This window comes from Pseudomonas persica (assembly GCF_900291015.1).
In the GTDB taxonomy this organism is placed as follows: domain Bacteria; phylum Pseudomonadota; class Gammaproteobacteria; order Pseudomonadales; family Pseudomonadaceae; genus Aquipseudomonas.
The window spans coordinates 170,548-226,622 of record NZ_OLKL01000048.1 but is presented as its reverse complement, the minus strand read 5'-3'; the positions used below and the strand labels follow the sequence as shown (position 1 = coordinate 226,622).

Here is a 56,075-nt window from a genome sequence, read left to right as displayed (position 1 = left end):
GATGGCATCCGGGTCTTTCAGGACCGGGTCGACGGTTTTCCACTGGCCGTCTTCGAAGACGCGGTAGAAGCAGCTTTCACGGCCGGTATGGCAGGCGATATGGCCCAGTTGCTCGACCATCAGGATGATCACGTCGGCATCGCAGTCCAGGCGCATTTCATGCAGCTTCTGCACATGCCCGGACTCCTCGCCCTTGCGCCACAGCTTGCCACGCGAACGCGACCAGTAGATGGCGCGTTGCTCGGCGGCGGTCAGGGCCAGCGATTCGCGGTTCATCCAGGCCATCATCAGCACGCGTCCGGTCTTGTGGTCCTGGGCGATCGCCGGTACCAGGCCCTCGCTGTTCCACTTGATCTCGTCCAGCCAGTCTTTCATCGTCGACTCCAAAGCGGGCCCGCTCCTGTGCCGGGCCCTTTGCGCTAGTGTGCCAGCCATGGACGCGGCTGGCTATTGGCGCACGATCAGGTAAAGGCCGGCGGCCAGCATCAGCCAGGCCGGCCACGCGGCAGGGGCGGCCAGGCTGGCGACTGCGGCAGCGCCAGCGGCCAGCACCGCGCCACCGCCGAGCAGGCCGGCGCCGAGCAGGCGCAGCGCCCAGCGGTCGCCCTGACGCCGCCGCTCCGGCAGTTGCGGATCGTGCAGGTGCGGTTGTGACAGGCGCTCGAGCAGGTCGCGGGCCATGTCGGCCAGGTGCGGCAGTTGCTCGACCTGGCTGTGGATGTTGCCGAGCACGGCCTTGGGGCTCATGCGGTCGCGCATCCAGCGCTCGAGGAATGGCTTGGCGGTGCTCCACAGGTCCAGGTCGGGGTACAGCTGGCGGCCCAGGCCTTCGATGTTGAGCAGGGTCTTCTGCAGCAATACCAGCTGCGGCTGCACTTCCATGTTGAAGCGCCGGGCGGTCTGGAACAGGCGCATCAGCACCTGGCCGAAGGAAATATCCTTTAACGGTTTTTCGAAGATCGGCTCGCAGACGGTGCGGATCGCCGCTTCGAACTCGTTGACCTTGGTGTGCGCCGGCACCCAGCCCGAGTCGATGTGCAACTCGGCGACGCGGCGGTAGTCACGCTTGAAGAAAGCGATCAGGTTGCGCGCCAGGTAGTCCTGGTCCTCGGCGGTCAGGCTGCCGACGATACCGCAATCGATGGCGATGTACTGCGGGCTCCACGGTTTGACCGTGCTGACGAAGATATTGCCGGGGTGCATGTCGGCATGGAAGAAACTGTCGCGGAACACCTGGGTGAAGAACACCTCCACGCCCCGTTCGGCCAGCAGCTTCATGTCGGTGCGCTGGTCGACCAAGGTGGCCATGTCGGTCACCGGCACGCCGTAGATGCGCTCCATCACCAGCACCTTGGGGCGGCACAGGTCCCAGTACACCTGGGGCACGTACATCAGTTCGGAGTCTTCGAAGTTGCGCCGCAGCTGGCTGGCGTTGGCCGCTTCGCGCAGCAGGTCGAGCTCGTCGTAGATGGTTTTTTCGTAGTCGCCGACGATTTCCACCGGGTGCAGGCGGCGGGCGTCGGCCGAAGCGCGTTCGGCGGCCTTGGCGATCAGGAACAGCCAGGCCAGGTCCTGGGCGATCACCGGCTTCAGGCCTGGACGCACCACCTTGACCACCACTTCCTCGCCACTTTTCAGGCGCGCAGCGTGCACCTGGGCCACCGAGGCCGAGGCCAGCGGCTCGACGTCGAAGCGGCTGAACAGTTGCGTCACCGGGGCGCCCAGCTGTGCCTCGATCAATGCCACGGCCTGCTTGGGGTCGAACGGCGGCACGCGGTCCTGCAGCAGCATCAGCTCATCGGCAATGTCGTTGGGCAGCAGGTCACGGCGCGTGGACAACAACTGGCCGAACTTGATGAAGATCGGCCCCAGGTCCTGCAAGGCCAGGCGCAGGCGCGCGCCACGGCTGAGCTCGCACGGCTTGCGCGGCAGCCAGCGCCACGGCATCAGCAGGCGCAGGCTCATCAGCCACCAGGGCAGCGGCAGGTCGAACAGCAGGTCATCGAGACGGTAGCGGATCACCACACGCTGGATGCGAAAAAGACGGCGGACGGCGAGCAGCTTCATGCGTTATCGCTGGTATCAAGGGATCGGGAGAGGCGCTTGAGGCGCGCCTCGAGGCGTTCTGTATCGAGCTTCAGGGCATCGAGCTCGCTGAAGGCGGCTTCGGCTTCGCGCTTGCCGACCAGGGTGCGGGACTCTTCGGCCAGGTACTCGGAAAGGTTCTGGCTGAAGCGCGCCAGGCCCTGGCGGGTCCAGCGTGCGCGCAGGCGGATGTGGCCGGCCAGCAGCGCCGTGGCGACCGGGCCGAGCCAGCGTTGCAGTTCGTGCTCCCAGTCCAGTTCCAGGTCCTGCAGCACACCGAACAGGTCGAGCAACACGGCGCTGTCGCCATGCAGTTCGACCTGCGGGCTGTGCAGCACGGCAGTCTTGTCCTTGGCCAGGGCCAGTTGCGCCAGGCTGCCGGCCGGGGCGCGCAGGCTGCAGTCGACCTCGCCTTGCCAGTGGGCGGCGAGCATCAGGCCCTCTTCATCGGGCAGGATGAACACCTGCAGGGCCGGCTGCCGGCAGTCGATCTCGATGACCTTGCCGTCCAGCGTGGCCAGCCGCGGCAGGGCCGTGCTGTCCATGCGCAGGACGCGGTTCAGGCCATGTTCGACGCTGGCGAGCAGCCCGGCCAGCAGCATCAGGGCTTGATTCCCCGGTGCACGGCGACGATGCCGCTGGTCATGTTGTGGTAGGTGACGCGGTCGAAACCGGCCTCGACCATCATGGCCTTGAGCGTTTCCTGATCGGGGTGCATGCGGATCGACTCGGCGAGGTAACGGTAGCTTTCCGAATCGTTGGTGATCAGCTTGCCGGCCAGCGGCATGAAGGCGAACGAATAGGCGTCATAGGCCTTGGACATCAGCTTGTTGGTCGGCTTGGAGAACTCCAGCACCAGCAGGCGACCGCCCGGCTTGAGCACGCGCAGCATCGAGCGGATGGCTTCGTCCTTGTGGGTGACGTTGCGCAGGCCGAAGGCGATGGTCACGCAGTCGAAGTGGTTGTCCGGGAATGGCAGCTTCTCGGCGTCGGCCTGGACGAACTCGATGTTGCCGGCCACGCCACGGTCGAGCAGGCGGTCACGGCCGACCTTGAGCATCGACTCGTTGATGTCGGCCAGCACTACCTGACCGGTCGGGCCGACCAGCCGCGAGAACTTGGCTGCCAGGTCGCCGGTACCGCCGGCGATGTCCAGTACACGGTTGCCGGCGCGTACGCCCGACAGCTCGATGGTGAAGCGCTTCCACAGGCGGTGCATGCCGCCGGAAAGCACGTCGTTCATCAGGTCGTACTTGGCCGCCACCGAGTGGAACACCTCGGCGACTTTCTTCGCCTTCTGGCTTTCAGGGACGTCCTGGTAACCGAAATGGGTGGTGGGTTCGGCGTGGTCGCCTTTGCGCTGGTCGTTCATATCGCTTCACCGGAAAAAATTACCGCCATTCTAGGGCGAACGGGCGGATTTGTCTTGGCGGGGTGTGCCAGTGGGCAGGGGCGGGCATAATGTCCATTATGTCTTCATCTTCAGGAACACCCGCATGACCCAGATCAGCGTCGAACGCAAACATTCCCTCGGCCGCGATGCCGCCCGTGCCAAGGCCGAAGCGCTGGTCGACAAACTGACCCGTGAGTACGACCTCAAGGCCACCTGGAACGGTGACCGGGTCGACGTGGCGCGCAGCGGTGCCAACGGCAGCGTGCACATCGGCGAAGACAGCATCCGCGTGGAGCTGAAGCTGGGCATGATGTTGTCGATGATGAGCGGCACCATCAAGGGCGAGATCGAGCGGGCGCTGGACAAAGCCCTGGCCTGATCCCTTCCCGGGCCATGCTCGTTCACCTTAGGGTGAAGATTCTAATTTCCCTCTCTACCTTGTGCTCAAGCCCAACCTCCATGGGCGGTTCCTCCTCCACTCATGAGCATGAGGTACAGAGCATGGCCAAAGTGACTGTGAAGAAAAAGGACGACGCCCCGGGCACGCTGGGCGAGGTGCGCGGCTACGCGCGCAAGATCTGGCTGGCGGGCATCGGCGCCTATGCGCGTGTGGGCCAGGAAGGCTCCGACTACTTCAATGAGCTGGTCAAGGCCGGCGAAGGCGTCGAGCAGCGTGGCAAGAAGCGCATCGACAAAGAGCTTGATGCTGCCAACAACCAGATCGACGAAGCGACCCAGGAGGTCAGCCGCGTACGTGGCAAGGTCGAAGTTCAACTGGACAAGATCGAAAAAGCTTTCGACGCGCGGGTCGGTCGTGCCTTGAATCGCCTGGGCATTCCGTCTAAACATGACGTTGAGGCGTTGTCCATCAAGCTTGAACAGCTGCACGAGCTGCTCGAGCGCGTCGCGCACAAACCATAAGGAGAGCAGGATGGCTGGCAAGAAGAGTTCCGAGAAAGAGGGCAGCTCCTGGGTCGGCGGGATCGAGAAGTACTCCCGCAAGATCTGGCTGGCGGGGCTGGGTATCTATTCGAAGATCGACCAGGACGGCCCGAAGCTGTTCGACTCGCTGGTGAAGGATGGCGAGAAGGCCGAGAAGCAGGCGAAGAAGACCGCTGAAGATGTGGCGGAAACCGCCAAGTCGTCGACCACTTCGCGTGTGTCGGGCGTGAAGGACCGTGCGCTGGGCAAGTGGAGCGAACTCGAAGAGGCCTTCGACAAGCGCCTGAACAGCGCCATCTCGCGCCTTGGCGTGCCGAGCCGCAACGAGATCAAGGCCCTGCACCAGCAGGTGGACAGCCTGACCAAGCAGATCGAGAAACTGACCGGTGCTTCGGTTACGCCGATTTCGTCGCGCACTGCTGCGGCCAAACCGGCTGCGAGCAAAGCGGCGGCCAAGCCACTGGCCAAGCCGGCAGCGGCGAAAACCGCGGCGGCCAAGCCGGCGGCCAAAACTGCCGCGGCGAAACCTGCTGCCAAGGCGGCTGCCAAACCGGTAGCAGCCAAACCTGCGGCGAAACCGGCAGCGGCCAAGCCGGCCGCGGCGAAGAAACCTGCAGTGAAGAAAGCACCGGCCAAGCCGGCCGCTCCAGCGGCCAGCGCTGCTCCGGCCGCTACCCCGGCACCGGCAGCAGCTGCGGCTCCGGCCAGCAACCCGCCTTCGGCACCGACAGGCACCGGCACTCTGATCTGATTCCGCGTCGCCTTCTTCGCGGGTAAACCCGCTTCCACAGGTACTGCGCCGCTTGTAAGCTCTGCACCGTACCTGTGGGAGCGGGTTCACCCGCGAATGCGTCGGCTGCTGCAATACATTCCTGTCAGGCTTACCCCTCCAGGTAGCGCACCGCCAACTGCTCCGCCGCCGCCCGCGCCTGGGCCTGCAGATGCGGCGCCACCAGCATCATCACCTGGTACACCACAATCCCCACATCCCCTTCGCGCCCCAGCACCCGTTGGTAATCCAGCGAGAACATCAGCGTCAGGGTGATCTGCTCCACCAGTTGCCCCAGCGCCTGGGTCTCGCTCTCTACCAGTCCCTGGCCCTTGAGGCTGGCCAGCAAGGCCGCCAGCGTGCGCTTGAGCGCATTGATCAGGCTGCGCATGCCGCGGGCCAGTTTGGGCAGGCGCCCGGTCAGGTTCGACAGGTCCTGGAACAGGAAGCGGTACTGCGCCATGCGTTCGACGATCAGGTGCAGGAACAGCCAGTAATCCTCGGCGTCCAGGCGTACCTCCAGCGGCGGGTCGAGCAAGGGCATCAGCGCCTCTTCAAAGCGCTCGAACAGCCCTAGCACCAACGGCTCCTTGCCGTGGAAGTGGTAGTACAGGTTGCCGGGGCTGATGCCCAGTTCGTTGGCAATTTCCAGGGTGGATACGTTCGGCTCGCCCTGCTGGTTGAACAGCTGCAGGGCACATTCCAGGATACGGTCGCGCGTCTTCATCCAGTCGGCATGCTCATCGGGTCAGCACGTAGGTGCCCGGCGCTGGGCCCAGCGGTGGGTAGGTGGCGTTGCCCAACTCGCTGCGCGGTGCCTTGAGCGGGCCGGAACGAGGGGTGATCCACTCCAGCCACAACGGCCACCAGCTGCCTTCGCTGCGCTTGGCGTCGTGGAACCAGGCGCGCGGGTCGCTGGACAGCTTGGGGTTGGCCAGGTAGTAGGCCTTGGGGTTGCCGGGCGGGTTGATGATGCTCTGGATGTGCCCACTGTTAGCCAGCACGAAGCGCCGGTCGCCACCCAGCAGCAAGGCCGAGCGGTACACCGCGTCCCACGGGGTGATGTGGTCGTTGCTGCCGGCCACGGTGAAGCTGTCCAGCGCGACCTTCTGCAGGTCGATGGGCGTGCCGCACACCTCCAGGCCGGCGGGGTGGGTCAGCGGGTTGTGCTTGAAGAAGTCCAGCAGGTCGCCATGCAGCGCGGCGGGCAGGCGCGTGCTGTCGGCGTTCCAGTAAAGGATGTCGAAGGCGGGTGGTGTCTTGCCGAGCAGGTAGTTGTTGACCCAGTAGTTCCAGATCAGGTCGTTGGGCCGCATCCAGGCGAAGATCCGCGCCACCTCGGCGCCATCCAGCACGCCGCGCTGGTAGGAGCGGCGCTTGGCGGCCTCGATGGTTTGCTCGTCGGCGAACAGGCTGGCGGGGCTTTCGAACTTGCTGTCCAGCAGACTGACCAGGTAGGTGGCGCTGCGCACCCGGCGCAGCTGGTGCTTGGCTTGCAGGTGGCCCTGCAGCGCGGCCATGGTCAGGCCGCCGGCGCAGGCGCCCATCAGGTTGGGGTCGCGGTTGCCGCTGATACTGCGGCAGGCGTTGAGCGCTTCTTCCAGGGCCTGCACATAGCTGGACAGGCCCCATTCGCGGTGACGCGGGTCGGGGTTGCGCCAGCTGACCATGAACACCTGCAGGCCGCTCTTGAGCATGTACTGGACGAAGCTGTTGGTCGAGCTGAGGTCGAAGATGTAGAACTTGTTGATCTGCGGCGGCACCACCAGCAGTGGCCTGGCATGCTGCTTTTCGCTCATCGGCTTGTACTGGATCAGCTCCAGCAGCTCGTTGCGAAACACCACGGCGCCGGCAGTCGCGGCCAGGTTGCCACCCACTTCGAAGGCGCGCTCGTCGACCTGGCGTGGCAGGCCGTCGTTGTGGCGCAGGTCATCGAGCAGGTGGGCCACGCCGCGTACCAGGCTCTGGCCGCCGCTGTTGAACAGCTCCTTGACCGCCAGCGGGTTGAGCAGCGAGTTGCTCGGAGCCAGGGCATCGTTGATCAGGTTGAACAGGAAATGCGCACGGGCCCGGTCATCGTCGTCCAGGTGGCTTTCCTCGATCCACTGGCGGGTCTGCTTCTGCCAGGCCAGGTAGGCCTGCAGGCCGCGGCGGTAGAACGGGTTCTGGCTCCACGTCGGGTCGTTGAAGCGTGAATCGCGCGGATTCGGCTGAAACGGTGTGTCACCCAGCATCACCCGGCCCAGCTGGCCGCCCAGAGCCAACAGGTGGTGCGCGGTGTGCAGCGGGTGGCGCAAGCTTTGGCGGCTGACATTGCGCAGCGTGGAAATCAGGTCACGGCCGCGCAGGCCGAGGATGGCGTTCTGCACGTTCATGCGGGTGGCGGGAAGCGTTGGCGTTCCTTTGGCCGGTTTGTCTTTCATGGCAACACTCCCTCGTCCTGACCTGGTGTTTCATGACTAAACATACTTACTGATTTAGCACGGGCCCGTGGGCGCGGGTAAACCCGCTCCCACAGGGTTTTGCGGCGCTTTCACACACCCGTAGCCGGGCGAGGGTGCATGACGGCGCGCTGTCGTTCTTGCTGGAGGAACTTCATGATGATCGGGGCGACGGCCTCGGCCCGGGTGATCAGGAACAGATGGCCGTCGTCGATAATGTGTAGCTGGGCATTGGGAATCCGCCAGGCCAGCAGGCGCATGTTGATCAGCGGGATCAGCGGGTCGTCGTCGCCGGCCAGCACCAGGGTTGGCTGCTGGATCTTGTGCAGCCAGTGGATGCTGGTCCAGCCAAGCCCGGCGAACAGCTGCCAGTAGTAGCCCATCTTGCCGCCGGAGCGCACCTTGGCAGCATGCTGCATGGCCAGGTCCGGGTCGCGCCGGAAGCCGCCGCCATAGATCATCGGCGCAATACGGATGACATGCGACGGCTGCACGTAGCGCCGTGGGCTGGCCATCATCCACAGCACCTTGGGCTTGCCGGGTACCATCACCGCACCGGCGGCGGTGGCGGCCAGCACCAGCTTCTTGCAGCGCTCGGGGTAGTCGTGGGCGAACTGCTGGGCCAGGGCACCGCCCCAGGACACGCCGATGACGTTGACCTGGCCATAGTCGAGGTAGTCGAGCATACGTGCCGTCAGCTTGGCCAGCCCGGGGAAGCGGTACGGCTGGCGCGGCGTGGACGAGCCTCCGACCCCGGGCACATCGAAAGCGATCACTTCCAGGTCCGGGTCCAGTGCTTCGATGAACGGAAACACCAGCTCCAGGTTGGCGCCGATGCCGTTGAAGATCAGCAACGGCGTCAGGTGCGGCTTGCCCGGGCGGACGGCGGTGCGGATGGACTGGTTGTCCAGTTCGACGGTCCTGAATATATAGGGTTGCGGCATGCGCGTGACTCTTGGGTGAATGAACACCGTGGCACCCTGCAGGTGGCCACGGCGCTGCAGCTCAACGCTCGTGAACGTAGGTGCCCGGGGCGGTTTCGCCGGCGGCATAGGCTCGGTTGCCCAGGCGGGTCGGCGCCTTTTTCAGCTCACCGGCACGCTCGGCCAGCCAGCTTTGCCAGTGCAGCCACCAGGAGTCGGCATGCTTGGTGGCGTTTTCCTGCCAGGCGACCGGGTCACCCGGGCGATCGGCACCGGTCATGAAGCGTGCCTTGGGGTTGCCTGGCGGGTTGAGGATGCTCTGGATATGGCCGCTGTTGGACAGCACGAACTCGATCTTGCCGCCGAACAGGTGCGCTGAGCGATAGCACGACTGCCACGGGGTGATGTGGTCGGCGGTGCCGGCCACGCTGAAGATGTCGCACTGCACTTTCTTCAGGTCGATCGGCGTGCCGCACACTTCCAGGCCATCCGGGCGGGTCAGCGGGTTGCTCTTGAACATTTCGATCAGGTCGCCGTGGAAGGCGGCCGGCAGGCGCGTGGTGTCGTTGTTCCAGAACAGGATGTCGAACACCGGCGGCTCGTTGCCGAGCAGGTAGTTGTTGACCCAGTAGTTCCAGATCAGGTCGTTGGGGCGCATCCAGGCGAACACCTTGGCCATCTCGCTGCCTTCGAGCACACCGGCCTGGTACGAGTGGCGCTTGGCGGCCTCCAGGGTTTGCTCGTCGACGAACAGCGCGACCTGGTTGTCCATGGTGGTGTCCAGCACGCTGACCAGCAGGGTCAGGGCATTGACCTTGTTCTCGCCAAGTGCGGCATAGTGGCCCACCAACGCGGTGCAGGTGATGCCGCCGGAGCAGGCTCCGAGCATGTTCAGGTCCTTGCTGCCGGTAATCGCCAGCACCGCGTCGACCGCCTCCTTGAGCGCATCGATGTAGGTGGACAGGCCCCATTCGCGCTGGGCTTTGGTCGGGTTGCGCCAACTGATGATGAAGGTCTGCTGCTGCGAGCGCAGGCAGTAACGCGCCAGGCTCTTTTCCGGGCTCAGGTCGAATACGTAGAACTTGTTGATCTGCGGCGGCACCACCAGCAGCGGGCGGGCATGCACCTGCTCGGTGATGGGGCTGTACTGGATCAGCTCCAGCACATCGTTGCGGTACACCACGGCACCTTCGCTGGTGCCCAGGTTCTTGCCCACCTCGAAGGCGTCCATGTTCACCTGGCTGGGCATGCCGCCGTTGTTGACCAGGTCCTTGGCCAGGTTGGACAGGCCATCGAGCAGGCTCTTGCCGCCGGTTTCGAAGAAGCGTTTGACCGCTGCCGGGTTGGACAGGGTGTTGGTCGGTGCCATGGCTTCGGTCATCAGGTTGATGACGAACTGGCCGCGGCTGATGTCCTGAGGTGACAGGTCGCTGCTGCCAATCCAGTCCTGCAGCTCCTTGCGCCATGCCAGGTAGGTTTGCAGGTAGCGGCGGTACAGCGGGTTGTTGCTCCAGGCCGGGTCATTGAAGCGACGGTCGTCGCTTTCCGGGGCAAGGTTGGACTTGCCCAACAGCACGTTCTTCAGCTCCAGGCCAAAGTGGGCCACATGCTTGGCGCTGTGCAGCGGTTGGCGCACGGCCTGGCGCAGCACGGTGCGTGCCGAGCTCAACAGGTCCTTGCGACGGATACCGATGACCGGGTTCAGCCCCAGGGTGTTTTCCGAGGCCTGCCGCTGCAGCTCATCGTTGTTCTTGTTACTCATCTACGACGCTCCGTTGTCCTGAGACGAGTACCGGTTGCTGTGGCGGGTACACAGCGCTGAGCCCGGTACTGCTACTCGGGTGACCAGTGATAAGGAACAGCGGTGCTGCGGGGGTTCTGACTACCTGCATTTTGATGCAGGGAACTTGCCACCCTCCATTGGTTACCTGACTTTCATGTAATGCGCAAGACAGCCCTTCACTGGGCTGTCTGCAAGGCATTCAAACAGATGATTTTAGAAAATGCGCTCTAAACCCGGCAGGCCTTGCGCTAGAGCATGAGTTTGACCACCGACTCGGCGGGGTCGCGGGACTTCCCGGCCTTGTGCAGTTCGTCGAGGTACTCGGCCCACAGCTGTTCCTGGCGCAGGCACAGCTGCTCGAGGTATTTCCAGGTGAACAGGCCGCTGTCATGGCCGTCGTCGAAGGTCAGTTTCAGTGCATATTGGCCGGCAGGTTCCAGGCCGCTGAGGCCGACGTTGATCTTGCCGAACTGCAGGATGGGGTTGCCGTGGCCCTGGACCTCGGCGGAGGGGGAATGCACGCGCAGGAATTCGGCGGGCAAGTGGTAGACCTCGCCAGGGGCGTAGGTGAGGCTGAGGGTTTTCGAGGCTTTGTGCAGGTTGATGGCGGTGGGCAGGCGGGCCATGGCTGGAATCTCTCGGGAGCTGATGGTGCACAGCTTCGGGAGATTCGGGGGATTGTGCAAGGGGGGCTGCTTTGCAGCCCAATCGCCGGCAAGCCAGCTCCCACAGGTGCTGCACAGTCTTGAGGATTGTGGTGAGCCTGTGGGAGCTGGCTTGCCGGCGATTGGGCCGCACAGCGGCCCCTGCGGTCTTACAGGATGTAACGCGACAGGTCTTCGTTCTGCGCCAGCTCACCCAGGTGGCTGTTCACATACGCCGCGTCGATCTGGATCGGCGCTTCGTCATGGCTGCTGGCCAGGTCGCCAGCGCTGAACGACACCTCTTCGAGCAAACGCTCGAGCAGGGTGTGCAGGCGGCGGGCACCGATGTTCTCGGTCTTCTCGTTGACCTGGTAGGCAATCTCGGCCAGGCGCTTGATGCCGTCGGCGAGGAACTCGATGTTCAGGCCTTCGGTCTTGAGCAGGGCCTGGTACTGTTCGGTCAGCGACGCGTGCGGCTCTTGCAGGATGCGCTCGAAGTCTTCCGGGGTCAGGGCCTTGAGCTCCACGCGGATCGGCAGGCGGCCTTGCAGCTCGGGCACCAGGTCGCTCGGCTTGCTCAGGTGGAACGCGCCCGAGGCAATGAACAGGATGTGGTCGGTCTTGACCATGCCCAGCTTGGTGTTGACGGTGCAGCCTTCGATCAGCGGCAGCAGGTCGCGCTGCACGCCTTCACGGGAGACGTCGGCACCGCCAACGTTGCCGCGCTTGGCAACCTTGTCGATTTCGTCGATGAACACGATGCCGTGCTGCTCGACCGCTTCCAGGGCCTTGGCCTTGAGTTCATCCTCGTTGACCAGGCGGCTCGCTTCTTCATCGCGAACCATCTTCAGCGCTTCTTTCACCTTCAGCTTGCGCGCCTTGCGCTTGCCTTTGCCCATGTTGGCGAACAGGCTCTGCAGCTGGTTGGTCATTTCTTCCATGCCGGGCGGCGCGGCAATCTCGACGCCCACGGCATCAGCCACTTCGATCTCGATTTCCTTGTCGTCCAGCTGGCCTTCGCGCAGGCGCTTGCGGAACAGCTGGCGGGTGTTGGAATCGGTGCTGGTCTGCGCGGCTTCCTCGGCGAAGCTGCTGACCCGCGCCTGCGGCAGCAGGGCGTCGAGGATGCGGTCTTCGGCGGCGTCTTCGGCGCGGTGGCGCACGCGGATGATCTCTTGCTCACGCAGCATCTTCAGCGCGGCATCGGCCAGGTCGCGGATGATCGACTCGACGTCGCGGCCCACGTAGCCCACTTCGGTGAACTTGGTGGCTTCGACCTTGAGGAACGGCGCGTTGGCCAGTTTGGCCAGGCGGCGGGCGATTTCGGTCTTGCCGACGCCGGTCGGGCCGATCATCAGGATGTTCTTCGGGGTGACTTCGGCACGCAGCTCGGCAGGGAGCTGCATGCGCCGCCAACGGTTGCGCAGGGCGATGGCCACGGCGCGCTTGGCGTCGTCCTGGCCGATGATGTGGCGGTTGAGTTCGTGGACGATCTCACGGGGGGTCATGGACATGATCAATAGGGTCCTCGGGCAGAATGAATCAGCGTGGAAAAGTCCCGCTTGCAGCGGGACGCCAGAACAACTGATTACTCGGCCAGGTCCTGCTCCTCGATGGTCAGGTTGTGGTTGGTGAACACGCAGATATCGCCGGCGATGTTCAGGGCGGTCTCGGCGATTTCACGGGCCGAGAGGTCGGTCTTGTCCAGCAGGGCGCGGGCTGCGGCCTGGGCGTAGGCGCCGCCGGAACCCATGGCGATCAGGCCGTCTTCGGGTTCGACCACGTCGCCGTTGCCGGTGATGATCAGGGAGGCGTCCTTGTTGGCCACGGCCAGCATGGCTTCCAGGCGGCTCAGGGAACGGTCGGTACGCCACTCCTTGGCCAGCTCGACGGCGGCGCGGACCAGGTGGCCCTGATGTTTCTCAAGCTGGCCTTCAAAGCGCTCGAACAGGGTGAAGGCATCGGCGGTGGCGCCGGCGAAGCCCGCGATGACCTGGCCGTGGTACAGGCGGCGCACCTTCTTGGCGTTGCCTTTCATCACGGTGTTGCCGAGGGATACCTGGCCGTCGCCGCCCATGACGACTTTGCCGTTACGGCGGACAGAAACGATGGTGGTCAAGGGGAGAGTCTCCACGCAGCGGGGCGAAAGTGCCTGATGCAGACTCATATGGGGGTGGGGGGAAGGATTTCAACCGTGGGGGATGAATGGTCAGGTTTGGCAGGTAGGCCTGTGTTGGATCATACGCGGGTAAACCCGCTCCCACAGGTATTGCGCTGCCCTTGAAAACAGCGGTGTCCCTGTGGGAGCGGGGTTACCCGCGAATAGCTTTACTCAGGCCTCGTGGCAGACGTGCCCATCGACCAAGGTATAACGTACCGCACCCGGCAGGCAGTGGCCGATGAACGGGCAGTTCTCGCCACGCGAGAACCATTGCTCGCCGGCCACGGTCGAGGCTTGCGGGTCGAACAGCACCAGGTCGGCCGCGCCGCCCACTTTCAGCTCACCGGCCGGCAGGCGCAGGGCTGCCGCCGGGCCGCTGCTCAAACGGGCCAGCAGGGTTGGCAGGTCGAGCAGGCCGTCCTGCACCAGGGTCATGGCCAGCGGCAGCAGCAGTTCGACGCTGCTGATGCCTGGCTCGGTGGCGCCGAACGGGGCCAGCTTGGCGTCGCGTTCGTGTGGTTGGTGATGGCTGGAGATCGCCTGGATCACCCCCGACTTCACCGCCGCACGCAGGCCGTCACGGTCGGCAGTGGTGCGCAGCGGTGGCTGCACGTGGTACAGGCTGGAGAACTCACGCAGCGATTCGTCGGTGAGGATCAGCTGGTACAGCGCTACGTCAGCGGTCACCGGCAGGCCTAGCTGTTGGGCCTGCTCGATCAGCCGCGCGCCTCGGGCGCTGGTGATCTGGGTAAAGTGCGCACGCACGCCGGTCTGTTCCACCAGCAGCAGGTTGCGCGCCAGGGCCACGGTCTCGGCGCTTTCCGGGATGCCCGGCAGGCCGAGGAAGCTGGCCATGGCACCTTCATGGGCCAGGCCGCCGTGGGCCAGGTCGCGGTCCTGGGAGTGGAACACCACGGTCAGGTCGAAAGTGGCGGCGTATTCCAGGGCGCGGGCCAGGGTACGGTTGTTGGGGATTTCCTTCAGACCATTGCCAAAGGCCACGCAGCCAGTATCGCGCAGGGCCACCAGCTCGGCCAGCTGCTCGCCCTCCAGGCCCTTGGTCAGGGCGCCGATCGGGTAGACCTTGCTGTTGGCGGCCTCGCGGGCGCGGTCGAGGATCAGCTCGGCCACGGCCGAGGTATCCAGCACCGGCTTGGTCTGCGGCGGGCAGCACAGGCTGGTGACACCGCCGGCGACGGCGGCGCGGGTTTCACTGGCGATATTGCCTTTGCGGCTGTAGCCCGGCTCGCGCAGGGACACACCGAGGTCGACCAGGCCGGGCGCGGCGACCAGGCCATCAGCCTGGATCGTGCGGCTGGCGCTGAACCCGGCCGGGGCGGCGCCGATGGCGGCAATGCGGCCGCCGTCCAGGTGCAGGTCGGTGACCTGGTCCAGGCCGCTGTTGGGGTCGATGACCCGGGCGCCGAGAATACTGATGGTCACTGGGCGTTCTCCTGGTCGAATTGACGTTGCGCGTTCTGCCCGCTCATGGCCATGGACAGCACGGCCATGCGCACGGCGATGCCGTAGGTGACCTGGTTGAGGATCACCGAATGCTTGCCGTCGGCCACCGCCGACTCGATTTCCACGCCACGGTTGATCGGGCCCGGGTGCATGACGATGGCGTCGGGCTTGGCCGCGGCGAGGCGCGCGGTGGTCAGGCCGAACAGGCGGTAGAACTCGCCTTCGCTGGGCAGCAGGCCGCCGGCCATGCGCTCACGCTGTAGGCGCAGCATGATCACCACATCGACGTCCTTCAGGCCTTCGGCGAGGTCGGTGTACACCTTCACGCCGTACTGCTCGATACCGATCGGGATCAGGGTTTTCGGGCCGACCACGCGGATGTCCGGGCAGCCCAGCGCTTTCAGCGCCAGCATGTCGGAGCGGGCCACGCGCGAGTGCAGGATGTCACCGACGATGGCCACCGAAAGGTTCTCGAAGCTGCCCTTGTGGCGGCGGATGGTAAGCATGTCGAGCATGCCCTGGGTCGGGTGCGCGTGGCGGCCGTCACCGCCGTTGATCACGGCAACTTCCGGGCACACGTGCTCGGCGATGAAGTGCGCGGCGCCGGAGTCGGAGTGGCGCACCACGAACATGTCGGCGGCCATGGCTTCGAGGTTGCGCAGGGTGTCGAACAGGGTCTCGCCCTTGCTGGTCGAGGAAGTCGACACGTTCAGGCTGATCACATCGGCCGACAGGCGCTGGGCCGCCAGTTCGAAGGTGGTACGGGTACGGGTGGAGTTCTCGAAGAACACGTTGCACACGGTCTTGCCGCGCAGCAACGGGACTTTCTTCACGGCCCGGGCACCGACTTCCAGGAAGGAGTCGGCGGTGTCGAGGATCTCGGTGAGCAGTTCACGGGGCAAACCGTCGAGCGAGAGGAAGTGGCGCAGCTGGCCCTGATCATTGAGCTGCAGCGGGCGCTTGGCGTCGATTGGCGTCATCGCGGGGGACTCTTAAAGGGCGGAAGCGGAGGCGAGGTCCTGGCGCTCGAGGGCGAGCGGTGCGGGTCCGGTCAATTTTACCCGTTCATGGGCGGCCAGCGACAGGGTGGCGCCGAGCACATTCGGGCGGATTGGCAGTTCGCCGGCATCCAGGTCCAGCAGGCAGACCAGGGTGACGCTGGCCGGGCGGCCATAATCGAACAGTTCGTTGAGCGCGGCGCGCACCGTGCGGCCGCTCATCAGCACGTCATCCACCAGCACCAGGTGCTGGCCCTCGACTTCGAACGGCAGCTCGGACGGGCGCACTTGCGGGTGCAGGCCGTTCTGGCTGAAGTCGTCGCGATAGAACGAGACGTCCAGGGTGCCCATGGGGCTGGTATCGCCCATGGCTTCCTGCAGGGCCTGGGCAACCCAGACACCGCCGGTGCGGATACCGATGTAACGCGGTTCGGTAATTGCCTGGCGGGCCAGGTGGGCGCGAAGGTCGTCAGCCATCTGCCGGATCAGTTCGGCGGGATTGGGTAGGCTCATTGCGGGCTCCTCGGAAGGGGGCGCCGGGCTGGCCCGGCGGCAAAGATGATCAGGTGTTGGCCTCCAGCCAGCCTTGCAACAACAGGGCGGCGGCGATGGCATCGACCGGGTTGTCGCGGTAGCTGCCGCGCTGACCGCCACGGGCCATGCGTTCGCCCTTGGCCTCGAAGGTGGTCAGGCGTTCGTCGTGGGTGTGCACGGGCAGGTTGAAGCGGCCATGCAGACGGCGGGCGAACTTTTCCGCGCGCGCGCTCATTTCGCTGGGGGTGCCGTCCATGTTCAGCGGCAGGCCGACGACGATGGCGTCGGGCTTCCATTCGGCAATCAGCTTTTCTACCTGGGCCCAGTCCGGCACGCCGTTCTGCGCCTTCAAGGTGCACAGCTCGCGGGCCTGGCCGGTGACGACCTGGCCGACGGCCACGCCGATCTGTTTGCTGCCGTAGTCGAAGCCCAGCAGCAGACGCAGTTCAGGGTGTAGTTCAGCCATCAGGCGTGGCCCGCCTGGCTGGTCAGCAGGTTCAGGTTGATGCCCAGGCTGGCGGCGGCGGCTTCCAGGCGCAGGTCGCTGGTCAGGCCGAAGATGATTTCCGGGTCGAACGGGCAGTTGAGCCAGGCGTTGTCGGCAAGCTCCGCTTCCAGCTGGCCCGCTTCCCAGCCGGCATAACCCAGGGTGATCAGGCTCTGTTTCGGGCCTACGTCGGCGGCGATGGCAAGCAATATATCCTGCGAGGTAGTCAGTGACAGCCCTTCCAGCGCCACGGTGGCCTGGAAGCTGCATTCGCTGCTGTGCAGCACGAAGCCACGGTCGGTCTGTACCGGGCCACCCAGGTAGATCGGCACCTGCAAGGTGCTGGCCGGTGGCATTTCGTCCGGGCGCAGTTGCTCGAGGATGTCGGCCAGGTTCAGCTCCTGCGGCCGATTGACCACCAGGCCCATGGCGCCATGGGCATTGTGCTCGACGATGTACGTGAGGGTCTGGGCGAAGTTCGGATCGGCCATGTGCGGCATGGCGATCAGGAACTGATGCTTGAGGTAGCTCGGCGTCAGGGTTTTCATGGGGGATAGTGTGGCGCCAGGTAGCGAGGCTGACAAGGTGCTCAACGAGGCTTGCTCGATCTCTGTGGGAGCGGGTTGACCCGCGAATGCGTCCGGCCTGGCGACATCATTGCCTGATCTGGCGCATTCGCGGGTAAACCCGCTCCCACAGGGAATCGTGCAGACACCGGATCAGTTACTGGACAGACGGTCGCCACGGGCAAAGCGCCAGGTACGGATGATTTCCAGTCGGTCAAATTCGGCCAGGTCCCCGGTAAACGGCGCAAATGGCGCGGCCAGGCGCACGATGCGCTGCGCCGCCTGGTCCAGTACCGGTTGCCCGGACGACTCCAGCACCAGCACTTCGTACAGCGAGCCATCGCGGTTGATCGACACCATCATGCGCAAGTTGCCGTAGATCTGCTGCCGGCGCGCTTCGTCGGGGTAGTTCAGGTTACCCACCCGCTCGACCTTCTTGCGCCATTCTTCCTTGTACCAGGCGCCCTTGTCGCGCATTGTCGAGGCGGCATTGAGCCGGTGGATGCGCGGGCGCTTGGCGTACATCTGCTGCTCGTTGGACAGCTCCGCCTCCAGGCTGGCGATCTGGCTGGACAGCTGCGAGCTGTCGAAGTCCGGTGCGGGGGCTGCCGGCTTGGGCTGCGGCTTGCTTTCCCTGGGCTTGGGCTCGACCTTTTGCGGTTTGGGTGCCGTGGTCACGACCGCCGACTTCTGCGGGACAGGGGGCGGCACAACCTCGGGCCTGGCCGCAGGTGGCGGGGTGATCTTGTTGATCTTGCTGTCCTGGAACGGCGCCAGTTCGGTGGTCTTGGGCAGCGCTTTCTTGTCCAGGGTGCCACTGCCCTGCTGGTTGTCCTGGGCCTGGAAATCAGCCTTCTCCGGCGGTTTCTCGCTCTTGAAGGTGGCCAGGGTGATGTCCATGGTGTGGCGGATTTCGGCAGGCTTGACCACGCTGAAGCCGACGCCGAGGATCAGCGCCAGGTGCACCAGGGCAGCCAGGAACAGGGTGAAGCCGAGCCGGTCCACCGGGCGAACACGGGGGGGCAGCAGGTCGGCGGGGATGTCAGCGGGCAGCGTCATCAGGTATCCAGCAACCGCAGGGCGGGGTAGCAGGCCAGGCAAAAAGGACCCGCATCATACCCCACTCTGGGTTGTTGCCGTGCGTCGGCGGTCAGCGCGCCTTCAGCTGGCGATCAATGGCATCCATCAATTGCCCGCCGATATCGGTGTTGTAGGCGGCATCGATCTCGCGGATGCAGGTGGGGCTGGTGACGTTGATTTCGGTGAGGTAGTCGCCGATCACGTCCAGGCCCACGAACAGCAGGCCCTTCTCGCGCAGGGTCGGGCCGACCTGGGCGGCGATCCAGCGGTCGCGCTCGGTCAGCGGGCGTGCCTCGCCACGGCCGCCGGCGGCCAGGTTGCCACGGGTCTCGCCGCTGGCCGGGATGCGCGCCAGGCAGTAGTCCACCGGCTCGCCGTCGATCATCAGGATGCGCTTGTCGCCGTCCTTGATCTCGGGCAAATAGGCCTGCGCCATGATCTGCTGGCCACCGTGCTGGGTCAGGGTTTCGAGGATCACCGACAGGTTGGGGTCCCCCGGGCGGTGGCGGAATACCGAGGTGCCGCCCATGCCGTCCAGCGGCTTGAGGATCACGTCGCCGTGGGTGGTGGCGAACTCACGCAGGATGTCGGCACGGCGGCTGACCAAGGTCGGTGACATGCACTGCGGGAACTGGGTGGCGAACAGTTTTTCGTTGCAATCGCGCAGGCTCTGCGGGCGGTTGACCACCAGCACGCCCTCGCGCTCGGCCTGCTCCAGCAGGTAGGTGCTGTAGACGAACTCCATGTCGAAGGGCGGGTCCTTGCGCATCAGGATCACGTCCAGGTCGGCCAACGCGCTGTCCTGCTCCTCGCCCAACTCGAACCAGCGGGCCGGGTCGGCGAACACTTTCAGCGGGCGCATCTGCGCACGGGCCTGGCCGGCGCCCAGGTACAGGTCGCGCTGCTCCATGTAGAACAGGCTCCAGCCGCGTGCCTGGGCGGCCAGCAGCATGGCCAGCGAGCTGTCCTTCTTGTAGGAGATGGACGCGATGGGGTCCATGACAATGCCGAGGCGAACGCTCATGGGGTGGTTCCTCTTGGCGGCACGCGGCCGCGATGGATCGAAAGAAAAGTGGCTCAGGGTGGCGCTGTGAACGCCGCCGGTCAAGGGGCGCGGCAGATGGAACGGGCACCCGGAGTGTGCTAAAAATGCCAGTCATAGTGCTGAATGACAGGCCCATGGGGCTGCTGCGCAGCCCTTTCGCGACGCAAGGCCGCTCCCACAACGGCCCCGGAATTTCGGCAAATGGTAGCCCAACAGATGGAACAACCCCTGAAGGTGATGGTGATCGACGATTCGCGCACGATCCGCCGCACCGCGCAGATGTTGCTCGGTGAAGCGGGCTGCGAGGTGATCACCGCCAGCGATGGCTTCGATGCCCTGGCCAAGATCGTCGACCACCAGCCCAGCATCATCTTCGTCGATGTGTTGATGCCGCGCCTGGACGGCTACCAGACCTGCGCGGTGATCAAGCACAACAGTGCCTTCAAGGACACCCCGGTGATTCTGCTGTCGTCACGTGACGGCCTGTTCGACAAGGCCCGTGGCCGGGTGGTCGGCTCCGACCAGTTCCTGACCAAACCGTTCAGCAAGGAAGAACTGCTCGACGCGATCCGCGCCCACGTGCCCGGTTTTGCCGCAGCCCAACAACACGTACCCTGACTGCGCCCCGCCATGGCACGGTCTTTTTTTCCTGATGGGGAACCAGCATGGCCCGAGTTCTGATTGTCGACGACTCGCCGACAGAGATGTACCGATTGACCGAGTGGCTGGAAAAGCACGGCTACCAGGTGCTCAAGGCCAACAACGGTGCCGATGGCGTGGCCCTGGCCCGGCAGGACAAGCCAGACGCGGTGCTGATGGACATCGTCATGCCCGGCATGAACGGCTTCCAGGCCACCCGCCAGCTCAGCAAGGACCCGGAAACCAGCGCCATCCCGGTGATCGTGGTTACCACCAAGGACCAGGAAACCGACCGCATCTGGGCCACGCGCCAGGGCGCCCGTGACTTCCTGACCAAGCCGGTGGAAGAGGACGCGCTGATCGCCAAGCTCAAAGAAGTGCTTGGGGCTTGACCACCCGCCCGCAGGGCGCGTCGCTGACCGCCTTCGAGTTGTTGCTGGACATCGACCGGCGCTGCCGCCTGCTGGTCGCTGACCAGCCGCCGCAGGACAACCGCCTGCAACAGTGGAGCGGTATCGGCTTTCGCGTTGCCGGGCAATGGTTCGTCGCGCCCATGGGCGAGGTGGCCGAGGTGCTGCGCGAACCGCGCAGTAGCCGCGTCCCCGGGGTGCAGCCGTGGGTGTGCGGGGTGGCCAACCTGCGCGGCCGGCTGTTGCCGGTGATGGACCTGAGCAGCTTCTTCGGCCTGGGCCACGCCGCCCCGGGCAAGCAGCGGCGGGTACTGGTGCTGGACCACGAGGACCTGTTCGTCGGCCTGCTGGTGGACGAGGTGCTGGGCCTGCAGCACTTTGCCCTGGACAGCCTGCAACTGTCGCCACCACAGCCCCTGATCCGCGCCGCTGCACCTTTCGTGCAGGGGCATTTCCCGCGTGAACGCAACTGGGCGATCTTCAGCCCCTTCGCCCTGGCCCAGGCGCCGGGCTTTCTCGATGTGGCGTTATAGGACCTGCGAACGTGAACAAGCCTGCCACCCCCGTCACCACCGTGACCCCGCGCACCCGCAGCATCGCGCAGATCACCGTGCTGTTCCTGATCCTGATCCTGTCGATCATCCTGCTGTTCGCCAACTTCGCCTACCTGAACACCCAGTCCAACTACGACAAGCAGTACATCGGCCATGCCGGCGAACTGCGGGTGCTGTCGCAGCGCATCGCCAAGAACGCTACCGAGGCCGCCACCGGCAAGGCCCTGGCCTTCAAGCTGCTGTCGGATGCGCGCAACGATTTCGAGCGGCGCTGGGGCTACCTGCGTGCAGGTGACAAGTCCACCGGCCTGCCGCCTGCGCCGCCCACTGTGCGTGACGAGATGGAAGCGGTACGCAACGACTGGGAAAACCTGCGCAGGAACACCGATACCATCCTGGCCAGCGAGCAGACCGTGCTGTCGCTGCACCAGGTGGCGGCGACCCTGGCCGAGACCGTGCCGCAGTTGCAGGTGGAATACGAGAAAGTGGTCGAGATCCTGCTGCAGAGCGGCGCCCCGGCCAACCAGGTGGCGGTGGCCCAGCGCCAACTGCTGCTGGCCGAACGTATCCTCGGCTCGGTCAATACCGTGCTGGCTGGTGACGACAGCGCGGCCCAGGCGGCCGATGCCTTTGGCCGTGATGCCGGGCGCTTCGGCCAGGTGCTGGAGGGCATGCTCAATGGCAATGCGGCGATCCAGATAACCCGCGTCGAGGACGCCGACGCCCGCACGCGCCTGGCCGAAATTGCCGAGCTGTTCCAGTTCGTTGCCGGCTCGGTGGATGAAATCCTCGAAACATCGCCGGAACTGTTCCGCGTGCGCGAGGCAGCGGGCAACCTCTTCAGCCTGTCGCAAACCCTGCTCGACGAGGCCTCGCACCTGGCCAACGGTTTCGAGAACCTGGCCGGCGGGCGTACCCTCGACACCGTCGGCGGCTATGCCCTGGGCCTGCTGGCGCTGGCCTCGATCATCCTCATCGGTCTGGTCATGGTGCGCACCACCAACCGCCAACTGCGCGAGACGGCAGAAAAGAACGAACGCAACCAGCAGGCGATCATGCGCCTGCTCGACGAAATCGAAGAGCTGGCCGATGGCGACCTGACCGTGACCGTATCGGTGACCGAAGACTTCACCGGCGCCATTGCCGACTCGATCAACTATTCCGTGGACCAGCTGCGCGACCTGGTCGCCACCATCAACCACAGTGCTGTGCAGGTCGCTGCCGCCGTGCAGGACACGCAGAACACCGCACGCCAGCTAGCCAAGGCCTCCGAGCACCAGGCCGCGCAGATCAGCGAGGCGTCCGAGGCGGTTGGCGACATGGTCGAGTCGATCGACCGGGTGTCGGCGCATGCCTACGAGTCGGCCAAGGTGGCCGAGCGCTCGGTGGCGATCGCCAACAAGGGCAACGAGGTGGTGCACAACACCATCAACGGCATGGACAACATTCGCGAGCAGATCCAGGACACCGCCAAACGGATCAAGCGCCTCGGTGAGTCCTCCCAGGAAATTGGTGACATTGTCAGCCTGATCGACGACATCGCCGACCAGACCAACATCCTCGCCCTCAACGCGGCGATCCAGGCCTCGCTGGCCGGTGAGGCCGGCCGTGGTTTTGCCGTGGTCGCCGACGAAGTACAGCGCCTGGCCGAACGCTCGTCGTCGGCTACCCGGCAGATCGAGGCGCTGGTGCGCACCATCCAGGCCGATACCAACGAGGCGGTGATCTCCATGGAGCAGACCACTGCCGAAGTGGTGCGCGGTGCCCGCCTGGCCCAGGATGCCGGGGTGGCGCTGGCCGAGATCGAAGGCGTATCGCAGAACCTCGCCGACCTTATCCACAGCATCTCCGATGCCGCCCAGTTGCAGACTTCGTCGGCCGGGCAGATTTCTCACACCATGGCGGTCATCCAGCAGATTACCGCGCAGACCTCCGCCGGCTCCGGCGCCACCGCCGACAGCATCCGCCACCTGGCACGCATGGCCAGCGAGATGCGCCGTTCAGTGTCCGGGTTCACCCTGCCGCCACCAGCAGAGCCTAAGTGAAGAGCCGCGCCGAGGAGTGCCCATGGCTGTAGTTGCTGTAAGCCCCGAGCGCCACGACACGGTGGCGCTGGCCTGGACCAAGGCCGCAATCCTCGACTGCCTGGGCCAGGCGCGCCAGGCGCTGGAGCGCTTTGCCGGCGAGCCGGGCGACCTGTCGATGCTGGCATTCGTGGTCGACAACCTGCACCAGGTGCACGGCTGCCTGCGCATGCTCGAACTGCGCGGCGCCACGCGCCTTGCCGAAGAGCTGGAGCTGTTCGCCAAGGCCCTGGCCGATGGCCAGGTCAGCCCCCGCGGTGATTGCCTGGGCGCGTTGTTTCGTGGCCTGGAGCAACTGCCCTCGTACCTGGAGCGCTTGCGCGGGGCCCGCCACGACCTGCCACTGGTGATGCTGCCACTGCTCAACCAGCTGCGTGCCTGCCGGGGCGAGGAGCCATTGGCCCAGGCCAGCCTGATCAGCGGCGCCACCCAACGCTTTGCCGGTGCCGACGACCTGGCCAACCTCGACCTGTCGCTGGGCAACTGGCGCGAGCAGTTGCAGGTCGGTCCGGGCCGCGATGCCCTGCGCTCGGTGGTGACCGCGCTGTGCGACGACCTGATGCGCATCAAGGAGCGCCTGGACCAGTTCGTGCGCGGCGATCGCCAGCACAGCGAGCAGCTCGATGTCCTGCTGGCACCGCTGCGCCACGTGGCCGACACCCTGGCGGTGCTGGGCTTCCAGCAGCCACGCCGGGTGATCATCGACCAGGTGCTGGCGCTGCAGGCCGTGGCCCAGGGCGAGCGGGCGGTGGACGATGCGGTGTTGATGGATGTAGCGGGGGCCCTGTTGTACGTGGAGGCCAGTCTCAATGGCATGGTCGGCCCGCTGGAGGAAAACGGCCAGGGCGGCCTGCCGGGCTCGGACCTGGCCGAGATCCGCCAACTGGTGTTGAACGAGTCGCTGAATGTGCTGCAGCAGGCCAAGGACCTGATCGGCGATTGCCTGGAATCCGACTGGCCGCGGCAACGCCTGCAACCCTTGCCAGGGTTGTTGCAGCAGATTCGCGGGGCTCTGGCAATGTTGATGCTGCCGGCCGTGGCCGAGTTGTTTGCCGGTTGCGCCAGCTATGTGCAGCGCTGGCTGCAGCACCTGGAGGTAGAGCCACCAGCCGGCGAGCTGAGGCACCTGGCCGAGGCCCTGAGCGCCGCCGAATGCTACCTGCAATGGCGGGTGGCGGACCCGTTGGCGGATGGCCAGCCCTTCATCGACATGGCGCGCGCCAGCCTGGCGACGCTGGGCGTGCACTGCGCGTTGGTCGAGGCCACTGCAGGCCACGATGGCAGCGCTGATGGCATCGATGACGAGTTGCGCGAAGTGTTTCTCGACGAGGCCGGTGAACTGCTGCCGGAAATCGAGCGCCACTGGCTGCGCTGGCGTGCCGACAACCAGCAGCGCGAGGCACTGGGAGAAGTACGCCGTGCCTTGCATACGCTCAAGGGCAGCGGCCGCATGGTGCATGCCGAGGCGGTGGCCGAGCTGGCCTGGGGCGCCGAGCACCTGCTGAACCGGGTACTCGAGGGCCGCAGCGTGCTCAGCCCGGAAGGCGTAGTGGCCCTGCAGCAGGTGTTCGTCTTCCTGCCCGACCTGCTGGCCGACTTTGCCGCCGGTCAGTTGCCGCAACTGACGGAAATCGAACAACTGGCCGGGCACCTGCATGCCCTGGCCGAAAACGATGCCCCGGTGGCAGCCGATATCGACGGCCTTGACCCGCAGCTGCTCGACGTTTTTCGCGGCGAGGCGCAGGGCCACCTGGCCAGCCTGGATGTTTTCCTGCAGGGCGCCGACGGCCACGACACGTCGGTCAGCGATGGCCTGCAGCGCGCCCTGCACACGCTCAAGGGCAGTGCTGCGATGGCCGGGGTGATGCCAATCGCCGAACTGGCCACCGCCTTCGACCGCCTGGCTCGTGAATACAAGGGCCACCAACTGCCCCTGCAAATGGCCGAGATCGAATGGCTGGAAGCGGCGCGTTCGCTGTTCCATCTAGGCCTGGCGCAACTCGACAGCACGCCGCTGGCGGCCATCCCCGGCGCCGCGGAGCTGATCGAACAGGTCGGCCAGGCAGTGGATGGGCGCCTGGCCAGCTTGCATGATGAGCCGCAGCATACGCGGCGCAGCAAGCGCGACCCGCAGTTGATCGCCAGCTTCCTGGCCCAGGCCATGGATATCCTGCTGGATGCCGAGTCGTTGCTGTCGCGCTGGCAGGAACAGCCCGGCCAGCGCGATGCGCTGGACACCCTGCTCGACGAACTGACCACCCTGGGCCACGCCGCGCACCTGGCCGAGCTGTGGCAGATGGATGACGTGTGCGAGGCCTTGCTCGACCTGTACGGTGCCGTGGAGGAGGGCAGCCTGCCCGCCGATGCGGGCTTTTTCGCTCAGGCGCAGCGGGCCCATGAAACCCTGCTGGACATGCTCGACGAAGTGGCAGCCGGGCAGGACATTCCGCCAAGGCCGGAGCTGGTCGACAGCCTGCGCAACCTGCTGGGCCAGGCTCTGGCACCGGAGGCCACTGGCCTGGTGGGCATCGACACGGTCACGCCGCTGCACCCGGACATGGACCTGGCCGATACCCTTGGCCTGGGGCTGGCGCACAACCCTTTGCTGCCGGCTGTGGCTGAGCCGCCGGTCGAAGAGCCGGAAAGCCCTGGCGAAGAGCTGCTGGAAGTTTTCCTCGAAGAAAGCTCGGACATCGTCGAGAGCGCCGCAGCAGCCTTGGCACGCTGGCAGGCCGACCCGCGCAGCAGCGTCGAGGTGGACAACCTGATGCGTGACCTGCACACCCTCAAGGGTGTGGCGCGCATGGTCGAAATTGCCCCGATCGGCGACCTGGCCCACGAACTGGAGTTCCTCTACGAGCTGCTGGCTGCTGGCCGTATGCCGCCGAGCGCGCCACTGTTCGCCTTGCTTCAAAACTGCCATGACCGCCTGGCGCACATGCTTGATGCCGTGCGCCTGGGCCAGCCGCTGCATGCCGCTACGGCGCTGATCGACTACATCCGCAACTTCAGCTTCTCGGCCCTGGCCGACAGCGCCGCTGGCCAGGGGCCGGTGGAGGCCGCGACCAGTGAGATGCCGGCGGTGGCACCGGAGCGGGCACCGGGCGACATGGTCAAGGTCGATGCCGAGCTGCTCGACGACCTGGGCAACCTGGCTGGTGAGCACTCGATCATCCGTGGGCGCATCGAGCAGCAGGTCAACGATGCGCAGTTCACCCTCAACGAGATGGAAACCACCCTCGAGCGCATGCGCGACCAGTTGCTGCGCCTGGACATCGAGACCCAGGGGCGGATCTCCAGCCGCCAGCAGTTCGAAGGCGATGCCTATGACGACTTCGACCCGCTGGAAATGGACCGCCACTCGCAGCTGCAGCAGCTGTCGCGGGCCTTGTTCGAGTCCGCCTCGGACTTGCTCGATCTCAAGGAAACCCTGGCACAGCGCGCCCATGAGGCCTACAGCCTGTTGCAGCAGCAGGCGCGGGTGAACAGCCAGTTGCAGGAAGGCCTGACCGCCACCCTGATGGTGCCCTTCGGGCGTCTGGTGCCACGCTTGCAGCGTGTGGTGCGGCAGGTGGCCAGCGAGCTGGGCAAGCAGGTGGAACTGGTGGTCGGCAATGCCGAGGGCGAACTGGACCGCAGCGTGCTCGAACGCATGGTGGCGCCGCTGGAGCACATGTTGCGCAACGCCGTCGACCATGGCCTGGAAAGCCGCGAAATGCGGCTGGCCGCCGGCAAGCCGGAGCAGGGCACCATTCACCTGAATTTGCTGCACGAAGGCGCGGACATCGTTATCGAAATGACCGACGATGGTGCCGGCGTGCCACTGGCAGCGGTGCGCCGCAAGGCCATCAAGCGCGGCCTGCTGGACCCGCAAGCGCAATTGAGCGATCACGAGATCCTCCAGTTCATCCTGCGCCCGGGCTTTTCCACTGCCGAGAAGATCACCCAGATTTCCGGGCGTGGCCTGGGCATGGACGTGGTGCACGAAGAGGTCAAGCAGCTGGGCGGCTCGATGAGTATCGAGTCGGCCCCGGGCAAGGGCGCGCGCTTCCTGATCCGCCTGCCGTTCACCGTGTCGGTCAACCGTGCGCTGATGGTGCACTTGGGCGAAGAGCAGTACGCCATTCCGCTGAACACCATCGAGGGCATCGTCCGCGTGCCACCGGCCGAGCTGGCGGCGTGCTACCAGCTGGACACCCCGCGTTATGTGTACGCCGGCCACGAATACGAACTGCGCTACCTGGGTGAACTGCTGCAGGGCATGCCGCGTCCGGCCTTGCTCGGGCAGAGCGTGCCGCTGCCGGTGCTGCTGGTGCATTCCCAGGAGCAATCGTTCGCCATCCAGGCCGACAGCCTGTCGCCCAGCCGCGAGATCGTGGTGAAGAGCCTGGGGCCGCAGTTTGCCGCGGTTGCCGGGTTGTCGGGGGCGACGCTGCTGGGCGATGGCCGGGTGGTGCTGATTCTCGACCTGCTGGGCCAGTTGCGTGGCCAGCAGCGGCGCCTGGCGCGCCTGCCGGGCGGCGGTACGGCCCGGCGCCAGGTGCTCGGCCCGGCGCCACGACGGGCGTTGCTGGTAATGGTGGTGGACGACTCGGTGACCGTGCGCAAGGTAACCAGCCGCCTGTTGGAACGCCACGGCATGAGCGTGTTGACGGCCAAGGACGGGGTCGATGCCATGGCCCTGCTGGAAGAACACCGCCCCGACGTGTTGCTGCTGGACATCGAGATGCCGCGCATGGACGGCTTCGAGGTGGCCACACGCATCCGCCGTGACGAGCGGCTGAAAGACTTGCCGATCATCATGATCACCTCGCGCACCGGGCAGAAGCACCGCGACCGTGCCATGGCCATTGGCGTCAACGAATACCTGGGCAAGCCGTACCAGGAGTCGGTCCTGTTGCAGAGTATTGCCCACTGGAGCCAGCCCCATGCTTGAACTGATCGCCGGCCAGCGCAGCAGCCTGACCGGGCTGTTGCTGCCGTTGGGTGACCGAACCCTGGTGTTGCCCAACGTGGCGGTGGCCGAATTGAGCGGCCAGCGCAACCCGGTGTGCCAGCCCGGCGAGCCGGCCTGGCACCTGGGCTGGATCGACTGGCGCCAGCAGCGCCTGCCGCTGATCGGTTTCGAGGCGGCGTGCGGTGGCGAGACACCCTGCGGCGAGCGGGCGCGCGTGGTGGTGCTCAATGCCCTGGGTGATACCGGGCTGCGTTACCTGGCGTTGTTGCTGCAGGACATTCCGCGCTCGTGCAAGCTCGACAGCCAGCTGAACTACGTGGACGTGGCACTGGGCCGCCTGGAGCTGGCGGCGGTGCAGGTGGGCGAGCAGGTGGCGCGGGTGCCGGACCTGGTCGCGCTGGAACGGCTGGTGCGTGACGCGGAACTGCAACCTGAGTTTGGGTAGGATGTAAGGCACAGTGCCCCTTCGCGGGTAGAGCACCGCCCTCTGGCATTGTGGGAACCCTGTGGGAGCGGGTTTACCCGCGAAGAGGCCGGAACAGAAGGACGCAGGAACCCAGCCCACCTCAGGAGGTCTGTGTTTGCATGTACTACGGTGAACGCTTCAACGCCTGGACCCACCTGGTCGGTGCCGTCCTGGCCTGTATCGGTGCCATCTGGCTGATCGTGGGCGCGGGCCTGCAAGGCGACCCGTGGAAGATCGTCAGTTTCTCCATCTACGGCGGCACCTTGCTGTTGCTGTACAGCATTTCTACCCTGTACCACAGCACTCGCGGGCGGGCGAAGGTGATCATGCGCAAGCTCGATCACCTGTCGATCTACCTGCTGATCGCCGGCAGCTACACGCCGTTCTGCCTGGTCAGCCTGCGCGGCCCCTGGGGCTGGAGCCTGTTCGGGGTGGTCTGGGGGCTGGCGGTAATCGGCATGCTGCAGGAGATCAAGCCGCGCTCCGAGGCGCGCATCCTGTCAATCGTCATCTATGCGGTGATGGGCTGGATCGTGCTGGTGGCAGTCAAGCCGTTGCTGCACTCGCTCGGCAGCGCCGGCTTTGCCTGGCTGGCCGCCGGCGGGGTGTTCTACACCGTCGGCATCATCTTCTTCGCCTTCGACAGCCGCTTCCGCCACTGGCATGGCATCTGGCACCTGTTCGTGATCGCCGGCAGCCTCATGCACTTCATGGCGGTGTCGTTCTACGTGCGTTAGTTAAAAATCGCCCCACAGTTGCTGTGCCACCGACAGTGCCACCACCGGTGCGGTTTCGGTGCGCAGCACGCGTGGGCCGAGGCGTGCGGCGTGGAACCCGGCAGTCTTGGCTTGCTCGACCTCGGCCTCGCTCAGGCCGCCTTCGGGGCCGATCAGGAAGGCCAGGGTGGCAGGCTTGGCGTGGCTGGTGAGCGGTTCGGCCACCGGGTGCAGGACCAGTTTCAGGTCTGCCTTGGCGCTGTTCAGCCATTCGGCCAGGGTCACTGGCGGGTGGATGACCGGCAAGGTCGAGCGGCCGCATTGTTCGCAGGCGCTGATTGCCACCTGGCGCCAGTGGGCCAGGCGCTTGTCGGCGCGTTCGTCCTTCAGCCGCACTTCGCAGCGTTCGCTGACGATCGGGGTGATTTCGTTGGCGCCCAGCTCGGTGGCCTTCTGGATCGCCCAGTCCATGCGCTCGCCACGGGACAGGCCTTGGCCGAGGTGGACGTGCAGTGGTGAATCGGCCTGGCCGGCTAGGGCCTGGCCGAGGCTGACGCGCACGGTTTTCTTGCCCACTTCGAGCAACTGGCCGCGGTATTCCTGACCGCTGCCGTCGAACAGCTGCACGGCGTCGCCGGGGGCCATGCGCAGCACGCGGCCGATGTAGTGGGCCTGGGCTTCGGGCAGGTCGTGCTCGCCAAGGCTCAGGGGGGCGTCGATGAAAAAGCGGGACAGTCTCATGGTTCAGCTCGGACGAAAAGGGATCAGATGACCCTGTGGGAGCGGGTTTACCCGCGAATGCGATGGTGGGTTCACTGACGCATTCGCGGGTGAACCCGCTCCCACAGGGTTCGGCGGCGGGCTTGCGGGCCTAGCCCGGGTCGCGGAAGTCGGGGTGGAAGTTGGCTGGTACGGCCACGCTGACGCTATCGCGAGTGGCAATGTCGATGCCCTCGCTGGCCACCTCGGCCAGGAAGTCGATCTGCTCTGGCGTAATCACATACGGCGGCATGAAGTACACCACGCTGCCCAGCGGGCGCAGCAGGGCGCCACGAGCCAGGGCATGCTCGAACACCTTCAGGCCCCGCCGCTCCTGCCACGGGTAGGCAGCCTTGGTGGCCTTGTCCTGGACCATCTCGATGGCCAGGGCCATGCCGGTCTGGCGGATTTCGGCCACATGCGCGTGGTCGGCCAGGTGCGCGGTGGCGCTGGCCATGCGTGTGGCCAGGGCCTTGTTGGCCTCGATCACGTTGTCCTGCTCGAAGATGTCCAGGGTCGCCAGCGCCGCGGCGCAGGCCAGCGGGTTGCCGGTGTAGCTGTGCGAGTGGAGGAACGCGCGCAGGGTCGGGTAGTCGTCGTAGAACGCCTGGTACACCTTGTCGGTGGTCAGGCACGCGGCCAGCGGCAGGTAACCGCCGGTCAGGGCCTTGGACAGGCACAGGAAGTCCGGGCGGATGCCGGCCTGTTCGCAGGCGAACATCGTACCGGTGCGGCCGAAGCCCACGGCGATCTCGTCGTGGATCAGGTGCACGTCGTAGCGGTCGCAGGCTTCGCGCAGCAGCTTGAGGTACACCGGGTGGTACATGCGCATGCCGCCGGCACCCTGGATCAGCGGCTCGACGATCACCGCGCTGATCGAGGCGTGGTGCTCGGCCAGAGTCTGCTCCATGGCCTGGAACATGGTGCGCGAGTGCTCCTCCCAGCTCATGCCCTCGGGGCGCAGGTAGCAGTCGGGGCTGGGCACCTTGAGGGTGTCGAGCAGCAGCGCCTTGTAGGTTTCGGTGAACAGCGGCACATCGCCGACCGACATGGCGGCGATGGTTTCGCCGTGGTAGCTGTTGGTCAGGGTGACGAAGCGCTTCTTGCCCGGTTTGCCGACGTTCTGCCAGTAGTGGAAGCTCATCTTCAGCGCCACTTCGATGCACGACGAACCGTTGTCGGCATAGAACACCCGGTCGAGCCCGGCCGGGGTCATGGCCACCAGGCGCTCGGACAGCTCGATCACCGGCTGGTGGCTGAAACCGGCCAGGATCACGTGCTCCAGCTGGTCGACCTGGTCCTTGATGCGCTGGTTGATACGCGGGTTGGCGTGGCCAAACACGTTGACCCACCAACTGCTCACCGCATCCAGGTAGCGCTTGCCTTCGAAGTCTTCCAGCCACACGCCTTCACCGCGCCTGATCGGGATCAGCGGCAGCTGCTCGTGGTCTTTCATCTGGGTGCAGGGGTGCCACAGGACCTTGAGGTCACGTTGCATCCACTGATCATTGAGGCCCATGGGCACTTCTCCTGGCTTTGCGGCTTGGTTCGACCGCGTAAGCCTAAGCAATGCCGCAGGGCAGGACAACCGCCGCCTTGGCTGCAGGCAAAAATGTCAGTGGGCAAAAGGACTTGATGTCACTGCGCTGGCAGGGCCAGCGGAGCTGACGTATTCTTAACGCATCTCTCTCGGGGCATTCCTGCCTCTCCCTGTTTCTGTAACCCCTGACTCGGAGTTTGCCGACATGGCTGCTGCTTGGGTGCGCCTGTGCGCGTTGGTATTGATTGGTGTGTCCAGCGGCGCCGCGCTGGCAAAGGACAAAACGCCCTCGGCAATCGTCGTGGGTGGTGGCCTGGCGGGCCTCACGGCCGCCTACGAGCTGCAGAACAAAGGCTGGCAGGTGACGCTGCTGGAAGCCAAACCGGGCATGGGCGGGCGCTCGGGCCTGGCCACCAGCGAGTGGATCGGCAACGCCAAGGCGCAGCCGGTGCTCAACCAGTACCTCGACCGTTTCAAGCTTGAAACACTGCCGGCACCGGAGTTCGTGCGTACCCCCGGTTACCTGATCGACGGCGAGTATTTCAGCGCCACCGACCTGGCCACCAAGCAGCCGGCCACCGCCGAGGCGCTCAAACGTTACGAGAAAACCCTCGACGACCTGGCCCGTTCGATCGACGACCCGCTGAACCCGCAGGCCACCAGCACGCTGTTTGCCCTCGACCAGATCAACGTCTCTACCTGGCTGGACAAGCTGCAACTGCCGACCACTGCCCGTCAGCTGGTCAACCAGCAGATCCGTACCCGCTACGATGAGCCATCGCGCCTGTCGCTGCTGTACTTCGCCCAGCAGAACCGCGTGTATCGCGGCGTCAGCGACCGTGACCTGCGTGCCGCGCGCCTGCCCGGCGGCAGCCCGGTGCTGGCCCAGGCCTTCGTCAAGCAACTGAAGACCATCAAGACCAGTTCGCCGGTGACCTCCATCGTCCAGGACAAGGACGGTGTCACGGTCAAGGTCGGCAGCGTCGGCTACCAGGCGGATTACCTGGTCATGGCGGTGCCCCTGCGCGCCCTGGCCAAGATCCAGATGACCCCGGGCCTGGACAGCCAGCACCTGGCGGCGTTGAAGGGCACCAACTATGGCTGGCGCGACCAGCTGATGCTCAAGTTCAAGAAGCCGGTATGGGAAAGCCGCGCGCGCATGTCGGGCGAAATCTTCAGTAACGCTGGTTTGGGCATGCTGTGGATCGAGCCTGCGCTCAAGGGGGGCGCCAACGTGGTGATCAACCTGTCGGGCGACAACGCCCGCCTGCTGCAGGCGTTCGGCGACAAGCAGATGGTTGACCAGGTGCTGATCCGCCTACATGCGTTCTACCCGCAGGCCCGTGGCTCGTTCACCGGCTACGAAGTCAAGCGCTACAGCACCGACGCCGGTACCGGCGGCGCCTACCTGGCCTACGGCCCAGGGCAGATCAGCAAGTACTGGCGCCTGTGGGAGCGCCCGGTGCAGCGCATCACCTTTGCCGGTGAGCATACCGACGCCCTCTACCCGGGCACCCTGGAAGGCGCCTTGCGCAGTGGCCAGCGCGCCGCCAGCCAGGTGCAGGACCTGCTGGCCGGCAAGTCGTTCGACCCGGCCAGGGCGGCGCCGGTAGCGGCGGCGGCAGGTGCGGTGGCGGCCAAGGAGAGCAAGGGCGGGTTCTTCTCCAATATGTTTGGCGGCTCTGACGACAAGGGCGACAAGGCTGACAAAGGTGACAAGGCCCCTGCCAAGGCCGAGCCGAAAAAGGACGATGAGGCCAGGCAGGACAAGCCAGGCTTTTTCTCGCGCCTGTTCGGTGGGGCGGACAAGCCTGAGGTGAAGGCCGAGCCGATTGCCAGGGCCGAGGAAGTGGCGCCTGCGCCTGCGCCAGCCCCGCAAGCCGCGTCGGCCCCGGTTGCGCCAGCGCCTGTGGCTAAGCAAACGCCGGCCAAACCGGTTGCGACCAAGGCTGCGCCTGCCAAGCATGCACCAGCACACAAGCCGACGCAGACCAGAAAGGCCACCGCCAAGTCCGAGCCGGCCAAGAAAGCCGCGGCCAATACCCAGGCCAAGGCGGGTTGATTTATTGCCAGTGCCGGCCCTTTCGCGGGTTTACCCGCGAAAGGGCCGGCACTGGCAAGCGCGAACGCACCGTCTATCGTTAATGTTTCCTTAATGGGAAGCTTACAGAATAAATATCGGATTTCTCGATAATCCAAAGCAATTTTTTCCGCTTTTCTTCGATACGTTACGCGTTAGTCTGTGCACAGCTTTCACGGGGAAACACGTCAACATGCAACTGCGTAATTCACCTTCTCGCTACGGCGTGGTCAGCATCGTCCTGCACTGGGGTGTGGCTCTGGCAGTCTTCGGCCTGTTCGGCCTGGGCCTGTGGATGGTCGGCCTCGACTACTACAGCCCTTGGCGCAAAGCCGGCCCGGACCTGCACAAGAGCATTGGTCTGGTGCTGCTGGCGGTAATGCTGCTGCGGGTGGTCTGGCGCTTTATCAGCCCACCACCACCAGCACCGGCCAACCACGGCGCATTCACCCGCCTGGCGGCCAAGCTAGGCCACCTGGCCCTGTACGTGGGGCTGTTCGCGGTAATGATCGCCGGTTACCTGATTTCCACCGCTGACGGCGTCGGCATCCCGGTGTTCGGCCTGTTCGAAGTGCCGGCACTGGTCAGCGACCTGCCTGACCAGGCAGACCTGGCTGGCGTGATTCATCTCTGGCTGGCCTGGGGCTTGGTGATTTTTGCCGTGCTGCATGGCTTGGCAGCGCTCAAGCACCATTTCATCGACCGTGACGCGACCCTGACCCGCATGCTGGGCCGCAAAGCTTGACTCTCAACCTCAATTGCATAGGAAGGAAGTAAGGATGTTGAAAAAGACTTTTGCCGCTCTGGCGCTCGGTACCGCTCTGCTCTGCGCCGGCCAGGCCATGGCTGCCGAGTACAAGATCGACAAGGAAGGCCAGCACGCGTTCGTTGACTGGAAGATCAGCCACCTGGGCTACAGCTTCATCCACGGTACCTTCAAGGACTTCGACGGCAACTTCACCTGGGACAGCGCCAAGCCTGAAGCCAGCAAGATCAGCGTCGACCTGAAAACCGCCAGCCTGTGGTCGAACCACGCCGAGCGTGACAAGCACATTGCCAGCGCCGACTTCCTCGACGTGAAGAAGTACCCGGAAGCCAAGTTCGTCTCCACCAGCGTCAAGCCGACTGGCGACAAGACTGCTGACGTGACTGGCGACCTGACCATGCACGGGGTGACCAAGCCGGTTACCTTCAAGGCTACCTTCAACGGTGAAGGCAAGGACCCATGGGGCGGCGAGCGCGCTGGTTTCAACGCTACCACCACGCTGAACCTGAACGACTTCGGCATCAAGGGCCCGGGCGCTACCTCGCAGACCCTGGACCTGGATATCAGTGTTGAAGGTGTGAAGCAGAAGTAATTATTGCCTTGGCAATAGAAAACGCCGCCCATTGGGCGGCGTTTTTGTTTTCCTTTGAGGGGCCTATCGCCGGCAGAGGCTGCTGCGGGCTTAGCCCTTGCGGGTCAGCAAGGCCGGGCGCTCGCCGCGCGGGCGGCTTGGCAGATCATCCAGTTGCTCGGGCGTCGGGTAGCGGTCGAGCTTGGACTCCTTGCGGATGATCACCGGCTGTTTTTCCGGCTGGCGCGGGTTGCGCACGGCCGGCTCTTGCCGGGCAGCATCGTCACGGGCCGGGCGGCCACGGCCACCGCCATCACGACGGGCACCACCACCGTTGTTGGCGCGGGCTGGACGTTTCTCGCCGCCACCGCCACCGCCACCGCCACCGCGCTGCTGGCCGCTATTGCGACCTTGGCCACCGGCGTTGCTGCGCTGGCCATTACCCTGGCCCTGACCTTGGCCGGCATTGCCACCCGGGCGACGATTGCGGCCCTGGTTCTTGCCCTGGTACGGGCTGACATAGTCGGCGCGGTTGCCGAAGTTGTCGATCTCGTCGTCCAGGAACTCTTCCGGGTCACGGTCGGTAGGTGCTTTGGGCGCGCTGCTGTTGCTGGCCTGCTGTTGCTGCTGGCGCGGCTTCTTGTCGCGCGGCTTGCGTTGCTGCTGTTGCTTGTCGCCGCTCTTTTCCTTGTCGGCCGGCTTGTCCGCAGCCTGTTGCTTGGCCTTGCCTTTATCCTTGCCTTTGTCCTTGCGGCCGCCGTTGGGGTCTTTGCCGCCTTCGCCACGGGCCTGCTGGTTACGGCCGCCACGGCCGTTGTTCTGCGGGCGCTCGCGTACTTCAGGCTTTTCGGCTTCTACCTGGCTGGCGTCGAAGCCCATCAGGTCGCCGTCCGGGATCTTCTGCCTGGTCACCCGCTCGATGCTCTTGAGCAGCTTTTCTTCATCCGGCGCGACCATGGAAATGGCCTCGCCCGAGCGCCCGGCACGGCCGGTACGGCCGATACGGTGGACGTAGTCTTCCTCGACGTTCGGCAGCTCGAAGTTGACCACGTGCGGCAACTGGTCGATGTCCAGGCCACGGGCGGCGATATCGGTGGCGACCAGTACGCGCACGCTGTTGGCCTTGAAGTCGGCCAGGGCCTTGGTGCGGGCGTTCTGGCTCTTGTTGCCGTGGATCGCGGCGGCGGTCAGGCCGTGCTTTTCCAGGTACTCGGCCAGGCGGTTGGCGCCGTGCTTGGTGCGGGTGAACACCAGCACCTGTTCCCAGGCACCCTGGGTGATCAGGTGCGCCAGCAGCGCACGCTTGTGGCTGGCGGGCAGGCGGTAGACGCGCTGCTCGATACGCTCGACGGTGGTGTTCGGCGGGGTGACCTCGATACGCTCCGGGTTGTGCAGGAGCTTGTCGGCGAGGTCGGTGATGTCCTTGGAGAAGGTGGCCGAGAACAACAGGTTCTGGCGCTTGGCCGGCAGGCGAGCGAGGACCTTCTTGACGTCGTGGATGAAGCCCATGTCGAGCATGCGGTCGGCTTCGTCCAGCACCAGGATTTCAACGTGGGCCAGGTCAACTTTACCTTGGCCGGCCAGGTCGAGCAGACGGCCCGGGCAGGCGACCAGCACGTCTACACCCTTGGCAATGGCCTGGACCTGCGGGTTCATGCCGACGCCGCCGAAAATGCAGGCGCTGACCAGTGGCAGGTCACGGGCATAGACCTTGAAGCTGTCATGCACCTGGGCTGCCAGTTCGCGGGTCGGGGTCAGGACCAGTACGCGAGGCTGGCGCGGGCCATGGCGCTGCGACTTGTCGGGGTGGCCGGCCGGGAACAGGCGCTCAAGGATCGGCAGGGCGAAACCGCCGGTTTTACCAGTACCTGTCTGTGCGGCGACCATCAGGTCGCGGCCTTGCAACACGGCGGGAACCGCCCGCTGTTGCACGGGGGTCGGCTGGGTATAGCCCGCAGCCTCGATAGCGCGGACAAGAGCCTCGGAGAGACCGAGGGAAGCAAAGGACATGGGCAATCCTGTTCTCGTGTGGGCTGGGCCCGTTTGGGATGTTCTGCCTGGCGCGACGGGCATCGGTGGGATGCGATCGCGTCCGGTCCAGCTGGGCTTTCACTGCACATCCGGGTAACGGAGGGTGGACGCGAAGGCGCGTCGATGCCGATCAGGATGCCTGTTGCGAGGCCGAGCGTCCGGGCGTGAGCCGGGCGGGAAGGCCCGAGTATAACAGAGCTATCGCGCTGTGCTGCTTTCCTGCTGCTCAACGGCGTTGAGTATGTTTCCGATGTCGCCTGTGTAGCGGTTGCTGATCGCCGCATAGGCCGGTTCCTGCTTGAAACGCCGCAGTTCCACGGCGAAGGCCTGGGCCAGTGCCTCCCGCCCCGGCTTGCGCGCCAGCCCCAGGTACTGCGCCTGGCGGCTGATCACCAGCGGCAGTTCCTCGACTTGCTGTTGCAGGCCCAGGTTCCGCAACAGGTAATGGCCGACCCTGCGGTCGGTGATTGCCAGGTCGATGCGGCCCAGCATCAGCTTGCCGAAGTTGGCTTCATGGGTAGGCGCGGCTTCGCGCCTGAAATGCACGGCCTCGTTGAACGCTGCACCATAGGCGTAGCCGGGTGAGGTGCCGACGGTGAGGCCGGCAAGGTCATCCAGACTATTGACGGCATGGCGACGCGCGCGGGCCTGGAACAGGACGAATTCGACATTCGACAGGGGCTCGGCTGCATACACCAGGTAAGGCTGGCGTGATTCGGCCTGGAAGATGTCGAGGATGCCGTCGGCCAGGCCTTGTTCGATCATTACCAGACAGCGCTTCCACGGTAAAAACTGCACTTCCACTTCGACGCCGAGGCGTTCGAACACCCGGGTGGTGACTTCGTAGTCGATGCCGGCCGGCTGGCCGTCGTGCTGGTACACATAGGGTGCCCAGTCGTCGGTCACCAGGCGCAGGCGCTCGCCCAGGGCCAGCGGGCTCAGGCAGGCGAGCAACAGGATCCAGAACAGACGGGCGATGTGTGGCATGGCCGGAGATTACGCGCTCGGCCTGGTCAAGGCCAGTGGCGATGGTGTTCGCCTGTGCCGGCCTCTTCGCGGGTAAACCCGCCCCCACAAGTACAGCGCAAGACTGCACGCCAGCAGGGATCCTGTGGGAGCGGGTTTACCCGCGAAGAGGCCGGCACCGGTTCACTCAAGTGTGGGACGACCTCAGCAGATGCGCCTCGATATCCTTGCGCCGCTCGCCCAGTGACAGGCGCAACCCCGGGTGGCGCAGGCACTGGCGCAGTTGCTCGGGCTCCATATGGCCATGGCGGGCATTGAGGTTTTCCAGGGCCTTGTCCCACCAGGCCGACGCACAGGCGCGGTCGAACTCATTGGGGTAGGGGTAGCAGCCATACAGCAGCTCGCGGGCGAACTGGCGTTCGTGGCTGGGCAGGGTCATGCTCAGCGCCTTGTAACCCAGGCGTTGCAGGGCCGGAGGCCGTGGCAGCTGGTCATTGACCAAGGGCACGTCGGCCAGCGCCGCGTGGCTCAGCGGGTCGTGGCCGTGCTTGCGCAGCCAGGCCTGGATCTTGGCGCGGAACTGCGCCTTGCGGCTCCAGTAGTGGTGGATGACATCGGTACATTCGGCCAGCTCCAGCGTGCGGTAGGCCGCCACCGCCAGGCAGAACTCCTCGAGGGTATAGGCTTCGCGAGCCAGGGGGTGGAACTCGTCCATCATGGCGATGGAGCGGTCCAGGGTGCCGGCGTCTTCGGCGGTGAGGCCGATCACCCCGGAGTTGACCAGTGGCATCTGGCAATCGGCCAGGCCCCGCGATTCGAGAATGGCCAGCAAGTTCTTGTACAGCAGGCACTTCTGGTTGCTGCCGTAGCGCGCGCCGATGGCATTGCACAGCAGGCGGCCTGGGGCTACCCGGGCGAACAGCTCCAGCGGCGACTTGCGGAAGAAGGTGTCGGTGTCGATCAGCACTGCCAGCGGGTGTTGCTGCAGCACCTGGCGCAACAGCACATGCTTGCTGCGAAAGTGATAACCGTGAGGGGCGTTCCATGCCTGGCGCGTGGCTTCGTCCAGCAAGTGTACGGTGACCGGCAGGCCGGTATAGGGCTGCGGGTTGTCGGTATAGACCTGGATGTCCATGGCTTCGCCTGCTGCCGTGCCCAGGTGGGCGAGGGCGCTGACGATGCTGAAGCAAGCTTCCTGATGGTAGGTTGCCGGGCCAAAAGCCAGGTAGACGAGCTGTGGACGCGATGGCTGGGGGGGCTGCATGGCAGGCAAGACCTGTGTAACCGGAAAATGAATAAGGCTTTAGTCTATGACCAAAGCCTTAATCAAATCTTAAACAGATTTTGCAAAAAATTTCAGCGTGGCAGCTTCAAATTGTTCCAGATCGCCAGGCTCGGCTCGGCCTGGTTCAAGGTATAGAAGTGCAGACCCGGTGCGCCGCCTTGCAGCAGCTGCTCGCACATGCGGGTGATCACTTCTTCGCCGAATGCCTGGATGCTGGCGGTGTCGTCGGCATAGGCTTCCAGCTGCTTGCGGATCCAGCGTGGGATCTCGGCGCCACAGGCATCGGAGAAGCGCGCCAGCTTGCTGTAGTTGGTGATAGGCATGATGCCGGGCACCACCGGGATGTCCACGCCCAGCTTCTGCGCGCGCTCGACGAAGTAGAAGTAGCTGTCGGCGTTGAAGAAATACTGGGTGATGGCGCTGTCGGCACCGGCCTTGACCTTGTGCACGAAGTTGCCCAGGTCAGCCTCGAAGTTGCGGGCTTGTGGGTGCATCTCCGGATAGGCGGCCACTTCCAGGTGGAAGTGATCGGCGGTTTCCTGGCGGATGAATTCGACCAGGTCACTGGCGTAGCGCAGTTCGCCACTGGCCATGCCCATGCCTGATGGCAGGTCGCCACGCAGGGCGACGATGCGCTTGATGCCAGCAGCCTTGTATTCGGCCAGCAGGGTGCGCAGTTCGGCCTTGGTGTCGCCTACGCACGACAGGTGCGGCGCGGCAGGTACCTTCACTTCGCTTTCCAGCTGCAGCACGGTGTTCAGCGTGCGGTCGCGGGTCGAGCCACCGGCACCGTAGGTGCAGGAGAAGAAGTCCGGATTGTAGGCGGCCAGCTGGCGGGCGACGCCCATCAGCTTTTCGTGACCGGCATCGGTCTTGGTCGGGAAGAACTCGAAACTGTAACGGCGTTCCTGGGACATCAGGCGTTCCTCTAGCAGCAAGCTTCAAGCGGCAAGCTGCAAGTAAAAGCCAGATCGGTGATGGCCGGTCTGGCTTGGGCATCGTTCAAGATCTTTGCTGCCTGAGCTGCAAGCGGCAATGGCACGGTCTGCCTTTGCTTGCCGCTTGAAGCTTGTCGCTTAGTAGCGGTAGGCGTGTGGCTTGAACGGGCCTTCGACGGTGACGCCGATGTAGTCGGCCTGCTGCTTGGTCAGCTGGGTGACCACGCCGCCGAAGCCGCGGACCATTTCCAGGGCCACTTCTTCGTCGAGCTTCTTCGGCAGCACCTCAACGGTCAGGCGCTCGGCTTTCTTCTCGGCCGACAGGTCGGCGAACTTCTGCTCGAACAGGAAGATCTGCGCCAGTACCTGGTTGGCGAACGAACCGTCCATGATGCGGCTTGGGTGGCCAGTGGCGTTACCCAGGTTGACCAGGCGGCCTTCGGCCAGCAGGATCAGGTAGTCGTCGTTCTGCGGGTCGAAGCTGCCAGGGCCGGTGCGGTGGACCTTGTGCACTTGCGGCTTGACCTCTTCCCAGGCCCAGTTCTTGCGCATGAAGGCGGTGTCGATCTCGTTGTCGAAGTGGCCGATGTTGCACACTACGGCACGCTTCTTCAGCGCCTTGAGCATGTTGGCGTCGCAGACGTTGACGTTACCGGTGGTGGTCACGATCAGGTCGATCTTGCCCAACAGGGCCTTGTCGATGCTGGCTTCGGTGCCGTTGTTGATACCGTCGATGAATGGCGAAACCACTTCGAAACCGTCCATGCAGGCCTGCATGGCGCAGATCGGGTCGACTTCGGTGACCTTGACGATCATGCCTTCCTGGCGCAGGGACTGGGCCGAGCCCTTGCCCACGTCACCGTAGCCGATCACCAGGGCCTGCTTGCCCGACAGCAGGTGGTCGGTACCACGCTTGATGGCGTCGTTCAGGCTGTGACGGCAGCCGTACTTGTTGTCGTTCTTGCTCTTGGTGACCGAGTCGTTGACGTTGATCGCCGGGACTTTCAGTTCGCCCTTGGCCAGCATGTCCAGCAGGCGGTGCACGCCGGTGGTGGTCTCTTCGGTCACACCGTGCACGCGCTCCAGCACTTGCGGGTACTTCTTGTGCAGCAGTTCGGTCAGGTCGCCACCGTCATCGAGGACCATGTTGGCGTCCCATGGCTGGCCATCCTTGAGGATGGTCTGCTCCAGGCACCATTCGTATTCTTCTTCGGTTTCACCTTTCCAGGCGAATACCGGGATACCGGCGGCGGCGATCGACGCGGCGGCCTGGTCCTGGGTGGAGAAGATGTTGCAGGACGACCAGCGCACTTCGGCACCCAGGGCAACCAGGGTTTCGATCAGCACGGCGGTCTGGATGGTCATGTGGATGCAGCCCAGGATCTTCGCACCCTTGAGCGGTTGCTCGGCCAGGTACTTGCGACGCAGGCCCATCAGTGCAGGCATTTCCGATTCGGCGATGATGGTTTCGCGACGGCCCCAGGCGGCCAGGGAGATGTCGGCGACTTTGTAATCGGTAAAACCAGCAGGCATGTTTGCAGCGCTCATGAGAGCCTCCATTCGTAGTGTGCGAATGGGCGCCGTTGTGCGTTAAGCGCCCGCGAGAGCGAGCAACGCCCCATCCGAGCCTGACAGGCCTAGCCTGCTGCAGCGCCCCTCGGACGGGTGGCGGGCATGGCGCCGCTGTGGGCGGCCATGTGAAGCGGCGGAGATTATAGCCGCGCCCGTCGGCTTGCCCAAGGTCTTCTGTCGATTAATCGCGACGATAGTCGATGTTCAATGGAGCGACAGCGGTCGCTCTGCCATCATTGCTACACGTTAGCCAGGCAGGTCAGGAGTACAGATGAACTTTCATACCCGCAAGTGGGTTAAGCCCGAAGACCTCAACCCCAATGGCACCCTGTTCGGTGGCAGCCTGTTGCGCTGGATCGACGAAGAGGCGGCGATCTACGCCATCGTCCAGCTGGGCAACCAGCGCGTGGTGACCAAGTACATCTCGGAAATCAACTTCGTCAGTGCCTCGCGCCAGGGCGACATCATCGAGCTGGGCATTACCGCCACCGAGTTCGGCCGCACCTCGATCACCCTCAAGTGCGAAGTGCGCAACAAGATCACCCGCAAGGCCATCCTTACGGTCGACAGGATGGTCTTCGTCAACCTTGGCGAGGACGGGTTGCCGGCAGCGCATGGGCGTACCGAGATCAAGTACATCCAGGACCAGTTTCCGGATTCGGCAGTGGAATGACGGTTTCAGGGGCCGCACATCGGCCCCCGCATGCTCAAGACTGTGCGCTGACCTCGGATTTCGGAGGGGAGAAGGGCTTTGGGCTTTCTTGCTGGTAAGCCTCACTTATTGCAGTGCCAGTGCGGACCGCGCTCTGTCCTGATGCAATGTCAGGTCAATTAATTCCCCAGCAGGCCGCCAAGCGGCCTCAGGGTCCCAGCGCTTAGCGCGGACCACGCACAACGCAAATCCCGAACCGGATCGACAGCGGCAGACGCATGCTACTGCGTCGCAGCAAGCAGACAATGACATTTGGCACGTAGCGTTGAGCAGCGTACTAGAGATATCGCGACGGATTTTGTCGCTTGCTCGATTAGCACCAGGAAGCCCCAGTCCGTCTTCTTGTGCAAAACTTTGATACTAATACATCAAAAACGATCATGTACAAACGTGCCAATTCGACAATACTGAGTCGGTGCAAGGATGTTGCTGAATTTCCGATGCTTGGCATGGTGAAAATCTGTTTATAGCTGCGTGTCTGCTTCGGCGCAGGCGAGGTTCATCTTTGACAGGTGGTGGGCGATGGTTTCTTTTGTGCCAGAGTTTGCGCTGTCATTGGGCATGGTTTTAGTGTCTTGGTATGTTGGTGTGGAAGAGCCAAAGATGTTTGGTTCGAAAATAATAGTATACATGGGGTATTTAGGGATTGTTTCGATGTCTCTCATGGGTGCCGATCAATCAATCGCTCGTATACGGAGGTCAATATGTCACTGAGTGAACTTTTTTTAAGAGAAATTGCGCTCAAGCCAGGCTGTGAAGCGCCCGATATGTTGTCTGGTGTTTTTCCATGGGTTTTAAAGAACAATATTTCAATTGTTCTTGGGGAAAATGGCTCAGGTAAATCAACTTTGCTTGAGGCTATCGCCATTAAACTTGGCTGCAATCCCGAAGGTGGAGGCAGAAACTTTAACTTCAAGACGGAGGATACTCATTCCGATCTGCACCGATCGCTACGTTTAGTCAAAGGCTATCGTAAGGAAAAAGATCTTTTCTTTTACCGTGCTGAAAGTTTTTATAATGTGACCACTGAAATCCGTGCGTTGGATGCTAGCAACAGTTTCGATCCGAAGATCAACACCTACTACGGGGGGCGAGATCTTCATGAGATGTCCCATGGTGAAGCCATGGAGGCCCTTTACCAAGTCCGCTTCAAAGGGAATGGCCTGTATATCCTCGATGAGCCCGAGGCTTCGCTATCCGCGCAGCGGCAGCTTAACTTCATTGCGAGAATCTGCTATTTGGCTGAACAAGGTGCGCAGTTCATCATCGCAACCCATTCACCGCTGATCATGTTTACCCCGGGTTGTGATCTGTACAGCCTCGATTCTGGGAGGCTTGAGGGTATATGGGCTCAGGACTCGGAGCTGTTCAATCTCTACCGGGCCGTCATTTCCAGCGGCGGTGATTTTCTGAGAAAGTGCTGTGTGGCCGATTAGTGTACGAAAAGTGCGTGACGATCCTGCTTCTCTCGCCGCGTACATGATCGCCGTTTTGCGCCTCTCCCTACAAACCTTGGCTAACCGTTCGTCAAACAATATGGCCCGAATATCTCAAGGCTGAGCGCTGACCTTGCGCACCACCCGCCCGATGCTCAACCCCTGCACCAGGATCGACGACAGCACGACGATGTAGGTGATCGACAGCAGCAGGTCACGCTCCTCGCCCAGCGGCAGCGACAGCGCCAGGGCTACCGACACCCCACCGCGCAGGCCACCCCAGGTCAGCACCCGCACCGTGCCCTTGGGCACCGGGCGCCAGCGCCGCAGCAGCACGATCGCCGGGGCCACGGTCAGCAGGCGCGACAGCAGCACCGCCAGCGCCAGCACGCCACCGGCCGCCAGGTGCATCCAGTTGAATGGCAGCAGCAACAGTTCCAGGCCGATCAACGCGAACAGCAGGGCGTTTAGCATGTCGTCGATCAGCTCCCAGAAACCGTCCATGTAGCGACGGGTCATGTCGTTCATCGCCAGGTTGCGCCCCAGGTTGCCGATGATCAGCCCGGCCACCACCATGGCGATCGGCGCCGAAACGTGCAGCTCGTAGCACATCGCCGAGCCACCGATGACCAACGCCAGGGTCAGCATCACCTCCACCTGGTACTGCTCGACGCTCTTGATCATGCGGTAGGTGGCGTAGCCGATCAGGCCGCCGAACAGCACGCCGCCGATGGCCTCGCGGGCGAACAGTAGCGCCGTGTCGGCCATGCTCGGTGTTTCGCCCAGCCGGATGATGCCCAGCAACACGGTGAACACCACCACCGCGGTGCCATCGTTGAACAGCGACTCGCCGACGATGGTGGTTTTCAGCGGTTTGGAGGCATTGGCGGTACGCAGCGCGCCCAGCACGGCAATCGGGTCGGTGGGCGAGATCAGCGCACCGAACAACAGGCAATAGATCAGCGGTACCTGCCAGCCGAACAGGGCGAACACCCAGTGCGACAGGTAGCCGATGACCACGGTGGCAATCAGCACGCCGACGGTGGCCAGCAGGCCGATGGGCCAGCGGTAGCTGCGCAGGTCGGAGAGGTTGACGTGCAAGGCACCGGCGAACAGCAGGAACGCCAGCATCCAGTGCATCAGCAGGTCGTTGAAGTCGATCTGGTTCATCAGCCCTTCGACGCGTGCTTCCAGACCGGGGAAGCCGATCAGGCTCAGGCCCTGCAGCATCAGGGAGAACAGCAGCGCCGTGACCATCACGCCGATGGCGGGCGGCAGGCCGATGAAACGGTAATTTACATAGGTGAGGAGGGTGGTGAGGCAGATAAACGCGGCAACTAGTTCAAGCATCCCGAATCCTGTAACAGTGGCTTCCAAGTCGTAACCCGAATGGCTCGGGCAGTTCTTTGATGACCTGGCGCGGGTTCGGGACACAGGGTTTGACCAGAGTCGTTTGAATCGTTCCCATGTAAGGGGGCCGCACAGCGGCCCCCGAACGCTATATAGTCCCAGCCATAAAAAGCCACGAGGACAACAAGGCGTGTTGGCAACTTCCCTGGTGCTGGTCGCTGCCCTGCTACATGCGACCTGGAATACCCTGATCAAATTCAGCGGCGAGCGCCTGCTGGTGATTGCCAGCATGGACACGGTGGCGCTGGCCTTTGCCGTGCTTGCAGTGCCCTTCGTCGAGGTGCCGCCGGACAACATCTGGCCCTGGCTGCTGGCTTCGGCGCTGGCCGAGCAGTTGTACCGCTTCCTGCTGATCCAGGCGTACCGCGTGGGCGACCTGGGGCTGGTCTATCCTCTGATGCGCGGGCTGTCGCCGCTGGTGGTGCTGGGGCTGACCCTGGCCTTTGCCGGCGAGTCGCTGAGCCAGCAGCAGATTATCGGCATCCTGCTGATCCCCTGTGGCATGGCTTGCCTGTTGTGGCAGGGCGGCGGCGGTGACCGGTTGCCCTGGTCAATGCTGCCGGTGGTCGCCCTGATTGGGCTGTGCATCGGGTGCTACACCTGGTTCGACGGCCAGGCCGTGCGCTTGTGGGGCAAGCCCTGGGATTACCTGGTGTGGCTGACCTTGCTCAGCGCCTGGCCCTTCCCCTTGCTGGCCAGCGTGGCGCGGCGTGCGCCATTCGTGCTGTTCTGGCGCCTGCAGTGGCGCCTGGGGTTGGCGGTGGGGTTGTGCGTATTGCTCAGTTACGCGCTGGTGTTGTGGGCCATGCACCTGGGGTCGGTGGCCGAGGCGGCGGCACTGCGCGAGTTGAGCGTGATCCTGGTGGTGCTGCTGGGCATGCGCTACCTGAAAGAACCTTTTGGCCGGCCGAGACTCCTAGCTTGCGGGCTGGTGTTGGCCGGCATGCTGGTAATGAAGCTTTGATCCGAAGACTGAACAAGGAGTCCTGTCCATGACCGTTGCCCTGTGGTGCATCCTGATTGCGCTGTTCTTGCCGCCATTGTGTGCGTTGATCGCCAAAGTCAGCAGTGGCCGCTTCCGCCTGCGCGACAACCACGACCCGCGTGCGTTCCTGGATACCCTGTCCGGCCTGCCGCGGCGCGCGCATGCTGCCCAGCAGAACAGTTTCGAGGCCTTTCCGGCATTTGCCGCGGCGGTGCTGGTGGCGGACATCGTCGGCAATGCCGAGCAGGTGACCCAGGATGTGCTGGGGGTGATGTACATCACCAGTCGGCTGCTTTACATCATTTGCTACCTGGCCGATTGGGCCATGCTGCGGTCGCTGGTGTGGTTTGCCGGGATGGCGATGATCGTGGCGTTCTTCGTGGTTTCGATCTGAGACTGCGTCGCCTTCTTCGCGGGTGAACCCGCTCTCATAGAACTGCACATAACTCGTTGAATTAGCAGGGCCCCTGTGGGAGCGGCTTTAGCCGCGAACACCGGCGCAGCCGGTGCCATGCACCGCGTTGAATTCTTCGCGGCTAAAGCCGCTCCCACAGGATGCACGGACCGCTTGCGAATTCAGTTCTCTATGCGACAGCGCAGCCCAAAGGGCTGGGCCATCTCTCACAGGTACTTCACGGCTCTCAAGACCTGTGGTGATCCTGTGGGAGCGGGTTTACCCGCGAACAATCCAGCGCCGATCAAGGCACTTTAGGTACTTCAGGCAGCGGCTTGCCCTTGGGCCACAGCATCCAGATCTGGCCCTGCTGCTTCATGTTCCCGGCCAGTTCTCCGGCCTCCGGCCCGGTGCCCCAGAACAGGTCGGCGCGCACCTCGCCGGTAATTGCCCCGCCGGTATCCTGAGCACCCACCGGGCGCACCACCGGGGTACCGTCCGGGCGTGTGGTGGATAGCCACAGCAGGCTGCCCAGCGGAATCACTTTGCGGTCGATGGCCACGCTGTAGCCAGCGGTCAGCGGCACGTTCAGCGAACCGCGTGGCCCTTCGTTGCTGTCCGGGCGGGTGCTGAAGAACACGTAGCTGGGGTTGCTGGCGAGCAGTTCCGGTACCCGTTGCGGATTGGCCTGGGCCCAGGCATGAATGGCGCCCATGCTCACTTCTTCCTTCTTCAACTGGCCCTGTTCCACCAGCCAGCGCCCGATCGGCCGGTAGGGGTGGCCGTTCTGGTCGGCGTAACCCAGGCGCAGTTGGCGGCCATCTTCCAGTTGAACCCGGCCGGAACCCTGGATCTGCAGGAACTGCAGGTCCATCGGGTCGGTCAGCCAGGCCAGCACCGGTGCCTTGACGCCGTCACGGTTGATCACCTCGGCGGTGTCGTAAGGCTTGAGCACCCGGCCATCGAGGCGACCACGCAGGCGTTTGCCCTTGAGTTCGGGGTACACACTGGCCAGGTCGACCACGATCATGTCTTCGGGGATGCCGTAAACCGCCACGTGGTTGGTCGCCGATTGGCTCAGGCTGCCAGGGTAGACCGGCTCGTAGTAACCGGTGATCAGGCCGTTGGCATTGTTTTCGGCTGAACGCAGGCCGTATACCTGCAGGTTCTGTTGCAGGAAGGCGCGTACCTGCAAGGCATTGTCGGGCACGCTGGCGGCTGTTTCGCAGGTGCTGGCCCAGACGGTGTCGCGCTTGAGCTTTTCACAGCCGTTGCGCCAGGCCTGGAAGCCCGCTACCAGGTCGCTGTCGCTGACGGTGGGCAAGTCCTGCCAGGAGGCATTGGCATAGGTGGCGATGGCATGGGGCTCGGGTTTGGCGCTTTCGCCACCGTTGCAACCGGCCAGCAGGGCCAGCGCCGGGAGTGTCCAGGCCAGATGGCGCAGGGCAGATTTCATGAGTGCATTCCTGTCATGGGTGAACATGAATATTCGCCCCTGTTTTTATGTGGCTATTGGTCTTTGGCCCTTGGGCAGCGATACTGGCCGCCCATTTGCGTAGGCCGAAGTGACCGTGATGTTGAAGCGATTGACCGTTGTTCTGCTGGCAGCACTGGCCCTGGGTGGTTGTGATCGGGTTGATCCGAATTCCCCACTGGGCAAGCGCAAGGTGATCTTCAAGGACATGCTCAAGACCAGCGAAGACCTGGGCGGCATGTTGCGTGGACGGCTGCCGTTCGACGGGGTGAAGTTCGCCGACGGTGCGCTGAAGCTGGACAACCTTTCGCACCAGCCCTGGCAGCACTTTCCACAGGCGCGTGATGGTGGCGACAGCAGCGCGCGTGCCGAGGTATGGGAGCGCCAGACGCGCTTTCATGACCTGGCCCGGCAGCTGGAAGGCGTGACTGGCGAACTGGTCGATGTCACCCGCGGCCAGCCGCTGGACGCTGCGCAGTTGAAGGCGCCGATGGACAAGGTCGAAGCGGCTTGCAAGGCCTGTCATACCGAGTTTCGTAATCATTGATTGCCTGTTGCGGCCTCATCGCCGGCAAGCCAGCTCCCACAGGTATCACACTGCCCTTGAGTGCGATGCGGTACCTGTGGGAGCCGGCTTGCCGGCGATGAGGCCAGTAAAGGCAACGGCGTATTCGAATCTCTGTCAGCGATCCAGATCCTCCACCGCCTCCTGCAGTTCCTTGCGCGACTCGGCCAGCTTGTCCTTGCGCTTGTTGATCTTCTCCGAATCGCCTTTGTTCTCGGCTTTCTTCAAGTCCTTTTCCCGCTGCGCCACTTCGTGACGGGCTTCGAGCACCTTCTGCTCACGTTCCTTGCGCAGGCCGGCATCAGTGCAGTTGTCGACCCCACGCAGCGCTTCCTCCAGCCCCGCGACCTGGTTGTTGTTGCCGTGGTCACGGGCAATCTTCAACTGGTTCTCGATGGCGCTGCGCTTGGCGGCGCAACCGGTCAGGCCGGCATCCGGCTGGGCAGCTTGTACGGCGCCAGCGGCCAGGCCTAGTGTCGCGAGCAGGAAAAGGGTCGAAATACGTTTCATGAAAAGCCTCCTTGACGGGGCGGGGCAGCAAAAGTTGGGGGAAATCCTGCCTTGGTTTTGTCCATTTAGAAACCCTTGTTGGGTTTTTCCGGCTGAATCTCGGGATTTCCCTACAGGTAAATTGGTAAAAATTCATTGCTCGATGCTTTGCCTGTCGATCCGGAATCCGTCGATCCCTGCCTTGGCCAGTTGCGTTGCAATGGCTTGAACCTCGCTGGTCGCAAAAAAACCTGCAAGCTGTTGCCCGCGCTTTTCGCCGATACCGGGCATGGCTTGCCATTCGCGGTTGGTGCGCACAGCCAGCGCCGGCCAGTCGGCGGTCACCTGCATACCTGCAGGTGTGGGCGCGCCCAGTCCGCGCAACCATTGGGCAAAGGGCCGTGAACGGGCTTGCTCGAAACTGCCCTGCAGTTGTATAGCTGTCGCGTCGCTGATGCCCGCTACCTGGCCCAGGCGCTCGGCATCCAGGTGCAGCCAGTCGGTCATCGAGGTCACCAGCCCGGCAGCCACCAGGCGGCGCCAGGTGCCGGGGCCGGTGCGTGGCAGAGCCAGCCCCTGTTTGCCGCTGAGCCAGGTGAGGCGGGCTATGAATTGGTCCTCGCAGCCCTTGCTGGCCTGCCAGCAACTGTGGGTGTGATGCTGGCCGGGTGTTGGCGCGTTCACCGCTTGGCGTTCGGCGGCGCGGTGCACCACCTGCTCCAGGCGGGGGATGGTCAGCCCGGCAAGGCTGACGGCCACCTGGTCACCGGGGCGGATGTCGAGCTTGAGCCAGCGTGCCAGCGAGCCCAGGCTCACCTGGGTGATCCGCCGGTCATCGAGGGTAACCGGCAGCAGGTGCAAGACCGGCGTGACCCTGCCGGTGCGGCCGATGCGGAAGCGAACTTCGCGCACTTCGGCCAGTGCCTGCGTGTACGGGTGCTTCCACGCCGCGATCCAGTAGGGGGGCTTGGCCTGCCAGCGCTCGGCCGGCGGCCGGACGCCTTGGCGCAGCACCACGCCATCGGTGGCGAAGGGCAGGGGCGAACGGTACCAGTGCTCACGCCAGTGCGCCGCATCGTCCGCTGTTGCTATGGCGACGCTGTAATCCTGGCTGTGCGCAAAGCCCAGTTGCGTCAGCTGCGCGAGGCGTTCGTCCTGCTGCGCGGGGCCGTGCGGCCAGCCCCAGACGAACAGGCCGATACGCTCGCCTTGCTCGCGCCCCAACTGCTTGCGTGCCAGCAGCCCGGCCACCGTACCTCGGGCATTGGCGCTGCCTGCCTGGGCTTGCACATGCGCGTCCAGGCGCAGGTACAGTTCGCCCTGCAGCTGCAGGTCGATGGCCTGGGGCAGCTGCCGATTGATTGCGCCGAGCTGGGGGATGTGGCGGCTCCAGTCGTGCCCCCGCACGCCGTTTCCCCGGCTGATCAACTGCTCCAGCCGGCCCTGTCGGTAGATGAGGGATACCGCTACGCCATCGACCTTTGGCTGCACCCAGACATCGGTCTTGCTGGCCAGCCAGCGTTCTACAGCCAGGCGGTCGGCCAGCTTGTCGACGCCGGTATGCGGCACCGGATGCGGGATTGGCCCGCCAGCGCTCGCCAGTGGGGACGGGGTGGTCGCGATACCAAAGCATTGCTGCAGGTGTGTCAGGCGCTGGCGGCTCTGGTCGTACAGTTCATCGGCCACCAGGGCGACGCCCTGACGATGGTAGTGGTCGTCCCAGCGGGCGAGCGTGGCGCGCAGCCGGGTCATTTCAGTATCGATCTGTTGCGGGTTCCAGTTGGGGCATTGGCCGGCCCATGTCAGCGGGGCCTGAAGTGTCAGCAGCAGAGCGAACAACAGCATGAACGGCATGGCCAGCATCCTTGCATGGCGGGTGGAGCCGTTAGCGTAGGCAGGTCTTGTAGTGGGTGGTGCATGGAGTTGTCAGGTGATATGTCGAGGGCGCCTGTCCTGGGTTTTGAGGTGGGGCAGAAATCGAGCGCCGCCCGCGCGGCGCATCGCGAGCTGCGCTCGCTCCTACGCCTGTTTCGGGCCAGTAACGCCTGTGACAGGCGCGCGCGACCGCCTGGTTCGTACGACTCAATATCGAGTCATGCGCCAAAGCGTTCGCGCGCAAATCCCACAGGAATAATTGGCCCGAAACAGGCGTAGGAGCGAGCGCAGCTCGCGATGCGCCGCGCGGGCGGCGCTCGATCTCACCGGCGCTACACAACCCAAGCCAAGCAAAAAAGCCCCTGCCGATCACTCGGCAGGGGCTTTCGCCTGGCGCTGTAGGAAACTTACAGGCCGGCAGCGTCACGCAGCGACTGGGCGCGGTCGGTGCGCTCCCAGGTGAAGGTGGTGAAGGTGTCGTCGCCGACCGTCTTCTGCTGCGGGGTACGCCCGAAGTGGCCGTAGGCGGCGGTTTCCTGGTACATCGGGTGCAGCAGGTCGAGCATGGTGGTGATGGCGTACGGGCGCAGGTCGAAGCACTCGCGCACCAGCTGGACGATCTTGTCGTCGGAAACCTTGCCGGTACCGAAGGTATTGATCGAGATGGAGGTCGGCTGGGCCACGCCGATGGCGTACGACACCTGGATCTCGCAACGCTCGGCCAGGCCGGCGGCGACGATGTTCTTGGCCACGTAGCGGCCGGCGTAGGCGGCGGAACGGTCGACCTTGGACGGGTCCTTGCCGGAGAACGCGCCACCACCATGGCGGGCCATGCCACCGTAGGAGTCGACGATGATCTTGCGCCCGGTCAGGCCGCAGTCACCCACCGGGCCACCGATGATGAAGTTGCCGGTCGGGTTGATGTGGTACTGGGTGCCCTTGTGCAGCAGTTCGGCAGGCAGGGTGTGCTTGACGATCAACTCCATCACGGCTTCCTGCAGGTCTTTCTGCGAAACCTCAGGGTTGTGCTGGGTCGACAGCACCACGGCGTCGATACCGACTACCTTGCCATTTTCGTAACGGCAGGTGACCTGCGACTTGGCGTCCGGGCGCAGCCATGGCAGCAGTTTCGATTTGCGCGCTTCGGCCTGGCGCTCAACCAGGCGGTGCGAGAAGCAGATCGGTGCCGGCATCAGCACGTCGGTTTCGTTGCTGGCGTAGCCGAACATCAGGCCCTGGTCGCCGGCGCCCTGGTCTTCCGGACGGGAGCGGTCAACGCCCTGGGCGATGTCCACCGACTGCTTGCCGATGATGTTCATCACGGCGCAGGTGGCGCCGTCGAAGCCGACGTCGGAGCTGTTGTAGCCGATGTCGATGATGACCTTGCGCACCAACTCTTCCAGGTCGACCCAGGCGGAGGTGGTGACTTCGCCGGCGATGATGGCGACACCGGTCTTGACCAGGGTTTCGCAGGCTACGCGGGCGTATTTGTCCTGGGCGATGATGGCATCAAGGACGGCGTCCGAAATCTGGTCGGCGATCTTGTCCGGATGCCCTTCGGACACGGACTCGGAGGTGAAAAGGGAGTATTCGCTCATCTCGAAGGTTCCTGAAATTTACCGATGGTGTATGTCGCCAGCCGTCCGCTGGAAATGGCGGACCTGGATCTGGAAACCGTTACGCAAGCCCACGTACAGGCTGTCCCCGGGGACCAGCCCGGCGGCGTTGGCCCAACGGGCCAGGTCGTCCTGTTCGAAGCCCAGCCAGAGGTCGCCGCAGGCTTCCCGCGCCCACCCCTGGTCATGGCTGCACAGCTCGGTGACCAGCAGGCTGCCGCCTGCCTTCACCCGTTTGGCCAGCTGGCGCAAGGCCAGGGCCGGGTCGCTGAAATGGTGCAGCACCATGTTCAGCACAACGCAGTCGGCGGCCACATCCGTTGCACCCAGTGCATCGGCCAACTGCAGGTTCACGTTGTCGAGCCTTTCGCGCTGGCACACCTGACGCGCCAGTTCGAGCATGGTCGGGCTGTTGTCCAGGGCGGTGACCTGGGCGAAGCGCCGGGCCAGGTCGGGCAGGAAGCCACCGTCGCCGGGGCCGACCTCCAGGGCACTGGCAGCCGGGTCGAAATTCAGTTTGTCGAGCAACGCCAGCAGGCTTTCGCGGTACTGCGGCAGGCCGGCGATCAGGTCTTGCTGGGCGCGGAACTTCTCCTCCACGCGCAGGAAGAAGTCCTGGCTGGTGGCTGCGCGGCGTTGTTGCACCTGGGCGATGCGCGCCTGCACGTCAGGCGGCAGGGCCAGGTCATCCACCTCTTCGAGCAGTGCCGCATGCAGCCGGCCGCCCAGGCGCAGGCTGTCGGGCAGGGCGCGGCGGTAGAAGATGGCATTGCCCTCGCGACGGGTCGCCACCAGCTCGGCCTGGGCCAGCACCTTCAGGTGGTGGCTCATGCCCGACTGGCCGACGTCGAAAATCTGCGCCAGTTCCAGCACGCCGAACGAGTCGTTGGCCAGTGCGCGCAACACGTTCAGGCGCAACTCGTCGCCACTGGCTTTGCACAGGGCAGCCAATGCTTCGCGTTGCTCGGGGATCGATTGCGCACGGAGGTTCATGGTGCGGCAGTCTAGGCAGGTATCGCTGCCCTAGCAAGGGCAATATCAAAAAGTTTTGATATTGCCTGATGGGCGGAGGACGAGGCGGCCATTGCTGGCTTCTGCGCGGGCGAGCCCGCGAAGAAGCCAGCACCGTTCCCCCGGATTTTTACCCGAAATCAGTGCCAATCAGAGGAAAATCCCCTGACTGCGACCATCCGTCATTGCCCCAAGCCCCCCCAGTGGGCGAAAATGGCCGCCTTTTTTCGTGACACCACCTATTCAAGCCCCCAGGAGATCAGCGATGCCCAGCCGTCGTGAACGTGCCAACGCCATTCGTGCCCTCAGCATGGATGCCGTGCAAAAGGCCAACAGCGGCCACCCAGGTGCCCCCATGGGCATGGCGGATATCGCCGAAGTGCTTTGGCGCGACTATCTGAAGCACAACCCGGGCAACCCGGATTTCACCGACCGTGACCGCTTCGTGCTGTCCAACGGCCACGGTTCGATGTTGATCTACTCGCTGCTGCACCTGACCGGCTACGACGTCACCATCGATGACCTCAAATCGTTCCGCCAGCTGCACAGCCGTACCCCGGGCCACCCGGAGTTCGGCTACACCCCAGGTGTCGAGACCACCACCGGCCCGCTGGGTCAAGGCCTGGCCAACGCCGTGGGCTTTGCCCTGGCCGAAAAAGTGCTGGGCGCCCAGTTCAACCGTGAGGGCCACAACGTCGTCGACCACCACACCTACGTGTTCCTCGGCGACGGCTGCATGATGGAAGGTATCTCCCACGAAGTCGCCTCGCTGGCCGGCACCCTGGGTCTGAACAAGCTGATCGCCTTCTACGACGACAACGGCATTTCCATCGACGGCGAAGTGCACGGCTGGTTCACCGACAACACCCCGGCGCGCTTCGAAGCGTACAACTGGCAGGTGATCCGCAACGTCGACGGCCATGACGCCGACGAGATCAGGACCGCCATCGAGACCGCCCGCAAGAGCGATCGCCCGACCCTGATCTGCTGCAAGACCATCATCGGTTTCGGCTCGCCGAACAAGCAGGGCAAGGAAGACTGCCACGGCGCACCGCTGGGCAACGACGAAATCGCCCTGGCCCGCAAGGAACTGAACTGGAACCACGGCCCGTTCGAAATCCCGGCCGAGATCTACGCCGAGTGGGATGCCAAGGCTGCCGGTGCCAAGGCCGAAGCCGAGTGGAACCAGCGCTTCGACGCCTACGCCAAGGCCTACCCGGAGCTGGCTGCCGAGTTCAAGCGCCGTGCCAGTGGCGAGCTGCCGGCCGACTTCAGCGCCAAGGCCCAGGCCTACATCAACGAAGTGGCCGCCAAGGGCGAAACCATCGCCAGCCGCAAGGCCAGCCAGAACGCCCTGAACGCCTTCGGCCCGCTGCTGCCGGAGTTCCTCGGCGGTTCGGCTGACCTGGCCGGTTCCAACCTGACCCTATGGAAGGGCTGCAAGGGTGTCGAAGCCAACGACGCCAGCGGCAACTACGTGTTCTACGGCGTGCGCGAGTTCGGCATGACCGCCATCATGAACGGCGTTGCCCTGCACGGTGGCCTGGTGCCTTACGGCGCGACCTTCCTGATGTTCATGGAATACGCCCGCAATGCCGTACGCATGTCGGCGCTGATGAAGCAGCGCGTGATCCATGTCTATACCCACGATTCCATCGGCCTGGGCGAAGACGGCCCGACGCACCAGCCGATCGAGCAACTGACCAGCCTGCGCAGCACGCCGAACCTGGACACCTGGCGTCCAGCCGACGCGGTGGAATCGGCCGTGTCCTGGAAAAACGCCCTGGAGCGCAAGGACGGCCCTTCGGCGCTGATCTTCTCGCGCCAGAACCTGCAGCACCAGGACCGCGACGGCCAGCAGATCGCCGACATCAGCCGCGGCGGCTACGTGCTCAAGGACTGCGCCGGCGAGCCTGAGCTGATCCTGATCGCCACCGGTTCCGAAGTGGGCCTGGCGGTCCAGGCCTTCGACAAGCTGACCGAGCAAGGCCGCAAGGTGCGTGTGGTTTCCATGCCGTGCACCAGCGTGTTCGATGCCCAGGACGCTGCCTACAAGCAGTCCGTACTGCCGCTGGAAGTGGGGGCGCGCATCGCCATCGAAGCCGGTCACGCCGACTTCTGGTACAAGTACGTCGGCCTGGAAGGTCGTATCATCGGCATGACCACCTACGGTGAGTCGGCGCCGGCTTCGGCACTGTTCGAAGCGTTCGGCTTCACCGTGGAGAACATCCTCGGTACTGCCGAAGAGCTGCTGGAAGACTGATACAGGCGTAAGGCGAGGGCTTCGCCCTCGTTTCGCGACACAAGGCCGCTCCCACAAGGTTCTGCATACGCGGTCCCTGTGGGAGCGGCCTTGCGTCGCGATGGGCCGCAACGCGGCCCCAACAGCCATCATGCGTTAGCGAGCCAACGAATGCCCCACCTGCGTCCCTACAAAGTTGCACTCAACGGTTATGGTC

Annotated in this window: 51 protein-coding genes and 1 riboswitch (2 of these 52 only partly in view); of the genes, 20 read left to right on the top strand and 31 right to left on the bottom strand. The window is 64.3% G+C overall.

Going from position 1 to position 56,075, the window contains the following annotated elements; all coding sequences use genetic code 11:
- The 4 genes from hisI to ubiE all read right to left on the bottom strand — a co-directional run.
- Positions 1–375: the 5' portion of a phosphoribosyl-AMP cyclohydrolase gene (gene hisI / locus FQ664_RS23870; RefSeq protein ID WP_013974544.1), read on the bottom strand. The gene continues 18 nt to the left of window position 1, outside the view; only the first 375 of its 393 coding nucleotides appear in the window; the start codon lies at positions 373–375; its stop codon lies off the left edge, out of view.
- 72 nt (positions 376–447) lie between these two features.
- Positions 448–2,067 (bottom strand): ubiquinone biosynthesis regulatory protein kinase UbiB, encoded by a 1,620-nt coding sequence (ubiB, locus tag FQ664_RS23865; RefSeq protein WP_144175350.1) that lies wholly within the window; start codon positions 2,065–2,067, stop codon positions 448–450.
- Entirely contained in the window at positions 2,064–2,687 is a 624-nt protein-coding gene (locus tag FQ664_RS23860; protein ID WP_144175349.1) for a ubiquinone biosynthesis accessory factor UbiJ, read from the bottom strand. Before FQ664_RS23860 ends, ubiB begins: the two co-directional genes overlap by 4 nt.
- Positions 2,687–3,457: a bifunctional demethylmenaquinone methyltransferase/2-methoxy-6-polyprenyl-1,4-benzoquinol methylase UbiE gene (gene ubiE / locus FQ664_RS23855; protein WP_013974541.1), complete on the bottom strand. Its 771-nt coding sequence runs from the start codon at positions 3,455–3,457 to the stop codon at positions 2,687–2,689. Before ubiE ends, FQ664_RS23860 begins: the two co-directional genes overlap by 1 nt.
- A 124-nt stretch (positions 3,458–3,581) precedes the next feature.
- On the opposite strand from ubiE, the gene FQ664_RS23850 reads away from it, so the two are divergent.
- From FQ664_RS23850 to FQ664_RS23840, 3 genes are all read left to right on the top strand, one after another.
- Positions 3,582–3,857 (top strand): polyhydroxyalkanoic acid system family protein, encoded by a 276-nt coding sequence (locus tag FQ664_RS23850; protein WP_144175347.1) that lies wholly within the window; start codon positions 3,582–3,584, stop codon positions 3,855–3,857.
- A gap of 122 nt (positions 3,858–3,979) precedes the next feature.
- A complete protein-coding gene (locus FQ664_RS23845; RefSeq protein WP_144175345.1) occupies positions 3,980–4,399 on the top strand; it encodes a phasin family protein in 420 nt (139 codons plus the stop codon).
- A 10-nt stretch (positions 4,400–4,409) separates the two neighbouring features.
- The gene (locus FQ664_RS23840; protein WP_144175343.1) at positions 4,410–5,171 is read left to right on the top strand and encodes a phasin family protein; all 762 of its coding nucleotides are present in this window, start codon (positions 4,410–4,412) and stop codon (positions 5,169–5,171) included.
- A gap of 130 nt (positions 5,172–5,301) precedes the next feature.
- Here the strand turns inward: FQ664_RS23840 and FQ664_RS23835 are convergent, their stop codons facing one another.
- The 14 genes from FQ664_RS23835 to gshB all read right to left on the bottom strand — a co-directional run bounded on the left by FQ664_RS23835 (position 5,302) and on the right by gshB (position 19,294).
- Positions 5,302–5,916 carry a TetR/AcrR family transcriptional regulator gene (locus FQ664_RS23835; protein WP_144175341.1) on the bottom strand — a complete coding sequence of 205 codons (615 nt, stop codon included), beginning with the start codon at positions 5,914–5,916 and terminating at the stop codon, positions 5,302–5,304.
- A gap of 13 nt (positions 5,917–5,929) precedes the next feature.
- A complete protein-coding gene (phaC, locus tag FQ664_RS23830) occupies positions 5,930–7,612 on the bottom strand; it encodes a class II poly(R)-hydroxyalkanoic acid synthase (RefSeq protein WP_144175339.1) in 1,683 nt (560 codons plus the stop codon).
- A gap of 110 nt (positions 7,613–7,722) precedes the next feature.
- Complete coding sequence (gene phaZ / locus FQ664_RS23825; protein ID WP_144175337.1) at positions 7,723–8,574, bottom strand: poly(3-hydroxyalkanoate) depolymerase; 852 nt, start codon at positions 8,572–8,574, stop codon at positions 7,723–7,725.
- 61 nt (positions 8,575–8,635) lie between these two features.
- Positions 8,636–10,315: a class II poly(R)-hydroxyalkanoic acid synthase gene (gene phaC / locus FQ664_RS23820; protein ID WP_144175335.1), complete on the bottom strand. Its 1,680-nt coding sequence runs from the start codon at positions 10,313–10,315 to the stop codon at positions 8,636–8,638.
- Between the two features lie 269 nt (positions 10,316–10,584).
- On the bottom strand, positions 10,585–10,962 hold the full coding sequence (locus tag FQ664_RS23815) for a gamma-butyrobetaine hydroxylase family protein (protein ID WP_144175333.1): 378 nt from the start codon (positions 10,960–10,962) through the stop codon (positions 10,585–10,587).
- Between the two features lie 188 nt (positions 10,963–11,150).
- A complete protein-coding gene (gene hslU, locus FQ664_RS23810) occupies positions 11,151–12,494 on the bottom strand; it encodes an ATP-dependent protease ATPase subunit HslU (RefSeq protein ID WP_144175330.1) in 1,344 nt (447 codons plus the stop codon).
- A 74-nt stretch (positions 12,495–12,568) separates the two neighbouring features.
- A complete protein-coding gene (gene hslV, locus FQ664_RS23805) occupies positions 12,569–13,099 on the bottom strand; it encodes an ATP-dependent protease subunit HslV (protein WP_063912003.1) in 531 nt (176 codons plus the stop codon).
- Positions 13,100–13,312: 213 nt separating this feature from the next.
- On the bottom strand, positions 13,313–14,584 hold the full coding sequence (locus FQ664_RS23800) for a dihydroorotase (protein ID WP_144175328.1): 1,272 nt from the start codon (positions 14,582–14,584) through the stop codon (positions 13,313–13,315).
- Positions 14,581–15,585, bottom strand: coding sequence for an aspartate carbamoyltransferase catalytic subunit (locus FQ664_RS23795; RefSeq protein ID WP_144175326.1), 1,005 nt, complete (start codon positions 15,583–15,585; stop codon positions 14,581–14,583). Before FQ664_RS23795 ends, FQ664_RS23800 begins: the two co-directional genes overlap by 4 nt.
- Before the next feature lie 12 nt (positions 15,586–15,597).
- A complete protein-coding gene (gene pyrR / locus FQ664_RS23790; RefSeq protein ID WP_144175324.1) occupies positions 15,598–16,116 on the bottom strand; it encodes a bifunctional pyr operon transcriptional regulator/uracil phosphoribosyltransferase PyrR in 519 nt (172 codons plus the stop codon).
- Positions 16,117–16,165: 49 nt separating this feature from the next.
- A complete protein-coding gene (gene ruvX / locus FQ664_RS23785) occupies positions 16,166–16,603 on the bottom strand; it encodes a Holliday junction resolvase RuvX (protein WP_144175322.1) in 438 nt (145 codons plus the stop codon).
- On the bottom strand, positions 16,603–17,172 hold the full coding sequence (locus FQ664_RS23780) for a YqgE/AlgH family protein (protein ID WP_144175320.1): 570 nt from the start codon (positions 17,170–17,172) through the stop codon (positions 16,603–16,605). Before FQ664_RS23780 ends, ruvX begins: the two co-directional genes overlap by 1 nt.
- Before the next feature lie 171 nt (positions 17,173–17,343).
- Positions 17,344–18,249: an energy transducer TonB gene (locus FQ664_RS23775; protein WP_144175318.1), complete on the bottom strand. Its 906-nt coding sequence runs from the start codon at positions 18,247–18,249 to the stop codon at positions 17,344–17,346.
- Positions 18,250–18,340: 91 nt separating this feature from the next.
- Positions 18,341–19,294 carry a glutathione synthase gene (gene gshB, locus FQ664_RS23770; RefSeq protein WP_144175316.1) on the bottom strand — a complete coding sequence of 318 codons (954 nt, stop codon included), beginning with the start codon at positions 19,292–19,294 and terminating at the stop codon, positions 18,341–18,343.
- Positions 19,295–19,531: 237 nt separating this feature from the next.
- Here gshB and FQ664_RS23765 point away from each other — a divergent pair, with 237 nt between their 5' ends.
- From FQ664_RS23765 to trhA, 7 genes are all read left to right on the top strand, one after another.
- On the top strand, positions 19,532–19,933 hold the full coding sequence (locus tag FQ664_RS23765) for a response regulator (RefSeq protein ID WP_144175314.1): 402 nt from the start codon (positions 19,532–19,534) through the stop codon (positions 19,931–19,933).
- A gap of 47 nt (positions 19,934–19,980) precedes the next feature.
- On the top strand, positions 19,981–20,346 hold the full coding sequence (gene pilH / locus FQ664_RS23760; protein WP_025340906.1) for a twitching motility response regulator PilH: 366 nt from the start codon (positions 19,981–19,983) through the stop codon (positions 20,344–20,346).
- The gene (locus tag FQ664_RS23755; RefSeq protein WP_144175312.1) at positions 20,343–20,897 is read left to right on the top strand and encodes a chemotaxis protein CheW; all 555 of its coding nucleotides are present in this window, start codon (positions 20,343–20,345) and stop codon (positions 20,895–20,897) included. Before pilH ends, FQ664_RS23755 begins: the two co-directional genes overlap by 4 nt.
- A gap of 11 nt (positions 20,898–20,908) precedes the next feature.
- Entirely contained in the window at positions 20,909–22,963 is a 2,055-nt protein-coding gene (locus tag FQ664_RS23750) for a methyl-accepting chemotaxis protein (protein WP_144175310.1), read from the top strand.
- Positions 22,964–22,985: 22 nt separating this feature from the next.
- Positions 22,986–27,938, top strand: coding sequence for a hybrid sensor histidine kinase/response regulator (locus FQ664_RS23745; RefSeq protein ID WP_144175309.1), 4,953 nt, complete (start codon positions 22,986–22,988; stop codon positions 27,936–27,938).
- Entirely contained in the window at positions 27,931–28,404 is a 474-nt protein-coding gene (locus FQ664_RS23740; RefSeq protein ID WP_144175307.1) for a chemotaxis protein CheW, read from the top strand. Before FQ664_RS23745 ends, FQ664_RS23740 begins: the two co-directional genes overlap by 8 nt.
- A 140-nt stretch (positions 28,405–28,544) precedes the next feature.
- The gene (gene trhA, locus FQ664_RS23735; protein WP_144175305.1) at positions 28,545–29,162 is read left to right on the top strand and encodes a PAQR family membrane homeostasis protein TrhA; all 618 of its coding nucleotides are present in this window, start codon (positions 28,545–28,547) and stop codon (positions 29,160–29,162) included.
- Here the strand turns inward: trhA and FQ664_RS23730 are convergent, their stop codons facing one another.
- Positions 29,163–29,882: a 16S rRNA (uracil(1498)-N(3))-methyltransferase gene (locus FQ664_RS23730; RefSeq protein ID WP_144175303.1), complete on the bottom strand. Its 720-nt coding sequence runs from the start codon at positions 29,880–29,882 to the stop codon at positions 29,163–29,165.
- A 130-nt stretch (positions 29,883–30,012) separates the two neighbouring features.
- Complete coding sequence (locus FQ664_RS23725) at positions 30,013–31,419, bottom strand: adenosylmethionine--8-amino-7-oxononanoate transaminase (RefSeq protein ID WP_144175301.1); 1,407 nt, start codon at positions 31,417–31,419, stop codon at positions 30,013–30,015.
- Positions 31,420–31,645: 226 nt separating this feature from the next.
- Between FQ664_RS23725 and FQ664_RS23720 the strand changes: the two genes are divergently transcribed.
- The 3 genes from FQ664_RS23720 to FQ664_RS23710 all read left to right on the top strand — a co-directional run bounded on the left by FQ664_RS23720 (position 31,646) and on the right by FQ664_RS23710 (position 34,878).
- The gene (locus FQ664_RS23720) at positions 31,646–33,502 is read left to right on the top strand and encodes a flavin monoamine oxidase family protein (protein WP_144175299.1); all 1,857 of its coding nucleotides are present in this window, start codon (positions 31,646–31,648) and stop codon (positions 33,500–33,502) included.
- Between the two features lie 211 nt (positions 33,503–33,713).
- A complete protein-coding gene (locus FQ664_RS23715) occupies positions 33,714–34,265 on the top strand; it encodes a cytochrome b (protein ID WP_133975897.1) in 552 nt (183 codons plus the stop codon).
- Between the two features lie 34 nt (positions 34,266–34,299).
- Positions 34,300–34,878, top strand: a complete 579-nt coding sequence (locus FQ664_RS23710; protein WP_144175297.1) for a YceI family protein — start codon at positions 34,300–34,302, stop codon at positions 34,876–34,878.
- A gap of 90 nt (positions 34,879–34,968) precedes the next feature.
- Here FQ664_RS23710 and FQ664_RS23705 read toward each other — a convergent pair whose 3' ends face one another.
- The 5 genes from FQ664_RS23705 to ahcY form a co-directional block, all read right to left on the bottom strand.
- Complete coding sequence (locus FQ664_RS23705) at positions 34,969–36,867, bottom strand: RNA helicase RhlE2 (RefSeq protein ID WP_178091043.1); 1,899 nt, start codon at positions 36,865–36,867, stop codon at positions 34,969–34,971.
- A gap of 219 nt (positions 36,868–37,086) precedes the next feature.
- Positions 37,087–37,875 carry a substrate-binding periplasmic protein gene (locus FQ664_RS23700; protein WP_144175296.1) on the bottom strand — a complete coding sequence of 263 codons (789 nt, stop codon included), beginning with the start codon at positions 37,873–37,875 and terminating at the stop codon, positions 37,087–37,089.
- Between the two features lie 166 nt (positions 37,876–38,041).
- A complete protein-coding gene (locus FQ664_RS23695) occupies positions 38,042–39,118 on the bottom strand; it encodes a hypothetical protein (protein WP_144175295.1) in 1,077 nt (358 codons plus the stop codon).
- 92 nt (positions 39,119–39,210) lie between these two features.
- Positions 39,211–40,056: a methylenetetrahydrofolate reductase [NAD(P)H] gene (metF, locus tag FQ664_RS23690; protein WP_144175293.1), complete on the bottom strand. Its 846-nt coding sequence runs from the start codon at positions 40,054–40,056 to the stop codon at positions 39,211–39,213.
- A gap of 159 nt (positions 40,057–40,215) precedes the next feature.
- Complete coding sequence (gene ahcY / locus FQ664_RS23685; RefSeq protein ID WP_144175291.1) at positions 40,216–41,625, bottom strand: adenosylhomocysteinase; 1,410 nt, start codon at positions 41,623–41,625, stop codon at positions 40,216–40,218.
- Between the two features lie 20 nt (positions 41,626–41,645).
- Positions 41,646–41,742, bottom strand: a riboswitch (S-adenosyl-L-homocysteine riboswitch).
- Positions 41,743–41,920: 178 nt separating this feature from the next.
- On the opposite strand from ahcY, the gene FQ664_RS23680 reads away from it, so the two are divergent.
- Positions 41,921–42,322 (top strand): acyl-CoA thioesterase, encoded by a 402-nt coding sequence (locus tag FQ664_RS23680; protein ID WP_144175289.1) that lies wholly within the window; start codon positions 41,921–41,923, stop codon positions 42,320–42,322.
- 743 nt (positions 42,323–43,065) lie between these two features.
- Positions 43,066–43,797 (top strand): AAA family ATPase, encoded by a 732-nt coding sequence (locus tag FQ664_RS23675; RefSeq protein ID WP_178091042.1) that lies wholly within the window; start codon positions 43,066–43,068, stop codon positions 43,795–43,797.
- Between the two features lie 114 nt (positions 43,798–43,911).
- Here the strand turns inward: FQ664_RS23675 and FQ664_RS23670 are convergent, their stop codons facing one another.
- Positions 43,912–45,147 (bottom strand): cation:proton antiporter, encoded by a 1,236-nt coding sequence (locus FQ664_RS23670; RefSeq protein ID WP_144175287.1) that lies wholly within the window; start codon positions 45,145–45,147, stop codon positions 43,912–43,914.
- A gap of 190 nt (positions 45,148–45,337) precedes the next feature.
- Between FQ664_RS23670 and FQ664_RS23665 the strand changes: the two genes are divergently transcribed.
- Positions 45,338–46,171 carry an EamA family transporter gene (locus FQ664_RS23665; protein ID WP_144175285.1) on the top strand — a complete coding sequence of 278 codons (834 nt, stop codon included), beginning with the start codon at positions 45,338–45,340 and terminating at the stop codon, positions 46,169–46,171.
- Between the two features lie 28 nt (positions 46,172–46,199).
- Positions 46,200–46,586: an MAPEG family protein gene (locus FQ664_RS23660; RefSeq protein ID WP_144175283.1), complete on the top strand. Its 387-nt coding sequence runs from the start codon at positions 46,200–46,202 to the stop codon at positions 46,584–46,586.
- A gap of 304 nt (positions 46,587–46,890) precedes the next feature.
- On the opposite strand, the gene mltA is transcribed toward FQ664_RS23660, so the two are convergent.
- Positions 46,891–48,042 carry a murein transglycosylase A gene (gene mltA, locus FQ664_RS23650; protein ID WP_144175279.1) on the bottom strand — a complete coding sequence of 384 codons (1,152 nt, stop codon included), beginning with the start codon at positions 48,040–48,042 and terminating at the stop codon, positions 46,891–46,893.
- A 118-nt stretch (positions 48,043–48,160) separates the two neighbouring features.
- Between mltA and FQ664_RS23645 the strand changes: the two genes are divergently transcribed.
- On the top strand, positions 48,161–48,607 hold the full coding sequence (locus tag FQ664_RS23645) for a c-type cytochrome (protein WP_133975885.1): 447 nt from the start codon (positions 48,161–48,163) through the stop codon (positions 48,605–48,607).
- A gap of 135 nt (positions 48,608–48,742) precedes the next feature.
- Here the strand turns inward: FQ664_RS23645 and FQ664_RS23635 are convergent, their stop codons facing one another.
- From FQ664_RS23635 to FQ664_RS23620, 4 genes are all read right to left on the bottom strand, one after another.
- Positions 48,743–49,135, bottom strand: a complete 393-nt coding sequence (locus FQ664_RS23635; RefSeq protein ID WP_144175278.1) for a DUF1090 domain-containing protein — start codon at positions 49,133–49,135, stop codon at positions 48,743–48,745.
- Between the two features lie 132 nt (positions 49,136–49,267).
- A complete protein-coding gene (gene ligB, locus FQ664_RS23630; protein WP_144175277.1) occupies positions 49,268–50,968 on the bottom strand; it encodes an NAD-dependent DNA ligase LigB in 1,701 nt (566 codons plus the stop codon).
- A gap of 428 nt (positions 50,969–51,396) precedes the next feature.
- Positions 51,397–52,587 carry a methionine adenosyltransferase gene (gene metK / locus FQ664_RS23625; RefSeq protein WP_063911980.1) on the bottom strand — a complete coding sequence of 397 codons (1,191 nt, stop codon included), beginning with the start codon at positions 52,585–52,587 and terminating at the stop codon, positions 51,397–51,399.
- Between the two features lie 18 nt (positions 52,588–52,605).
- Complete coding sequence (locus FQ664_RS23620; RefSeq protein ID WP_144175276.1) at positions 52,606–53,598, bottom strand: ArsR/SmtB family transcription factor; 993 nt, start codon at positions 53,596–53,598, stop codon at positions 52,606–52,608.
- Between the two features lie 283 nt (positions 53,599–53,881).
- On the opposite strand from FQ664_RS23620, the gene tkt reads away from it, so the two are divergent.
- Together tkt and epd are read left to right on the top strand one after the other, a co-directional pair.
- Positions 53,882–55,879, top strand: coding sequence for a transketolase (tkt, locus tag FQ664_RS23615; protein WP_144175275.1), 1,998 nt, complete (start codon positions 53,882–53,884; stop codon positions 55,877–55,879).
- A 150-nt stretch (positions 55,880–56,029) separates the two neighbouring features.
- Positions 56,030–56,075, top strand: partial view of an erythrose-4-phosphate dehydrogenase gene (gene epd, locus FQ664_RS23610; protein WP_144175274.1) — the beginning only. 1,016 nt of this gene lie beyond the right edge of the window; the window shows 46 of its 1,062 coding nt (coding positions 1–46); its start codon is at positions 56,030–56,032; the stop codon falls past the right edge of the window.

Coding starts and splice junctions, on each gene's coding strand:
- ubiB (WP_144175350.1), bottom strand. CDS start 2,067: ATGAAGCTGCTCGCCGTCCGCCGTCTTTTTCGCATCCAGCGTGTGGTG.
- FQ664_RS23860 (WP_144175349.1), bottom strand. CDS start 2,687: ATGCTGCTGGCCGGGCTGCTCGCCAGCGTCGAACATGGCCTGAACCGC.
- ubiE (WP_013974541.1), bottom strand. CDS start 3,457: ATGAACGACCAGCGCAAAGGCGACCACGCCGAACCCACCACCCATTTC.
- FQ664_RS23850 (WP_144175347.1), top strand. CDS start 3,582: ATGACCCAGATCAGCGTCGAACGCAAACATTCCCTCGGCCGCGATGCC.
- FQ664_RS23845 (WP_144175345.1), top strand. CDS start 3,980: ATGGCCAAAGTGACTGTGAAGAAAAAGGACGACGCCCCGGGCACGCTG.
- FQ664_RS23840 (WP_144175343.1), top strand. CDS start 4,410: ATGGCTGGCAAGAAGAGTTCCGAGAAAGAGGGCAGCTCCTGGGTCGGC.
- FQ664_RS23835 (WP_144175341.1), bottom strand. CDS start 5,916: ATGAAGACGCGCGACCGTATCCTGGAATGTGCCCTGCAGCTGTTCAAC.
- phaC (WP_144175339.1), bottom strand. CDS start 7,612: ATGAAAGACAAACCGGCCAAAGGAACGCCAACGCTTCCCGCCACCCGC.
- phaZ (WP_144175337.1), bottom strand. CDS start 8,574: ATGCCGCAACCCTATATATTCAGGACCGTCGAACTGGACAACCAGTCC.
- phaC (WP_144175335.1), bottom strand. CDS start 10,315: ATGAGTAACAAGAACAACGATGAGCTGCAGCGGCAGGCCTCGGAAAAC.
- FQ664_RS23815 (WP_144175333.1), bottom strand. CDS start 10,962: ATGGCCCGCCTGCCCACCGCCATCAACCTGCACAAAGCCTCGAAAACC.
- hslU (WP_144175330.1), bottom strand. CDS start 12,494: ATGTCCATGACCCCCCGTGAGATCGTCCACGAACTCAACCGCCACATC.
- FQ664_RS23795 (WP_144175326.1), bottom strand. CDS start 15,585: ATGACGCCAATCGACGCCAAGCGCCCGCTGCAGCTCAATGATCAGGGC.
- pyrR (WP_144175324.1), bottom strand. CDS start 16,116: ATGAGCCTACCCAATCCCGCCGAACTGATCCGGCAGATGGCTGACGAC.
- ruvX (WP_144175322.1), bottom strand. CDS start 16,603: ATGGCTGAACTACACCCTGAACTGCGTCTGCTGCTGGGCTTCGACTAC.
- FQ664_RS23780 (WP_144175320.1), bottom strand. CDS start 17,172: ATGAAAACCCTGACGCCGAGCTACCTCAAGCATCAGTTCCTGATCGCC.
- FQ664_RS23775 (WP_144175318.1), bottom strand. CDS start 18,249: ATGACGCTGCCCGCTGACATCCCCGCCGACCTGCTGCCCCCCCGTGTT.
- gshB (WP_144175316.1), bottom strand. CDS start 19,294: ATGAGCGTTCGCCTCGGCATTGTCATGGACCCCATCGCGTCCATCTCC.
- FQ664_RS23765 (WP_144175314.1), top strand. CDS start 19,532: ATGGAACAACCCCTGAAGGTGATGGTGATCGACGATTCGCGCACGATC.
- pilH (WP_025340906.1), top strand. CDS start 19,981: ATGGCCCGAGTTCTGATTGTCGACGACTCGCCGACAGAGATGTACCGA.
- FQ664_RS23745 (WP_144175309.1), top strand. CDS start 22,986: ATGGCTGTAGTTGCTGTAAGCCCCGAGCGCCACGACACGGTGGCGCTG.
- FQ664_RS23740 (WP_144175307.1), top strand. CDS start 27,931: ATGCTTGAACTGATCGCCGGCCAGCGCAGCAGCCTGACCGGGCTGTTG.
- trhA (WP_144175305.1), top strand. CDS start 28,545: ATGTACTACGGTGAACGCTTCAACGCCTGGACCCACCTGGTCGGTGCC.
- FQ664_RS23730 (WP_144175303.1), bottom strand. CDS start 29,882: ATGAGACTGTCCCGCTTTTTCATCGACGCCCCCCTGAGCCTTGGCGAG.
- FQ664_RS23725 (WP_144175301.1), bottom strand. CDS start 31,419: ATGGGCCTCAATGATCAGTGGATGCAACGTGACCTCAAGGTCCTGTGG.
- FQ664_RS23720 (WP_144175299.1), top strand. CDS start 31,646: ATGGCTGCTGCTTGGGTGCGCCTGTGCGCGTTGGTATTGATTGGTGTG.
- FQ664_RS23715 (WP_133975897.1), top strand. CDS start 33,714: ATGCAACTGCGTAATTCACCTTCTCGCTACGGCGTGGTCAGCATCGTC.
- FQ664_RS23710 (WP_144175297.1), top strand. CDS start 34,300: ATGTTGAAAAAGACTTTTGCCGCTCTGGCGCTCGGTACCGCTCTGCTC.
- FQ664_RS23705 (WP_178091043.1), bottom strand. CDS start 36,867: ATGTCCTTTGCTTCCCTCGGTCTCTCCGAGGCTCTTGTCCGCGCTATC.
- FQ664_RS23700 (WP_144175296.1), bottom strand. CDS start 37,875: ATGCCACACATCGCCCGTCTGTTCTGGATCCTGTTGCTCGCCTGCCTG.
- FQ664_RS23695 (WP_144175295.1), bottom strand. CDS start 39,118: ATGCAGCCCCCCCAGCCATCGCGTCCACAGCTCGTCTACCTGGCTTTT.
- metF (WP_144175293.1), bottom strand. CDS start 40,056: ATGTCCCAGGAACGCCGTTACAGTTTCGAGTTCTTCCCGACCAAGACC.
- ahcY (WP_144175291.1), bottom strand. CDS start 41,625: ATGAGCGCTGCAAACATGCCTGCTGGTTTTACCGATTACAAAGTCGCC.
- FQ664_RS23680 (WP_144175289.1), top strand. CDS start 41,921: ATGAACTTTCATACCCGCAAGTGGGTTAAGCCCGAAGACCTCAACCCC.
- FQ664_RS23675 (WP_178091042.1), top strand. CDS start 43,066: ATGTCACTGAGTGAACTTTTTTTAAGAGAAATTGCGCTCAAGCCAGGC.
- FQ664_RS23670 (WP_144175287.1), bottom strand. CDS start 45,147: ATGCTTGAACTAGTTGCCGCGTTTATCTGCCTCACCACCCTCCTCACC.
- FQ664_RS23660 (WP_144175283.1), top strand. CDS start 46,200: ATGACCGTTGCCCTGTGGTGCATCCTGATTGCGCTGTTCTTGCCGCCA.
- mltA (WP_144175279.1), bottom strand. CDS start 48,042: ATGAAATCTGCCCTGCGCCATCTGGCCTGGACACTCCCGGCGCTGGCC.
- FQ664_RS23645 (WP_133975885.1), top strand. CDS start 48,161: ATGTTGAAGCGATTGACCGTTGTTCTGCTGGCAGCACTGGCCCTGGGT.
- FQ664_RS23635 (WP_144175278.1), bottom strand. CDS start 49,135: ATGAAACGTATTTCGACCCTTTTCCTGCTCGCGACACTAGGCCTGGCC.
- ligB (WP_144175277.1), bottom strand. CDS start 50,968: ATGCCGTTCATGCTGTTGTTCGCTCTGCTGCTGACACTTCAGGCCCCG.
- metK (WP_063911980.1), bottom strand. CDS start 52,587: ATGAGCGAATACTCCCTTTTCACCTCCGAGTCCGTGTCCGAAGGGCAT.
- FQ664_RS23620 (WP_144175276.1), bottom strand. CDS start 53,598: ATGAACCTCCGTGCGCAATCGATCCCCGAGCAACGCGAAGCATTGGCT.
- tkt (WP_144175275.1), top strand. CDS start 53,882: ATGCCCAGCCGTCGTGAACGTGCCAACGCCATTCGTGCCCTCAGCATG.